Below are 57,671 nucleotides of genomic sequence, written 5' to 3'. Positions count from 1 at the left end.
CCAGTGGCCGACGACAGCACCCGCGCGGGACGGGCCTTGAACCGCCGCGTCGAGGTGCTGGTCGAAAAGAGGCTGTGAGATGTTCATCCTGCGCTTCCTCTGGGCGGTTCTGACATCGCGCTGGCTGTGGACGCTGATCGGCATCGCGCTGCTTTCCCTGGTTATCTGGGTGTTCGGCCCGATCGTCAGGGTCGGTGCATACGAACCCTTCGCCTCGGAAAATGTCCGCATCGTCATCATTGCGCTGCTGGTCATCTTCTGGCTGATCTGGCTGATCGTCGCGCAGCGCCGGGCGATCAGGGCCAACCGCATGTTCGTCGCCGAAATCGCTGCGCCAGTGGTGGAAAAACCGCTGAGCCCCGGCGAAGAGAACGTCGCCGCCGTCGGCGCCAAGTTCGCCGAGGTGATGGTCGAATTGAAGCGCCGCAAGCTGGGCGGACGCAAGTTCCTGCGCGAGATGCCGTGGTACGTGATCGTCGGGCCGCCGGCCACCGGCAAGACCACGGCCTTGCGCCAGTCCGGCCTTAACTTTCCGATCGACCTCACCGACGACCTGCAGGGCGTTGGCGGCACCCGCAACTGCGACTGGTTCTTCTCCGAGCACGCGGTTCTGATCGACACGGCGGGCCGCTACGTGCAGCAGGAGAGCCAGCCGGACGTCGATGCGGCGGAATGGCTGGGCTTCCTCGACCTGTTGAAAAAGCATCGCGGCCGCCGGGCGCTCAACGGCGTGATCGTCGCGCTGTCGATCGACGTGCTTTCGGAGGGCGATGAAGCCATCAAGGCGCATGGCCGCAAGATCCGTCGGCGCCTGGCAGAGCTCAACGACCGTCTCGAAATCCGCCTTCCAGTCTATCTGATGCTGACCAAGGCCGATCTGATCAAGGGTTTCGAGGCTTTCTTCGGCGGCCTGTCGACGGCCTCGCGCGAGCAGGTCTGGGGCACGACCTTCGCGCTGGATGCGCGTGTCGACGCAAAGACCATAGAACGGGAAATCGCCACCCTTGCGACGCAACTCGAGCGGCGGCTGGTGCCGCGCCTGGAGGACGAGGACAAACTCGCCGCCCGCGCCGAGATTTTCAGGTTTCCCGCCCAGCTCACGAGCCTGTCCGAGCCGATCCAGGTGCTGGTCGAGGCGATGTTCGGCGAAAGCCGCTACGAGGAAGCCGCCTGGCTGCGCGGCCTCTATCTGACGTCGGCGACCCAGGAAGGGGCGCCCATCGACCGGCTGACCGCGGCGCTGTCGTCATCCTTCGGTCTTCCGCCGCGGCGGGCGATGCCGGCGCCGCGTGTTGAAAAACGCAGCTTTTTCCTGAAGAACCTGCTGACCGAGGTCATTTTTAGGGAAGCCGGCCTGGGGACGTTCGATCCGCTGGCGCAGCGCCGCCGCGCCTGGATCTGGCGTGGCGCCGCGGCAGCCTGTGCCGCGGCAGCCCTGTTGGCCGGTGCGATGTTCACGTGGTCCTACTATGACAACCGCAACGCGATCGCAGCGCAGGCGGGTCAGTTCGAAGCGCTGCAGGCGCCATTGACCGCGGCAGCCGCGAGCCCGGCATCGGTGGAGCAGCCCGCCATCGACAGCGCGCTCTATGCGATGGCCGAGGTCGCAAATGCCCGTACCGCACCGCCGAGCAGTGCCCAGGACCTGCTCGGGCCATCGGCGTCGGCAGAGCTGCTGCGGGCGCAGGCCGACACTTACGAGCACGCTTTGCGCAACGTCCTCGAGCCGCACATGGTCGCCCTGCTCGAGGCGACGATGTGGCGGCAGATCCGCGATCCGGATTTCATGCTGGGGGCGCTAAAAACCTATCGGATGATGACCGGCCTGTCGCAGATGGACGCCGACTACGTTGAGACCTGGTGGGTCAACGATTTGCCGGAATTCGCACCGGCGGCGCCGTTTCCGACCGCCGACGCGGAAGAGCACCAGCTTGCCGCGATCCGTCGCATGACGGTCGACGACAGCTACATATCAGCGGATCAGGCGTTGGTCGCCGAGGCGCTGAAAACGGTTTGCACGATTTCGCTGCCGGCGCGTGCCTACAGGCAGTTGCTGGCCGACCCGGCGGTGGCCGGCCTCAAGGAATGGATTCCGGCGAATTTCGCCGGTCCCAACGGCGCCAAGGTTTTTGCACGGCGTTCCGACAAAACGCTGCGCGTCGGCATTTCGGGCGCGTTCACCTATGCTGGCTTCCACGATGCCATTCTCGAACGGGTCGAGGATGTCGCCGCCCAGGCCGCACTCGATCGGGCGGTGTTTGCCGGAGGCTGTTCGGAAAATTCCGAAACCTCGGTCTCGGCGCTGTCTGAGGATATCCTGAAACTCTATTACGAAGACTACATCGCGCAATGGGACAGCATCCTGCGCGATATCAGGCTCGCGCCGTTGGCCGACCTGAATGTCGCCAGCGAGAATCTCAAGGACCTTTCGAGCGCCGACTCAGCGCTGAAGCGCCTGCTTACGGCGGTGGTTCAGGAGACCGAGCTGACCCGGTCCGATGACGCAGCGCCGGCCGACAACAAGGCGGCAGCCAAGGGCACCTCGAAACTGCTCGGCAAGCTGGGGAAGCTTGGAAAGATCGTGAAGACAGGTGCAAAACTGCTGCCGCGCGCGGGTTCCGCCAACGAGGTGGATCTTACCGGCACTCTGGTGGCCGAACATTTCAAGCCGCTCAAGGGGGCGATCGCCGAGGTCGACGGCCAGCCGCCGGCACTCGACGCCGCGGTGGTGGCGCTGACCGCACTTTCGAACGTGCTGCAGACGGTCACGGCCAATCCCGACCCGCAGGACGCCATCAAGAAGCAGGGTGGGCTGGCCGAACTGACGGGAGCAGTCGCGAGGCAAGCCCAGATCCTGCCCGATCCGGTCGACGACTGGCTCGGCGGCATCGCCGGCGACACCAGCGGCCTGACACAGAAGGCGGTCACCTCGGAACTCAACGCCATCTGGCGCGCCGACATCCTGCCGTTCTGCCAGGCGGCGCTGAACGACCGCTATCCGTTCAGCCCCGAAAGCGCAGTCGACGTCAATGTCCGCGATTTCGCCCGCCTGTTCGGGCCGGCCGGGATGATCGACGCCTTCATCAACGATCATTTGATCAGCTATGTCGACACCGCCAGCCAGCCATGGAAATGGCGCGCCGATTTCGGCCTCGACGCGGCGGCTCTGGCGGCGTTCGAACAGGCCAGGCGGATCCGCGACGATCTGTTTCCAGGCGGTACCGGCCCGGTGATGAGTTTTACGCTGCAGCCGACGGACCTGTCGCCCAACGTCACGCGCGTGACGCTCAATCTCGATGGCCAGAACCTCGTCTATTACAACAACGCGACGCGGCCGCAGCCGATGACCTGGCCCGGCAAGGACGGCACCGGCGTCATCTCGCTCGCCTTCCAGCCGATCGACGGCTCGCCCGAAGTCATGTTGAACGAAACCGGCAGCTGGGCGTGGCTGAGGCTGCTGCGCAGCGGCCGCTTCACCGGCACCTCGCTGTCCGACGTCTACAGCCTGCGACTGGGCACGCAAGGCATGTACGCCGATTTCGAGCTCAAGGCGGCAAGCGTCGAAAATCCCTATAATTTGCAAATGTTCAAGAAATTCTCATGTCCGCCGCAGATATGATCCTGCCCGGCTTTCACGGCAAAATGCCCGCCACCGGCGATTTCGTCTCGCGGCGGCTGCCGGGGGATTTTGTGCGCATCTGGGACCGCTGGCTGGCGCAGCACATCGTGCCGCTGTTCGGACTGGAAACCTGGCCGCGCACCACCGCGCTGCGCTTCATGACCGGCCCGGCTTCGTTCGGCGGATCGGCAGGCATTATTCTGCAGAGCGCCGACAGGGTCGGCAGGCAATTCCCTCTCAGCGTCGTCGCGCAGCTTCCTGAAGCACCCGTTCGGCTGGCCGACGCCGAGGCGTGGTTTGCCGGGATTGAAGAGGCTGCCTTTGCCGCCCAGAACGGCGAGTTGACGCCCGATGAACTGGATGGCGCTTTAAGCGCGCTGCCGGTGCCGCCGGTCGAGCCGGGCGAAGAGATCATCAGCGACATGGTGATGTGGACTGCCCGTTCGGACATTTTCGATGTTAATCCGCTGTCGCCGCAAGCGACGCTGGAGCAGATCTTTGTGGCAAGCTGGGAGACCAGCTGATGCAGATCTGGAACCAGATGGGGTATCCGCATCAGTTCACCATGGGCATGGACAAGGCCGGGCATGAGTGGATCGTGGTGGTGGTGAAAGGCACGTTCGACTTTCCCACGACGCTTGGCGGACTGGTGCAAAAATCGGCGGAACAGATTCCGCTGGTCATGGCCGACACGCACACCGGCGTGGCTGGTTATTCGGCCACGTTATGGGAAACCGATTTCGCCTTCCGCAAGCCGCGTTGTGATATCGTCGCCAATGGCTTTGCATACGCACCAAACGGCAGACCAGCCGAGCGCGTGCCGGTCGGCATCAAGGTTGGCAATTGGTCAAAACTCTTCGAGGTCGTCGGCCATCGCGAATGGCGCTCCATCGGGCCAGTGTTTACTGCTACTTCGCCGCAGCCCTTCCTGAAACTGCCCATCTCCTATGACGTCGCCTGGGGGGGCGTTGACAGACTGGACCCGGAGGACAACCTCCCTGCCAGCTATAAATACAATCCCGTCGGAACCGGCTGGTCGCGGACCAAGAACCAGCGCCTCATTCCCGGCCTGCGGCTACCGAATACGCAAGCTGTCGGTGAAGACATCCGCTCGCCGTTCGGCGACTACAACCCCATGAGCTTCGGCCCGATGGGACGCGGCTGGCCTGGCCGGATCGAATATGGCGGCACCTACGACGACAACTGGGTGAAGAACATCTTTCCGTTCCTGCCGCCGGATTTCGACGAGCGCTACTTCCAGATGGCACCGCCTGACCAGCAGATCGATCACCCAAGGGGTGGCGAAGAGGTGCAATTGGTGAATTTGACACCCGAGGGACGAGTGAGTTTCAGGTTGCCGGCGACAGGATTGCCCATCACTTTTTTCAAGGATGGACGGCAAAGCTTCGAGAGCCAGCTCCTACCAGACACAATTCTTTTTGACCCGGAGGTTCGCAAGGTCTCGCTGGTCTGGCGTGCCTCGCAGCGCATCCACCGAACGCTTCTGGATTTTTCCGAAGTATGGATCGGACCGCCGACAAAGGGCATGCTCAAAGCCGTCCGCTTCAAGAAGCGTTATGTCCGTGTCCAGGCGCGGAGACGCAGAATGCCGGAAGACGCATGATGGCGGTGGTGGATATCCTGTCGGTCGGCATGGTTACCGCCGTCGGCCTCGATGCGCCGTCGAGTTGCGCAGCAATGCGCGCTGGGATCGATGGATTTCAAGAGACGCGTTTTGTCGTTCCCAACGGCGAGAGACTGGTTGGCGCCCCAGTACCGCTGCCCCGGAACTGGATCGGCGAGAAGCGGCTTGCGCATCTAGTGTCAGGGGCAATCGTGGAAGCGTTCGATCAGGTCCCGGGAGCGCGGGGCCAAACGGCGTTAATACTATGCCTGGCGGAAGAAGATCGGCCAGGTCGACCTGTGCGCAACATGGTGCGACTACTCAATCGCATCTCCGAGTACACCGAGGTGGAGACGGTAGGTCGCTCCCGGATCGTGGCGCACGGGCGTCCATCGGGACATGTCGCCCTCGATCACGCTGGCCGCATGATCGCCGCCGGAGAATTCAGATACGTGATGATCGCAGGTGTCGACAGCTATCTGACGGCAGAGTCGACGATGCATTATCTAGCGGACAAGAGGCTGCTCACCCCAGAACAACCAAACGGATTTATCCCTGGCGAGGCCGCAGCAGCAGTGCTTTGCGGCGCGCCAAGTTATGGCGGCTTTCGGCTGACGGGCCTTGGACTCGCCAGAGAACAGGCAAGTATCTACAACAAGCAAGATCTGCCGTTGAGAGGCGACGGCATGGCCTCCGCATATGACGCTGCGCTGTCCCAGAGCAGAGTAGGCATGAACCAGCTAGGATACCGGATCTCGGATCTAATCGGCGAGCAGTACTGGTTCAAGCAAAGCGCATTGGCGCAGATGAGGCATCTGCGTGGCAGGCACGATTTTCAGGATTTTTGGTCTCCCGCCGAGAGCCTTGGCAATATCGGTTCTGCCGTTGTCCCTGTCATGCTCGGAATGGCCTATGTGGCCGCGCAGAAAGGCTATGCGGCCGGCAATCCCGTGTTGATTGAGGCGTCCAACGACGCCGGTGCATGCGGCGCGGCGGTTCTTGTCGCGAGGGCGGCCTGATGACCGTATACGCCAATGGACTAGAGATCGTCTGCAAGAAGCAGTCCAACAAAATTATCGCTTCTTTTCCAGACGTCTGCTTCACTCCACCCGAGAATCCAGCCACGCCGCCTGGCGTTCCCGTGCCCTATCCATCCTTTGGCTTCGACAAGAAGACCGACAAAGGGACGGGCACGGTTAAGATTCGCGGTGAAAATGTCTCGCAGAAAAACAAGTCGTACTACGAAGATACCACGGGAACTGAAGCGGGCCGTGCTGCAAAGAAAGGCATCATCAGTTCGAACAACACCGGCAAGGCATACGCCATCGCCTGGTCCGGGAACGTAAAGTTCGAGAAGAATCCGGTCAGCCGTTTCGTCGACATGGCAACAAACAATCATAGTTCGCCCATGGCAAACGTCATCCCAAACGGGTTCATCTCAAACGGCGCGTTCGTTAATCCCGCCAAGCCCGAAACAAAATGTCCCTGCTGTGGCGCTCAGCCGGCGCACGCAAACCAAGTCGACGGCAATGGCGACATGCTGCAGCCAATCAAGGAAGATGACTTCTACAACAATATCGTCAAAAATCGACAGTTAAAGATCGATAGTATTGCTAGAGACATAGAAAGAGGCGATAAGTACACATTGGATCCGACCTCCCTACAGAAAGTCAGGGACGGTTGCGACAAGCAACTCAAGGACGCCCAGGACGCAAAGGCGACAATTGACGATGCGCGCGCTCAGAAGCCGCCTTGTCCCAACCTTCACGATCCGGCAGACACTGGCTGCGGCGTTCATTTCAATATGCCGCATTCTCTCGACAGCATGGTTCCTCCATCGGTCTCCGGAAAGTCCAATCGAAAGAGTTTCTACCGCGAGAACATTCTGGGTTTTAAGGACTCGGTTCGTCAGGCCAGCATCGCTAGCCATACAAAGCCTGACGGGAGCCCAATCAAGGCCAAGGGCGAGACGGTAAACCACAAAACACCGCTTCAAGCGGGTGGCTGCCCGACAAGTCAGAGCAATCTGATCCCCAATAGCGCACTTACGCCAGAATGCCAGAAGGTTGACGCCGCTCAAACGAAGCTTCACGATTTCGGAGAGAAGGATTGGTAAGCCCAAGACCGCAAAACTGGAAGCAGCAGCACCCACTCCTTGAACGTGGTGCAGCTTTCCATTTCCCACGCGACCATTGGCGCATGACAGGCAGCGCCATCCCTGCAACTGCAAGGGACAATCCGATGACCGTCTGTGAAGACGTGCTGATGGCCTGTCGGGAGGGTCGATTCGATGAATGCTCTTCGCTGATCCCTCTTATCAAGCGCTACGACTATGGCATCGTCTGGGGCGCCGCATCCTTACTGCTGTCGCGAGCCGGTTCCGGCAAAATCCTTCGGCAGCTGGTCGAATCGTTCGCTCCCGAAATCTTTCACCTGCGAGACACCTTCGTGCAACAGTGGGTGTCGGAGACGCTGTTGAGTTCAGGCCTGAGTTGGACAGTGCCCGTGGCGTTGAACATCATGAAAGCGCAGACTGATCGCGAGAAGGAGTTTTCAATTCCTACATATCTGTCCTTCCTGCTCGAATCTGAGCGGGGTCTGATCATGGACGGCCCCGATGAGATCCGCGAGGACGGTTGGCCAGAGTGGTATGATGCGCCATTTCACTACGACGACGAAGGATATGTCGCGATGGTCACCGCGCGGCATACGGCGGTGGCCTCAACGCTTTCAAATCCCGCGACAGGCGCGATATTCGAGGGCTCGCCTCTCGATTTCGACAAGGTCGCTCACCGAACCCTGGAACTCGTTTCCGAACGGCGAGATGTGGAAGAGGTCGTAATCGGCCGATCTATGCTTGAGGCAGCCACGGGGTTTGACCTAACTGCTATGTACAAAGACTTCCTTCTCGATCCGGTGGCTGCGGGAATGGCGCTGGAGGAGTTTTTCGACGAAGTCGACCTGAGCCGGTTCGTCACGGGCCAACGCTATTTCTTTGGCCGTCAGATACCCGATTAGAATCTTTCATCGCTGGATAGGAACAATACGGTTCTGTTGTCCGATTATCTTGCGGTCGCCGTCAGGTAGCGGCGCACCTTTTCCAGATCAAGATCGGCGACCTTGATCGGCACCGTGCTTGCCAACATGCGAACGACGAACAATTCTCCCCGCTCCGGAAATTCGTCATAGCGCTCTTGGGCAATCTTTTTGCCGACATCCCCAGCTACAAACAATCCGTCCAGATGGGCCTCTAGCCGGTCTACGACACGCGCCAAGCGCTCGTCATCCATGTCCGGATTCTCACCTGGATGGAGCAGATTGTAGTCGTAGACGGTCCACAGAAACGCGGCCATTTCCGCGTGCTGCCTGACGATCTCGTAAAGAACCGGCGGCGTCATCAGTTCAGATTCACCGAGCCGCCGCGAATACGGTTGGTGGCACTCGCATGGCTTGTCAAATATGTGCCGCGGATGGTGATGCGGCCATCCTTCTCCATGATAATGACTGCTTTGCCGCATCGCAGCACGATCCGGTCGTCACTGACGATTGTCACAGTATCGCTTTTTTGGATTGCCGGATGCGTCTTCGATTTGCGCGGCGGCTTTACGATCCGTCCGACGATGAGCGGCTTTGTCACATCGCCTTCCTGGAACAGCAACGCGACTTCCGACCCGATCATTTCAGGCGTCAGATCAGCCAGTGTGTGGGCCGAAAGAGCGGTGTCCCTTGGATTCCCTGGGAATACGACAAGAGGCCCAGCGTCGTCAAAGCCCAGGAAAACGCCGATCACTACACCGTCTACGCGCTGAATTGTCTTCGCCATCCAAACCTCAGTTCTGCTTGATCTCCGAGCCTTTCATGACAATATCAGACGAGGCCTTCGCCGTGATCTTGCCACTTCCGGTCAAAGTGATGTCCTTGCCCTTAATGCCGATCGTTCCATCCTTTTTCATGATGATGGAGGCATCACCACATTTTATCGTAATCTCGTCCCCGGCATCGATAACAAGCTTCTTGCCCACGCCGATCGAGCCATTCTCCTTGATCGTGATGCTGCCGCTCTTCCCGACCTGCAACGCGTAGGCCCCCCCGACATCCGTCAAATCATCGGCGGTTACACTTGCCTGACGTCCCTTGCCAATCTTGGTCGCATGAGCTCCTCCCACATCGAAGCTCTGATCTGCCCCAATCTTGACAGCCTGGCTTGCGCCGACGCGCCATGTGTCTGATGCGGCTATTTTGTGGGTCTGACCCGCTCCAACGGTCATCGACCGCGCCGCCCCGATCGTGTTCATCTGAAAAGCACCGACAGTTCGGGTCTCTGCGGCACCGACGGAATCAATGCGAGCAGCGCCCACTGTAATCGTCTGAACCGCTCCCACGGTCTGAGTGTGGTTGATGTCCACGTTTTCCGTCGAGTTCGCCACGATGTGGATCGTCTCGTCCGCGCCCACCGTCAGCGAGCGATTCACCCCCACCGTCTCGGTGTCGTTGTTGCCGATATCCGTGGTCTGGTCGACGCCGACCTTGACCGTTTTGTTGTTGCCGACGTCCTCGTCGAGGTTGTGGCCGACGGAGTGCTTGGCGTCGTGGTCGATGCGGTCGGACTGGTCGTGCTGCACCAATTTGGTGCGGTCGTTCTTGATCAGAAGATTGTGGTCCTTCTGCGCCTGGAAGTTGACCAGTTCGGAGCCGGCCTTGTCCTCGAACATCAGCTCGTTGTAGCCACCGCCGCCTTTCGAGGAGTCGGACTTCCAGCCGGATTGCGTGGCGCTGCCCGGCAGTCCGTAGGGCGGCATCTGCGAGGCGTTGTAGACGCGGCCGGTGATGATCGGCAGATCCGGGTCGCCTTCGATGAAGTCGACGATCACCTCCTGGCCGATGCGCGGTATCTGGATGAAACCCCAGCCGCTGCCGGCCCAGGTCTGCGAAACCCGCACGAAACAGGAGCTGTTCTGGTCCTTCTTGCCGAGACGGTCCCAGTGGAACTGCACCTTCACCCGGGCATATTTGTCGGTAAAAATTTCCTCGCCGGATGGGCCGACCACCGTCGCCGTCTGCGGGCCGCGCATGATCGGCCGTGTCGTGACCCGCGGCGGGCGATAGGCCAAGGCGGTCGGCGCCACGCCGAGGATCACCTTGAAGTTCTCGCTTTCGACGTCGGCAAGGGCTCTGTAGCCCGGATCGAACAGCCTGTATTCGGCGCTGACCACCAGATATTCCTGGTTCTGGTCTTCCCTTGGGAAGCCGTCCAGCTTGAACGTGCAGCCCGAATACAGGCCGCGCACGGTGCCGACTGCAGCGATGCGCTGGTGCACAGCCTGGATTTCCTCGCGCCGGATCGCGGCAAGGCTGTCGCCGCGACCGACGTCGAGATGCGCGCCGGGCTGGCGGTAATTCTCGCCCGCGGCCAGCTTGTGGCTGAACGGCTGGGCAGATTTGGCCATCAGGTCGGCGCCCGGCTTCTCGAAGTCATAGTCGGTATGGACATAGGCGCCCGGCCGCACCGAGCTGCCCGGAATCCATTCGGTGATGTATTCGACATCGCGCCGGGAGCCCTGCCCTTCAAAGTGATAGGGCACCTTTTCATAGCCCGGCGCCGGCTTGAGCTTGTTCATGGCATCGGCCAGCACAAGCGTGTGCTTGCCCTCGTCGTGCTCGAAGAAATACAGGATGCCTTCGTGCTCGAGCAGCCGCTGCACGAAATCGAGATCGCTCTCGTCATACTGGACGCAGTATTCGCGCGGCGGATAGGACCCTTGCAGGCGCTTCTCGAATTTTGCCGTGCTGTATTTCGAGAAAACCTCCTCGACGATTTCGATGACGCTCATGTTCTGGAAAATACGGCAATCGGTGGTATTGCCGAGAAACCAGAGCCATGGCCTGATGACGGCTTCGTAGTAGGCCAGACGGTCCTCGATCCGGGTCAGCCGAAACTCGGAGACAAGGCCGCTGAACCAGCGTTTCGGGTCTGATTCACCTTCGATCGAAACCGCGCCGCCCAGCATCTTCAGCGGATCGATTTCGGGGCTGCTGCTGACGAACCCGACCGTATAGGCCAAACAACGACTGATCTCATCGCGCCCGACAAGATGCGTGAAGGTCAACAGGTCAGCGCCAACCGGCGTCTGCACAACCGTAGCACGTTCGTTCGGCATGGGTCGTGCCCCCTCCCGCCGCTCGTTTCTGCCTGAGCCTAGCACATGTCTTGCACCGACCAAAGGGGACGCTTGGCGGCTGCAGCCTGGTCGCCTGTGGAATCATCGACTTGAACGCTTCTGTGCCGCCGCTCACAAATTGCTGGTATAATGGGGTGTCCTGGGCGAGTTTTCCGACAGGATCGACGGCGATTTTGAATGTTCATCAGGCTGCAGATCAACAATGTCGTCTCCCTGCCCGCCGGTATGTCGACCGGCTACTCCGCTCGTGATCGCAGCTTTGAAATCGGGCGCGAGGCCTGTGACTGGACCTTGCCCGATCCCGACAAGTTCATCTCCGCCAAACACTGCGAAGTGCGTTACCAGGGAGGCGCGTTCTGGCTGCACGATATCTCGCGCAACGGCACATTCATCAATGGATCGACCCAGCGCATGGCCGGCCCTCACCGGCTCGGTCAGGGCGACCGGTTGCTGATCGGCCGCTATGTCGTCCTGGTTTCGATTGATGACGAGCGCGCCGCGACAGGGCATCCTCAAAGCAGCCACGGTTCGACGCAGCGACAAATGCCTGTCGCAACCGGCCGGCCGCAGGATTTTGGAGACCAGCCTTTCTTCGAACCGGTGGCGCAACGGCCCGGGCAGAGAGCACCGGTGTCGACGTCTTCGCCGCCCGCGCCTCTCGCTTCGACGCCCGCGCCTCTCCCTTCGACGAAAGACGAGATGCTGCGGGACATCGCAATCGCAGCCGGCATCGCGCCGGAACTGCTTCAATCGCGTGACCCGCATGAAGTGGCCGCCGAAATCGGCGCGGTGCTGCGAACGGTTGTCGAGGAACTGGCCCAGCTGCTGAAGGCACGTGCGGCTGCGAAAATACTGGCCAAGAGCACACACCGGACGATGATCAGCGCTGCCGACAACAATCCCCTGAAGTTCGTCCCGGGAACCGACGACATCCTCGAAATCATGTTTGCGCGGCGCAGATCCGGCTACCTTGATGCCAGGCACAGTGTCGAAGACGCGTTCCGCGATCTCAAGACCCACGAATTTGCCACTTATGCAGCCATGCAAGCTGCGCTCTCCCGGCTGCTTGACGATTTGTCGCCTGAGGCGATCAGCAAAAAACTCCCGCCGACGTCGTTCACATCGAAGAAGGGCCTGGCCTGGGACGCCTTCGTCGCCAAATGGCGGACCATGGAGGAAGCACACGAAAACGGAATGCTGGACATATTCCTGGCCTATTTCAGCGAAGCCTATGCCAAAGCCGACAAGCAAAAGTAGACCGGAAACCTGGCAGGTGCCCCCGAAAATCGGATCGGTTGCTGCGCTTAGCTTCGGCTGCGGAGCGGATCACGTACCAGGTGGAAAGTACTCGTTCCTCGACACAGTAGTTTTGACAGGTCGAGTCGATCGGCAGCGAACGTCAATAATTCCCGTCGGTGGCAAATCTCAGTGGCAAGCGTTGGAGATTGGCCGAAACACCCTCCACTTCGTCATCCCAGGGTAAGCAAGGAGCGAAGCGACGCGCGCAGACCCTGGGATCCATGCCGTTACCTCACCCGAGGAATGCAGCGGACCCAGATAAAAGCGCTCCGTTGCGATCCTTCGCGCCCCCCTCTGTCCTGCCGGACATCTCCCCCACTTGGGGGGAGATCGGCAGCTTCGCGGACGGCGCCCTTTTTGCAAGGCTAGTAGTTGGCGAAATCAGTGATGAAGGCCAATCTCCCTCCTTGTGGGGGAGATGTCCGGCAGGACAGAGGGGGGCGCCTCGCTCCGCGATCAAAGGTTCTGCACCGCAGCAGCGCTCCGAGGTAACGGCATGGATCCCAGGGTCTCCGCGACGTCGCTTCGCTCCTGCTCCGCCCTGGGATGACGAAGGTGTGGTGGCCTACGGCTAATCGCAGACGTTGGAGATTGTGCAGTTGGACCGTCGACAATCCCTTTCAGGCTCGCTCTCAACCAAGTCCTCTGTGCAGAGGAACTAGGGCGTCCTTGGCGAGCCCAAAGATACGGCGCTGTCGTTGGCGAAGAAAAATCCCTTCGCAGCGCTGCATCCGGTTCCAATCGACCGTTTCTAAGCTTACGATCATTTTCGACAGTTCGCCAGCGGGTAAGGCTGATTGACCTGGGGGTCTGCGGCACATGTCATGTTACGGCGGGTTAGAAAAATATAGTCGATCTTCCTCCAGACACTGCCCTCGTCGGCAGCGCCTGCAGGTCCTGCGCCTGCCGTCCCTGCGCCCGGCCGGGGACCGTCTTGCCCTAATGTGGCGCACACGCGGCACCCCCGCGTGGACGGACGTTTGGCGATGAGTTCGAAGGACGATCCTTTCGGCCCAGCGGGCAAGACCGTTTTTCGCGCACCGCGCCGGGCTGAGAAATCAGCGCCCGATCCCCAGGGGGCCGTTCCCGACGGCGGGCGCCCCGGTCCCTCGCCGGTCAAGGATTCAACGGTTTTCGATCCCGGTGTCGGTCGGCATGCACCGCCGGGCTGGACCTCCGGAACTGTGATTTATCAGGGTGCAGACCCCGGCGCAGCGGCGACAGCCGGCTCAGTTGCGGCGGCGCCGGGCATTCAGCAGGACATCCTGCTGCAGGCCACGGACAGCGTCAGATATTCCGCAGCAAATCAGATCCTCGCCGCGGCCGCGCCTTTGCTGATGCTGTTTGGCCAGCTCAGGCTTATGGCTGTCGAAAGACAGGCGGAGCAGCTGGCGGAACATGTTTCCGAGGCGATCGAAAAATTCGACCGGACAATGGAGAAAGCCGGTGTTCCCGAAGAAGATGCACGGATCGCTAAATTTGCTCTCTGCGAAACCGCTGACGACCTCATCGGCAACCTGCCTTGGCCGCAGACAGACGCCTGGGCGCAGCACAGCATGCTGTCGCAGTTCTTCCGCGTCGTGCCCACCGGCTCAGGCTTCTACCAAGCGCTGAACAAGATGCTGGCCGCGCCGGAGGCACACTGCGATTTGCTTGAACTGATGCACGCCTGCCTGTCGCTGGGGTTCGAAGGCCAGTATCGAGGCCTTGCGCGCGAGGACAACAATCTCGAACGCGTTCGACGCGACGTCTACGAGACGCTTCGTTACTTCAGGCCGCGCGCCGACGACGACATCTCGCCCCACTGGCAAAGCCTGGCGGTTTCCAGCCCACAGTCGTCGGCCCGGTTGCCGCTCTGGGTGATTGCGGCGGCTGCGTCGGCGCTGCTGACGGCGGCGTTCTTCGCATTGCGGGTCTTCATTACCGACGAGGGCGATGCCCTCGCGGGCAGGCTGCTGGCGCTCGATCCATCGACGCCGATCGCCATCGAACGCGCCAGCGTGGTGCCGTCGGCTGCGCCGGTGAAAGTCGCTCCGCCTGTCGCCCCTACCCGTTCCCAGCTCGATCGCATCCATGCGGCACTGGCCAAGACTATCGCGCGCGGCGGGCTGAGCGTCGGCACGCAGGGCAGGTTCATCATCGTGGAGATCAACAATGTCCTGCTGTTCCCGTCCGGCAGGGCCGAGATAAAACAGGAGTTTGGACCAATCGCCGCGGACATCGCCGCCGCGCTGGAACCGGAGCCTGGACCGATCATGATCGTCGGCCACACAGACAATGTGAAGCCGCGGAAATCGAGCGAGTTCAAATCCAACTTCGACCTTTCCATCGCCCGGGCGAAGGCCGTCGCAGCTGTCATGGCGCCACGGTTCAGCAAGCCTTCCCGGATCACCGTCGACGGCAAGGGTGAAGACGAACCGATCGCCGACAATGCGACGCCGGAAGGCCGCGCCCAGAATCGCCGTGTCGACTTGATGATCCCCAAGGAGGAAACACTGTGAGCACGGCCATTGGGAAGCGCCCATGACGCGCTGGCTGCTGCGGATATTCAGCGCGATCGCGTTGGCCGGTTTCGCGGCAGCCGTCTGGTTTGCCGGACCATTGATCCGCTTTGCCGACGCGCGTCCGCTGGCACCCGTCTGGCTGCGCGTGACGATCATCGGCGTGATCGTTGCGATCGCGACGCTCTTTTACGGAGTGCGTTTCTGGCAAAAGCGAAAGGCGCAAAAGGCACTCGAGACGATAGTCGCCCGCAATGACGACAGGGACGACGACTCGCAGGTGCTCGAGGCTCGTATGAATGAAGCCATCGCTGCGCTCAAGCGGTCGAGCGGCAAGCGCAATTTCCTCTACGAGGTTCCCTGGTACGTCGTCATCGGCCCGCCTGGTGCCGGCAAGACAACGGCGTTGGTCAATTCGGGCCTGAATTTTCCGCTTGCCGGTTCGGGGGACGCCCAGCCAGTGGCCGGCGTTGGCGGCACACGATCCTGCGACTGGTGGTTCACCGACCAGGCGGTGCTGATCGACACCGCCGGACGCTACACCACGCAGGATTCCAATGCGCAGAGCGACAAGAAGAGCTGGCTCGCCTTCTTGTCGCTGCTCAAGGGATACCGCACCCGGCAGCCGATAAACGGGGTTATCCTGGCCATCAGCCTTGCCGATCTCATCAGCCTCGATGATCGGCAGCTTGACGCCCATGTCGTCGAAATACGCAGCCGTCTGCGCGAAATTCACGAAACACTGAAAATCCAGTTCCCGGTGTACCTGCTCTTCACCAAGGCCGACCTTGTCTCCGGTTTCATGGATTATTTTGGCGGTTTCGACGAGCAGCGCCGCCGCAAAGTGTGGGGCGCGACATTCCAGACCGCCGATCGCAGCAAGAACATGGCCGGTGAGGCACCGGCCGAATTCGACGCATTGGCAAAGCGCCTGGCGGAGGAGATGGCCGACCGCCTGCAGGAAGAGGCCGATCCGGTCGCGCGCATAGCCATCTTTGGCTTTCCAGCTCAATTCGACGCGCTGAAAAGCCGTATTGCCGGTTTCGTCGCCGGCATCTTCGATCCGGCCCGCGGCCAGGTGAATGTCAGCCTGCGTGGTCTCTATTTTTCGTCAGGCACGCAGGAGGGCACGCCGATCGACCAGGTGCTGGGCGCAATCGGCCGCAGTTTCGGCAGCGCCTCTCGCGCCCATCTTTCCGGCACCGGCAGGAGCTTCTTCCTGCATGATCTTCTGACCGGCGTCATTTTCGCGGAATCCGGCTGGGTCTCATACGACAAATCGGCTGAAAGGCGTGCAGCGATCGCCAGGTATGGCGGCCTTGGCGCAATAGCATTGATGGCTGCCGCGGCTCTCGGCACCCTGGCCCTGAGCTTTTCAGCCAACAGGTCGCTGATCGCTTCTACCACGCAAGCTGCAGGCCAGTATCGCAAGACGGCGGACCCGCTCCTCAAAAGCACTGAAGTCGCCGATGTCGACCTCGAAAACGTCATCGGCCCGCTCGACCAGTTGCGCGAACTGCCGGCCGGGTTCGACACCAGTGACTTGCCGACCCCGATCCAGGAGACATTCGGCCTTAGTCAGCGGCAAAGACTGCTTTCGGCATCAAAGACAGCTTACCGGCAAGCCCTGGAGCGCATGTTCCGCTCGCGCCTGCTGCTTCAGGCCGAACGGACGATCCAGGCAAAAATGGCTGATCCCACCGCGCTCTACCAACCGCTGAAGATCTACATGATGCTTGGCGGCAAGGCGCCCAAGGTCGACGACGAGCTGATCGTGTCCTGGATGAGGCAGGACTGGGAGCAGAACCGGTATCCGGGTGAAAACAACCGCGAGGGACGGGCGCAACTCGAAAAGCATCTGCGGGCCATGCTTGCGCTGGACGACGCCTATGATCCGGTTTTCGAACTCAACCAGCCACTTGTCGAAGCCGCTCAACGCTCGCTTGGACGCATGAGCCTTGCCGATCGTGCCTCTGCCCTGGTGAAGTCGGCGGTATACGCCGCAGCGCTGGGCGATTTTTCCGTCTCCGTCAAAGGCGGCCCGGAAGCGCAGCTGTTGTTCGAGCGTGTCGATGGCGGCGATCTGTCAGGCCTTCGCGTTGCCGGTATCTACACCTATGACGGCTTCAACAACTTCTATCTCGGACAACTCTCGCGCATTGCGCAGATGCTTGTCGATGACCAGTGGGTTCTCGGCGGCGGCGCCGAGCAAGGTGGCATCGACCAGGAATTGCCAAAACTCGGTCCCGAACTTGTCGAGCGCTATGGCAGGGAGTTCGCCGCGGCGTGGAACGGCGTTCTCGACAAACTGAAGTTCAAGGCAATGCTGGAGGACAACTATATCGCGCTCTCCGCCGCCGCGTCACCAAGCTCGCCAATCGACCAGCTTTTTACGGCAATAGCCGACGAAACAGCGCTGACGCGAGAAGCTGGTTCCAGCAAAGAGTCGGGCTCCGAGGCCGAAGCCGGCATGCTTCAAACCCAGCCGCAAGACGCTGCAGATATCGCCAGCGGATTGGCCCGCATCGGCATTCAAATCGCCGGCGGCAAATCGCAAAGCCGGGCCGGCACGGGGTCCGCTCGCGCGCAAAACCAGAACCCCGGGGCGAACATCGAAGCGCAATTCAGATCATTTCAGGCTTTGGTGAACGGTCCCGCCGGGCGCCGCCCCATCGATGCACTGACCCAGAATTTCCGCGACATCCATCAAAGCCTGCAATTGGCGGCCGATGTCCCTTCGCAAACGGAACGTGCCAACATGAATCTGCAGCTGCAGATATCCACCCTTCGCGCCAATGTTTCGCGGCTGCCCAAGCAACTCGCCCGAATGGTTACTGCGACCGCCGACGAGCTTGACGGCAACGTCGCAGAAACCTCGCAGACGAATTTGAACCAGCTGCTCGACCAGACGGTGACGCGCGCCTGCGAGGAGATGGTCGAGGGCCGTTATCCCTTCGCCAGCGATGGCCCGGAGGATATCGCGATGGCGGATTTCGCGAAACTGTTCGCTCCAGGCGGCCTGATGGACCGGTTCTTCGCACAGAATCTCGCATCGCTGATCGACATGACCGGCCAGGACTGGAACTGGAAACAGGATGCGCGTTTCGGGCGCGACCTGTCGAAGTCGACCTTGAAAAACTTCCAGCTGGCGGCGGAAATCCGCAATGCCTTCTTTCCTTCAGGTGGTTCGGTGCCGTCGGTCAGTATCACCTTTACGCCGTTTTCACTGCATGGCGATGCCGATACGGCGATACTCGACGTCGATGGCCAGATCGTCCAAAGCAACCAGGCCGGCAACGCGCCAAGCACGGTGACCTGGCCGAGCGGCATGGCTTCCGCCTCGGCGAGCCTGAGCCTCATTCCGGAGATGCCGGGCCGTGAATCCGCGATCAAGTTCGACGGTCCGTGGGCACTGAAGCGCCTGCTGGACAAGGCCGATATCACCGGCACCGGCGGCAACACGCAAGCCCGCTTCGTGATCGGCGGACGCGATGTCGCCTATACGGTCCAGGCCAGTTCGGACCAAAACCCTCTCTTTCTTCCTGCGCTTTCCGGGTTCAGCTGTCCAAAGGCGTTTTGAGATGACCTTTGAACTTTCCAATGATGACCTTGAATTTTCAAGTATGGGGCGGCTGTGCATCGGCAACAGATGGGCGGACGTTTATTTCGATACTCTAACGTTCGAGCCTGTGGCAAACTGGCGCGAGCGAGCGCCTGACGGTGCGCCGCAGAGGACGCTTGAGAAGCGCTTGGTGGCAAAGTGAACAATGTCGCCCTTCCCTTTGAAAGCTTCGGCGTTAGCCACAGAGGCTGTGTCCGTGAGCTCAACGAAGACAGCTATCTGGTCGAGCCGGAAACCGGCCTGTGGGTGGTGGCCGATGGAATGGGTGGACATGATGCCGGGGAAGTCGCTTCGGCCAGCATTGTCGATCATCTGGCAACGATCGGCGTTGCAAGCTCTGCACCGGATCTTCGCGCGCGCTTCGAGGACCGGCTGAGCCGCGCCAATGCCGAAATCCGCAGGATATCGCAATCCCGCGGAGTAACCATTGGCTCCACTGTCGCCGCCCTGCTGGCGATGGATGGGCGGTTTGCCTGCCTGTGGGCAGGCGACAGTCGCGTCTACCTGATCCGCAACGGCTCGATCTCGCAGATTTCGAAGGACCATACCGAAGTCCAGGAACTTCTCGACAAGGGCATGATCAGCGCAGCCGAAGCGCTCGCCTGGCCGCGCCGCAACGTCATCACGCATGCGGTCGGTGTCACCGACGAGATCGTCATCGATTTCCAGCAAGGCGAAATCATGCCGGGCGACATATTCGTGTTGAGCACCGACGGGCTGACAGCGCATGTCACAGACGCCGAGATCGAGACGGCGGCGGTGTCGGCGACACCTCAGGCGGCATGCGAAAACCTGCTGCAGATGGTGCTGGCGCGCGGGGGAACGGACAATGTCACGATCGTGCTCGTCAAGATCGGAGACGGGCGCAATGGGGCCTATCCCGGTCCTTCCAGAGCGGAAGGCTGAGGCTGATGAGCGCCGATGACAAGACGCGGATATCGCCTGACGTGGCCAGCACAGCCGTAGGCACGCAACTCAGCGGCATCTATGAACTGGACGAGCGGATCGCATTCGGTGGCATGGGCGAAGTCTACCGTGGCCACAACATCCAGACCGGCGACCATGTCGCCATCAAGATCGTATTGCCCGAGTTCGCCCGTGATCAGACGATCCTGTCGCTGTTCCGCAAGGAAGCGTCGATCCTCAATCATTTGTCGCACGACGCGGTCGTGCGATATCACGTCTTCACGATCGACCCCGGCATCGGCCGCCCCTACCTCGCCATGGAATTCGTCGACGGCCAATCGCTGTTCGATATCATGCGAAATGGCCCGATGCCGACGCAAGACGTGCGCAAGCTCTGCCATCGCCTGGCTTCCGGTTTGAGCGCCGTGCACCAGGCGGGAGCGATACACCGCGACCTCTCCCCGGATAACATCATCCTGCCGGGAGGCCGGGTCGATCGCGCAAAGATCATCGATTTCGGCATCGCGCGGTCGGCGACCGTCGGCGGCGAGACGCTGATCGGCGGAAAGTTCGCGGGAAAGTACAACTACGTTTCTCCAGAACAACTCGGGCTGTACAGCGGCGATGTCAGCGAGCAATCCGACATCTACAGCCTGGGCCTGGTGCTGGCCGCTGCTCTGCGCGGGAAACCGATCGACATGAGCGGCTCCCAGTTCGAGATCGTGGAAAAACGCCGAACCGTTCCGGACCTCTCCGACATCGACGCCGATTTTCGTGGAATTGTCGAGGCCATGCTGCAGCCGGATCCACAAGACCGGCCGATCAGCATGGCCGATATCGCCAGGGCGACACGTGACGACACGGACGAGGAGACAAGGCCGCCAACGTCGATCACACCGCGCGACCGGACACCGCGAACCGGGGGAACCGCCGCGCCTGGCCCCAAGCTTCCCGGTCCCGAGCATGCCGGTCCCAAAATGGCAAGTCAGCCTCCGGCGGCTGCCGGTGAGCAGCGCTTCGTTCCGCATGTCCGGCCCGCACTTCTGTCCGAGCCAAGGCCTTCGCCAGCTGCCGGTCCTGCTCGGGCTGTCTCGCCAAAGGTCCCGGCAAAGTCGGCCAAGACCCGATCGATCGCAATCGCTGCGATGGCGATATTGGCTGTCGCGTCGGGTGCAGGCGTTTACCTGGGCGGCGTGATGACGCCTTCCACGCCGACCGCCGGCGACACCTCGTTTTTGTCGCCAAAAGCATCCAAACCGGCCCCGACGGACAGCGCTGCAAATTCGCCGGGCGATGAGCCGGCAAAGGCAGTTCCACCCGATCAGTCACAAACAGAAGCCACTGCGCCGCCAGCCGAAAGTCAGGCAGGTGCGGCGGCGAATCAAAAGTTGGAACCGGCACGGCCCGCCGAAGTCCTCTCACCATCCGAGGAAACCTCGGAGCCGGCGGCAGCCGCGGAACGATCGGAGCCGGCGGCAGCCGAGGCGCAGCCGACAGTTGAAAGACCGGCAGATGCCGGGGCGGATCAAAGCTTGCAGCCGACGCGGCCCGCCGAAGTCCTCTCGCCGACGGAGGAAACCCCGGAGCGGGCGGCAGCCGAGGACACTTCGGAGCCGGCGGCAGCCGAGTCGCCATCGCCAGCTGAAAATCGGGCAGATGCCGCGGCGGATCAAAGCTTGGAGCCGACACGGCCCGCCGAAGTCCTTTCGCCAACCGATGAAACCCCGGAGCCGGTTCCGCCGCGCATCCAGGTCGCGCCAATGCCACCGGCCGACAAGGCCTCGCCGCCCGCAGCGGTCCAGCCCGAAATGATGGAGAGCCGGAAGCCCGATCAGCCGGCCAGCCAGCACGCGCGGGCCGAAAACCAGACGGATGATGCGAATGCAAAACGGCAGCGGTACGAGCCGGCGCCAGGCAAACAGCCGGGCGAAGCCACTGTTGCCTTGAACGTGCCGAAACCGGACCTAAAACTGCCGCCGAAAAATGCCCTTGACCACGCTGCGCAACGGGTCTCCTGGGTGCGCGACTTCAACGGCGGCGACTGTTTCTATGCGACGTTGACGTCGGCAACCGAGGCCGCCGTCGCCATCGAAGGATTGGGCACGGAGATCCAGCCGTTCGAACGAATGCTGTCCGATTTCCAGGCAAGATTCCGTGTCGAACCGGACATCAGCGTCCGCCTCATTGAGCCGGCTCAATGCGAAGTCACCAACTTTCTGCGCTTTCTGGACCAGATGCCGGCTGACAAGCCGCAGCTTGTTCTCGATCGAACGACGGTGCCGAGCGGCTCGCCGATCGGCGGCACGCTGGTGACGCATGGCGGTCTCATTTCCAGCGTGCTGCTGATCGACCACAGGGGCATGGCATTCAGCCTCGACGATCTTATGCTGGCGCAGGCGGACAAGGCCACCTTCAACATTCCGATCGATCTCGGCGCAGCCGACAAGGCGGCCGGCAAGGTCGTGCCGCAGATCATAATGGTGATCACGGGTCCACAGGATATTCACGCTGCGGCGTTCTCTGCGCCGACACCAGCCGCGCTGCTGCTGCCCAAAATTCTCGATGAGATCGACGCCAACCGAGCTGAGTTCTCCGCAACGGCAAAATACTTCCGGCTCGGCGGGTAGCATGGACGCCGATGGACCTCCGCAGCTCGCGTTTTCCCTTCCCGACCGCTGTCCCGCCCGACGATCAGCGTGACCGGCTTCGCGGCCTGCTTGCCCTGACAGGCCGTTTCAGACTTGTGGTGATATTGGGCGCGACGTTGCTGGCTCTCCTGTCGTCCCACGAAGCGCGCGCCGAATTCACCGTCTGCAATCAGACGCTCGACGTCGTCAATCTCGCTGTCGGCCAAAAGGTCGACAATGCGGACCAGACCGATGGCTGGTGGACCATCGGCGCAAATCAGTGCGTGAACGTCATCCGCGAGGAACTTTCGAACCGCTACATCTACATCTATGCGACGGACGTTTTTGGCCATGCGACCCTGACCGGGTCGACCGAAATGTGCATCGACCGGCGGCGTTTCTCGATACGCGGCATCGATGAATGCTGGCAGCGCGGCCATATCGCCGCACGATTTCTCGAAGTCGATACGCTTGAACAGGTGCGGTGGACCTTTTTTCTGACCGGAAGCAATCCGTGACGCACAGTATCGACACAAGCTTCAAGTTGAAAAAGCAGGCCCGCGCCGCCCTGCGCAGACGCAGGCTCTGGCGCAGGCTGCTTGCCGGTCTTGCTGTGGCTGTCCTGTCGTCGATCGCTGCCGGCTTCTATCTCACCGCGGATTATTGGTCGTTTGGCGACGAAGATGAGGAGTTGCATGCCGTCGAGGGAACCGACGATGTGCCGGCCGACGCATCTGTCTATGTGCCTGCCATCATCGATCTCGCAGGCGACCCGATGTGGATCACGCTTGCGCCCGACACCGGCGGCGCAACAAAAAGCCAAGTCATCCCGCGCCCGGCAGAACTCGACCAGGCCGGCGTTTCTCCGCAGATCGAGATTCTGTCCGACGTGATGCTTAGCGCCAGCGAAAAGTTCATGACGACGATACCGTCCACGCAAGAAGATTTCGCTTTCTTCCAAGCGCAGCGACAGACCGCGCCGGCGCCATCCAACGAGCTGCAAAACGATGTTCAGCCACCGCCCGTACTAAACGAGGCTCCGGTTGCTTCGGACCCGCAGGGGGGTGTCGATGATGCCGAAGCAGGTTGGGGCGAAACAATCGATTCAGGCGAGGCAGCCCTTCCCGCGTTCCAGAAAACCCAGATCGAAAACAACACAAGCGTTGCAAATGTCATCAGTGAACATCAGAGATACCAGGCTACCGAGGACATTTTCGTAAAGATCCTCAACGACCGCAGCCTGGACAGCGTTGCGCTCGATGCGCGTTTCTCCGCCGAGGATGCCAGGCTGGCAGGCGAGGCGCTGAAGGCGCTTTTCAATCGGGAGAGCCTTGAGCCAGGTCATGTCGTCGCCATGCGCGGTTTCAGGCCGACGCGCGAGACGACAACCATGTCCCTCATGCAGGTTTCGATCTACGCCAGGAACGTATTTGTCGGCACGCTGACGCGCAATGCCGCCGGTGTGTTTGTGTCTGGTGTCGACCCCTGGGTCCGCGAAGATTTATTCAACTACTCGGGCGCACAGGCGCAAGGCACGCACAAAAGGCAATACCGGCTGCTCGACGCGATCTACTCGACAGCAGCGCGCAACAAGGTTCCAACCGGCGTGATCGGAGAAGCGATCATGTATCTGTCGCGAGGACAGGATCTGGATGCCTTCGCCAGCGAAGACCAGCGTCTGGTCCTGATCTATTCGCAAAAACCGCGAGGCAAGGAAGAGACGGCCGGACGGGTGCTGTATGTTGGCGTCCGGGGTAGCGAAAAAAGCCTTGACTGTTTCGTGTTCCAGCAGGCCGACGGCCAGTTTGCATGCGTCAGCGGCGACGATCAGGTTCGCTCGCTGACAGTCGCCAACGGCATGGTCACCCCGGTCAACGGGGTCATGACCTCCACTTTCGGCCCACGCAAGCACCCAATCCTCGGAACCGTTCGCATCCACAAGGGCGTGGATTGGGCGGCGCCCCTTGGCACGCCGATAGCCGCCGCCTTCGACGGCGAAATCGTCTTTCAGGGCGATGGAAGTGGTTACGGCAATTTGGTGAAGATTTCGCACGGGGACGGCAGCGAGACGCGCTATGCGCATATGCAGAAATTCGCTGACAAGGGCGGTGTCGGCGCGAAGGTGAAGGCAGGCGATATCATTGGCTATATCGGCACCACCGGTCTTTCGACCGGGCCGCACCTGCATTTCGAACTCTATCGCAATGGGCAGGCGATCGATCCGCTGGGCACGGTTACGGCAATCGCGACGGACGCTTCCGCTGTCGAAACGCTGACCGACCGTATCGTTCAAGTCGAAAGTGGCGGCAAGGCCCGCGCCAAGAACCCACTTTCTTCGGCAACCGGCGCCGGTCAGTTCATAACCAGGACGTGGATCCGGATGATGAACACCTACCGCCCCGAGCTGGCGCGGACACTGTCAACCGCCGACCTGCTCGCTCTGCGTTTTGACGCCACCATCTCGCGCGAGATGGTCAGCAATCTGGCGCGCGAAGGCGAAGCCTATCTTCGGGCACGCGGCCACCAGATCACAGCCGGCCGGCTTTATCTCTGTCATTTCCTGGGGATGGAAGGCGCCCATCAAGTGTTGTCGTCGCCGGGTTCGGCGCAATTGAGCGCCGTGCTCGGATCGGCCGTCATTCAGGCCAACCCGTTTCTCACCGGCAAGTCCGCCAGCTATGTCGTGAGCTGGGCCGAAAGGAAAATGGGGCGGAAGCTGAGCCCGGCGATGGTTGAAGCGAGCCAACAGACAACGACAACGACGGAAGTCCGGCAGACATCGCCCGAGTTCGAAAAATACAAGCAGGCGATCACGGCTATGGTGAGTTCCGTCCAAAATGCGCTGTGAGCCAGCTCTTGCCTTCTCCCCCTGTGGGGCCCGAAGGGCGGGCGAGGCCCGTGACTCGCCCCGGGCGGTGGATTGGCGCGCAGCGCCAAGACGGTTGAGGGGTGTTGGCCGGAGTGCTGTCGGTGCCAAGCTGGAACACCCCTCATCCGGCCGCTTCGCGGCCACCTTCTCCCACAAGGGGAGAAGGGGGAGCCAAATCGCTTACGTCGGCGACCGGAGTTTGCAACCGTAGCGGTAATAGCGCGCTCTTGCCTTCTCCCCTTGTGGGAGAAGGTGGATTGGCGCGCAGCGCCAAGACGGTCGAGGGGTGTTGGCCGGAGTGCTGTCGGTGCCAAGCTGGAACACCCCTCATCCGACCGCTTCGCGGCCACCTTCTCCCACAAGGGGAGAAGGGGGAGCCAAATCGCTTTGGCTGCAAAATGGTCCAGCGCACCTGCTCCAGCTACTCGGTCCGTATCCGCATTTCCACCCGGCGGTTTATCGGATCGAATGGATTGGGGTTGCGCGGACTCGCTTCGCCCAGGCCTGTCGCTTTGATGCGGGCAGGATCGATGCCGTTGGAGGTGAGGAAGGTTGTTACCGATCTGGCTCTGCGTTCCGACAGCCCCTCGTTGTAGCGCTCCGAGCCGGTCGCATCGGTATGACCCTCGACAACGAAGTTCAGAGTGCTCAGTCGGCTGTCCTTCAGTGCCTTGGCGAACTCGTCCAGTTCAGCACGCGCAGTCGCATCGAGTTCCGCAGAATCAAGGCCGAAATTGATCAGCATGTCGAGGCTGGTTTTTTCGGCAGGCGCTGCCTTGTTCTTGCTGTTGCACTCTTCTTCGGTGCCGACGCAAATTCCACGCGGCGGGCCGAGCTCGCTCGCCGCGTCAAAAAACTTCACGATGTCTTCTGATTTCTGAAGTGGATCAGCAAAAGCGTGGGTCGAATAAAACGCGACCGTAAACACGAAGGCTAAACTGCCCAACCGCATAACGGTTACTCCTGTCTTGAGCATCGATTTCATCGACTGCGGACAATACCAAATTGCGAAGCGGTTGTCTGTCAATAAACGTCAAGCATACGAGTGGTGGAGTGCAGTTGCATCTTGCTGGGGATTGGAGACTTGACCCGCCCTGTCCATGGCTTCAGTGTCGATTGTTCGCTGGGGAAAGCGTGGCGCCATGGCCAATGAGCTTCGATTCAAAACGGCACGGGACCTTTTCATGGCCTGCCCCGCTGTTTCCAGGGACATGGTGGCACTTCCGACCGAACAGCCTTCAATCGAATTTTGCCGCGCCCTGCTGGCCGGGCGGGTGCCAGAGGAGGCGATTACGTTCTGTGCCTATCTGCTTCCCGAGCGGGCTGCGGTGTGGTGGGCCCATGAATGCCTGAGCCACCTCACCGTTCTGCTCGACAGCAGGGATCAGGAATTGCTCGCGGTTGTTCGTGACTGGGTCAGCGAACCGGAGAGCCCTCACCATCGCCCGGAAGTGAGCGAGGCTGCGGCAATGCCGCCAACAACGCCGGCCGCCTGGATTGCCCTGGCTGCAGGACGGCATGGCAACGGTTCAGCCATGGAGGCGCCAGCGCTATCGGCCTTGCCGCCAGCCGCCCGCGCGGTGAGTGCGGGGGTTCTGGCCGGACTGGCACGCGTTGCGTTGGAGGATCGCTTTTCAGTTCTTTCCGCGTTTGTCGAAATGGGCATCCAGTTGGCGGAGACAGAGGCGCTGCGCCAATCAGCGGATGCGAGTTAAACCGTAGCCGGACCCGCAAGCGGGATACGTTCAAGTTGAACTGAGAATCCGGCTCTATCTCTTTGATTAAGCCGCATTCCTGCGACGCCAAGCGGTTCCACTTGGCTGCAGAACGCTCTGAATTAGTTGCCTGGCTAACCTGCAGCCGCCATTCACCGTTATCCCCAGCCGCCGCCTCCTCCGCCGCCGCTCCCGCCGCTCCCGCCACTTCCGCCACCCCCGCCTCGTCCCGAAGAAGGAATGATTACGGGAGGTGGGGCAGCAGGCTCGTCCGCGACCGGTTTGACCACTTTCCTGGCGGCCACCGGTTTGGGAGCCGGGTTGACGACCTTCCGCGGCGCCGGGGCTCTGCGAACGACCTTCGGCGCCGGCGCGGGCGTCGCCATCAGCGGAGTCGGTTGAAGGGGTGGCCAGGATGTGCAGCCCATGATCCCCGCCAAGGCGATGGACAGAGTTATCCCGATTGTTGCCTGCTTCCGATTTCTGCCCACCATTGCCTCCTTGTTGATCAGAACAAATCCCGACGCGGATTGGCTTGTTCCCAGACCGCCCTCGCCACTTTGACCAGTTGCTTGTCGACAGAACCGCTCAACGGAATCTTCGACTTGAGTTCCCCACGCAGTTGCTTCAACGCCGCCGCTTTCGGCTTGGTCCCGAATTGCGCCAACGTCGCCCGGGCGTCGGGCAGTTCATTGCGAAGATCGAGCGCAACTGTGAATGCCAGGAAACGCACGGCGACGGCCTGGTCGGCCTTGTCGCCCTTTTGCATCTCGAGGGCCGCGCGATCATAAGCGCCGGACTGGTCACCGCGCGAGGTTGCCAGTTCAAACAGACGTTGGGCTTCATCAAGGTTCTGCTCGACGCCAACGCCATCACGGTACATGCGCGCAAGACTGCCCGGCGCATAGGGCTGGCCGAGGTCGATGGCCTTCTGAAAAAGCGCCAGCGCAGCCTTCGGATCCTTCTCGACGCCCCGGCCGCTGAGGTAATTGCGACCGAGCAAGTTCATCGAATACATGTCCTGGCGCTGGACGCCTGCCTTGAGGAAGGCAACGGCACGGGCCTGGTCGGCGGGCACGCCGTTGCGGCCTTCGGTGAAGATCGCGCCGAGATCGTTCATGGCATAGGTGTGCCCCATCGCCGCCGCCTTGAGCAGCAGGTCCAGCCCCTTGCCGGTGTCGCGCTCGACACCGTAGCCATGGAACAAGGCACGGCCCCACGACGTCATGCCGTAGGGATCGCCCTTGTCGGCCGCAGCGGCGTAGTAGGTGTTGGCCTGCTTGCGGTCGGCAGCCAGGCCCGTTCCCGTCGCGTAGAGGTAGCCGAGCTCGAACACCGCGCGCACGTGCCCCCTGTCGGCGGCCTGCTGGATGGCTTTCCTGGCCTGGTCGACCTTGCCGGCTGCAAGCAGCGCGCGTCCCAGTTCATAACGGAAGCGGGCGACATCGGGATACGCCTTCACCGCAGCTTCGCACAGCTTCACCGCGTCGGCGCCGATTTCATTTGGCAGCAGGCCGGGGACGACGCCTTGGAGGTCGAGAGGTTCGCCGGCAGCCAGGTCGCACGGATCGACGCTTGGCGACAGTTTCATCTTGGCGGGTTTGGCTGCGCCGCTGTCCGCCCGAATTTCGAAGGCGATCTCGACCGGTGCACTGGCTCCGATCTGGGGTTCATAGCGCAGCCCCTCGACTTCGCCGACCGTCAAGCTCGATTCGGGCGACAGGGTCCGATCCGGCAGCGAGAGCGTCCCCGTTGCCGGATAGTTTGTGACTTTCAGGCTGACCGCCGCATCGTCTGTCGGGACGTCGAGGTTCAGGGCAACGGCGCCGACGCCGACCGGAACGTCGACGTCCCGGTTCTCGATCGCCTCGGCCGCACCGGTGACATGAATGCCGCGCTGCAGCACCTGCTGCTTCTGCTCGGCTTCGAGCGAGGCCATCACCTGTTCGCCCTCGGCTCCTTCGCCGCTCTTGACCCGGAACACCAGCATGCCCTTGGCTTCGCCGCCCCAACTGTCGCGTGCGGCGTAGGCCAGCATATCCATCTCTTCCGGCTCGCCAGTTCCCTTGGGGACATCCAGTTGCAAACGCGGCAAATCCTTGCCCTGGATCAGTTCTCCCGCCTCGATGACCTTGCCGTCCAGCATCAGGCGTCCCAAGGCGGGTGGTCTTTCGATGCTGACGGTTATTGTCCCGCCATCGACCTGGACCGGTTCCGGGAGGTCCAGATCGATGGGGCCTGCCCCGGACAGCACGACCTTCTCCAATACCGGCGGCAGCGATGGGCGGCTGATGCGACGCATCAGAACGACTTCGTCGATCAGCGAAGAGTTCTCCCAGGGAACCTGCAGGCCCTTGGTAGCCTCAACCACATCCCGGCGGACGGCCGACATGACCGTGCGGATCTCCTGGTTCGGGGCGAGCGCGCGACGAGAAAACGCCGATGAGAAAGGACTGAGGTCGCCGGCGCCGTCGTAGGCGACCGCGCCGGGTTCGGTGGCGAAAGCAATCAGTGTGTTCAGTGAGCTTCTTACTTGCGCAAGGCCGGTGCCGCTGGCGGTAAGAAGCTGGTCCCTGAGCCAATAGTCCTTGCGAGGGAATGGATTGTTGCGGCAGGCATCGAGGATGATCACCTGGATCTTCGATTTCGAACGCATCTGCTGCAGCACATCGTTCAGCTTGATTGCCTGGACCTCGACGTCCGCCGCATCCTTCAACGAGGCATCGACAGGGATCAGGAAATTTTCGCCGCCGATCTGAAAGCCGTGGCCGGAATAGTAGACGACAGCGACATCGGCGCCGTCCACGGCGGCAAGATAGTTGCGGAACTGATCTTCAAATTGCAGCTTTGTAAGATTGCTCGCAACGAAAACATCAAAACCAGCCGCTCGAAACGTGTTGGACACGTCCACCACATCTTTGGCCGGGTTCTTGAGGGCCGAGATTTCCTGGTAATCGGAGTTGCCGATTACAAAGGCGACCCGTCGTTCGACTGCAGAAGCGTCGAAAGTCGCGACGCTTGCGAGCATCAAGGCCGCAACGAATCCGCAACGTCGGAGCATGGCAAATCCCTTAACCGTCGTTACCTGGCGACCACAAGAACACAGCTTGCAGTGCCAAGGTCCGTTAGAGAGCATGCTATCTGCCGAGACAGAAAAGAGAGAAAAGCCGTCGCGACAGCGGTATATTCCTCACTTGATCGGTCCCTAAATTACATCAGAGCCCGAGTGTCCGCAATGATCGTCAAACGGATTCTCGACCCGGCTATTTTGCCCGTGGTCGATACGGTCCCCTCGGATCGGGCGTGGCCGGCATAGCCTTGACTTGCGCATGCCATCACGCGTCAGAGCGCTGAGGTTTTCCACTGCTAATGTCCGCTTGCCGCTGATTTTCTCTACCCACCATTTCCGCGACTCGATTAGCGTCTGCTTATGGAGCATCGGCACGCCATTCGACGGAACAAGGAAGGGCTTTGGGAGGTCTACGATATAGACGACGACAGGGTTGTCTTCGCGGAGGGGGTGGCTTTGACAGATTTGCTGGATGAGGAGGCGCTCGACGCCCTGGAGTTGCTAAAGGGTGGATTCCTGGTCCCGAGCAGCGCTCCCAAGGCCAGTTGACACTTTGAGGGTTTTGCCGAGGCCCCGCGGCGAAACGACAAACTCTCCTTCGTTTGGTTGATGCCTGAACAGTGCTCCGTCCGTAAGTTCGTGCTATATATTAGCAGGAGCTGTTATGAGGTTTTTGCCCGTTCAGGAACCGACCAACACATGGGCCGTGTTCGATACGACCGTGGATGTGCCGGCGCACTTCGCTGGTATTTGCCTTATCGGCTTGCCGCGGGAGCGGGCGGAGTGGCTCGCAGCAAGGGCCAATCAGGATGCGTTGGCAAGAAGCAGCAGGATCGGCCGGCTCTCGTCTCCGCAGACTGAGCACGCCGTGCTTCCCATACGCAAATGCCAGAAATCGCTTACGTCAGCAGGAGAGATTTCAACGACGGACGAAGAGGCCGCTGCGTTGGCAGCCGGGTACCAGCAGCCACCGTAAGTCCGATATCACCAGCGATACAGCCATTGGTTCTGGCAAGACCATCCAGCTTGCCCGGTTCCTGCCGGAAAGATCGCGGTTATTGCTGATCCGGCATCTCGGTATTCTCTTGGGGGTTCTTTTCGATGCCCGCGGCAGGCGAGGTGTCGGCCGGGGCGTTCCCACCCTGGTTTTGCTCCTGGGCTCTTTCGAGTGGCGAGGTGCGCCAGCCCATATCGGCATACAAAAAGCCGATGAGAAAGCCGACGATGATGATCGCTGCTATCACCAGCGAAAGTATGGCGTTACGTCGCTCCATGTCCGGCTCCTTCCTGCGAGCCGAACAGCCAGTATCGAAAATGGTTCCCATCCAGCGGCAGGTCGTGGAACTTCGCACCGTGCCGGAGGTTGACACCCAGGGCTGCGAGCGGTGAACGAAGCCTCCGTTGTTTCCGTCGCAGCAGGAAGGAGACACCATGGCCAACAAGAAAACCACATCGAAACCGGCAATCCGGCAGGCAAATGCCGCTGGCTTGCGACGTCCAAGCCGGGATGCTGACGATACGGATGCCGGAGCCAGGCCACCAACGCCAAAAACCGCGGGAACATCGAAGCCCTCGACCGCTCCGCTGGACAATCCGGTGGCCAACCGCAATTCCGGCCGGCCGCGCCAGCAAGGCGCCACGCCGCGACCGACCGAAAAGCCGCTGGACTGAAGGGCAAACGAGCTAGGACGTCGGGACCAATTCCGCCAAGGCTCTGAGAATGGCCGCCTGATCTGCCGGCTTGCGAACAAATCTAGCGTTGGCGAACGCGGATGGAACATCGCGCGGCCCAAAGCCGGTCAGGCACGCGAACGGAATATGGCGGGTTTTTAGTTCTTCTGCGATCGCTAGGCTCGTTTCGCCATGCAGTTGAACATCCAGCAGCGCCACGTCGACGGGATTTTCGCCGATAAGGCCAAGGGCCGCCGCCACCGAAGGGGCCGGGCCAATCACCTGATGTCCCGAAGCGCGCAGACAAGCAGCGACGTCCTCGGCGATCAGCCATTCATCCTCGACCACCAGAACGCGCAGCCGGTCGGTCACGGCGCCTCCTTGCGCATCATCGGGAATGTGATCTGGACCTCAAGACCGTCACGATTAAAGGTGGTCTCGACGTTTCCGCCCAGCCGGTAGCCGATCTCGCCCTGCAACAGCGAAAGCCCGAAGCCGTTAATTTCGGGCTTTCTGACCGGCGGCCCGCCTCTCTCGCGCCAGGCGAGCGTGAAAACATCGCCCTCGCCGGACCATTTCAGAACGACCCTGCCCTCGGGCTTCGACAGCGCGCCATATTTGGCGGCGTTGGTCGCCAGTTCATGAATGGCCATGCTGAGGGAAAGACCCTGTTGCGGGCTAAGCTTCACTTCAGCGCCGTCAAGTTCGAATCGGTCAATGCTGAAAGCTTCGAGCTCCTGATGCAGCAGTTCGTTGATCGAAGCTTCTTTCCAGCGCTCCTTCGACAGCAGACCGTAAGCCCGCGACATGGCGTGCAGGCGACCGATCAGCGCTTCGGCGAACTCTTCCTTCGATTCCGAACTTTCACGGGTGCGGTTGGCGATGCTGGCGACCACCGCCAGCATGTTCTTGACGCGGTGGTTCAGCTCCGAAATGAGCACCCGGTTTTGCTCTTCCGTCTCGGCCAATGTGGTGACGTCGACCAGCGTGACCACGACGCCCTGGATCCTGTCGTCCTTGTCGCGATACGGATTGATGCGAACCATATAAAACCGGCCCTGGTTGTCGCGCGCCAGATGATGGTTCAGGGTCTGTCCGGTTTCGAAGACGGCATCGATATGCGGTTTCAGCTCGGGATAGTCGAGCTGGCTCGAAAGCTCGGTCAGCGGCCGGCCGACGTCGGAGGGACGCAGGCTGAAGAAGGACGAGGCCGGCGGAGTAAAGGTCCGCACCACCAGATTGCGATCGAGGAAAATGGTTGCGATCTTCGTGCTCTCGAACAGATTGCGCAAATCGCTGTTGGCGCGATCGAGCTCCTCTATCTTGTTGGTCAGTTCCGAATTGATGGTGTTGAGTTCCTCGTTGAGCGACTGCATCTCCTCCTTCGAGGCCTCGAGCTCCTCATTGGTCGACTGCGCCTCCTCGTTGACGGAGACCAGTTCCTCGTTCGAGGATTTCACTTCTTCCAGTGCGGTTTCGTACTCCTCGATCGTCGATTGCAGTCGCTCCCGGGTTTCGCGCAGCTCCCGCTCGAGATCGGCAGTGCCTTCGCTGCTACGGTTTTCGGGCCCAACATCGGACCGCGCCTGCACCGGCCCCGTCGGTTCGAACAGGACGAGATAAAGCCGTTCGCCCTTGCCGCGTTCCGCCAGGGGCTCGACAGTGAGTTTGATCGACTGGGCCTGTTCGTCGTCCTCGTCGACGACGACATTTTCGCGCACGACAGTGCGGCGCGTCGTGGCGGCTTCCCGCAACGCTGCGCGCAGGTCGAGCCTTAGGCCGGCGCGGGCCAAAGTCAGCACCTGCCGGCTCGGAATGCCTTGCGGCGCCTCGAGATAGCTGCCGGTCCGGGCCGAATAGTAGACGACGTCACCGTCGCCATTCACCACGACATGCGGCGGCGCGAAACGCTCCAGCACTTGTGCCTCGACCGCCTGTCGAAGCGGATAGCTGGCGGTTCGCTTGTTCGGCCCCGTTCCTTCAGGCAGGAAGGCGCCTGAACGGCCATCGCCGATCAGCATCGGCAGCCTAATGTGTGGCGAGGCATGCTCGCGCGCCTGAAAAATGCGCTGCTTCTTGTCGACGGTGGCGAAGAGGTCGTCGTGCTGGCCGACGCTTTCGGACGTGCCGAGGAAAAGATAACCGCCCGGCTTCAACGCGTAGTGGAAGATCGGAATGACCCGGCTCTGGATGTCCGAGCCGAAATAGATCAGCAGGTTGCGGCATGAAACCATGTCCATGCGTGAAAAAGGCGGGTCGCGGACGATGCTGTGAGGGGAAAAGACGCACAGCTCCCGGACCTCGTTGGCAAGCACGTGGCTCTCGCCGTCGCTGCTGAAAAAACGCTGCCTGCGCTCGGGCGAGACGCCCTGCAGCAATGCCGCCGGGTAACGCGCCGCGCGCGCCACCGCAAGCGCGGGCTCATCGATGTCGGTCGCAAATATCTGGACGCGTGGCACAACCGAAAGCGTCTCCATGTGTTCGCGCAACAGCATGCCGATCGAGAACACCTCCTCGCCGGTGGCGCAGCCAGGCACCCAGATCCTGACGGCGTCGCTGGCGGTCTTGCCCTCGAACAGCTGCGGTACGACCTTCTCCTCGAGCAGCTTGAACGCGTCGGGATCACGGAAAAAATCGGTGACATTGATCAAAAGGTCACGAAAAAGGTTCGCCACCTCGCGTGGGTCCTTCTTCAGCCATTCAACATACTCTTCAATGGAATCAAGCTGTCCGATTTGCATGCGCCGCTTGATGCGCCGCAGGAATGTCTTGGTCTTATAGCCTGAGAAATCGTGGCCGGATTGGCCCTGCAGAATGCCGTAGATCTCGTCGCGGAGCCGACCCAGTTCTGCCGACTCGTGCTCGCCGCCTCCGGCAACGCCGTTCAGCATGTCGAAGCTGCGGGCGAACCCCTCGAGCTTCGCGCCGATCTCCTCCGCCGGCGCCGCAATGTCGATCAGCCCGCTGGAGATCGCACTTTTCGGCATGTCCGGGTTGCGCGGACCGTAGCCGTCGGGAGCCTGGGCGACCGTCAGTCCGCCACGCTCCTTGATCGCCTTGGCGCCAAGCGTGCCATCGGAATCGCCGCCCGACAAAATGACGCCAACCGCATATTCGCCCTGATCCTCCGCCAACGCGCTAAAAAAGATATCGATCGGCTTGCGCTCGCGGCTGAGCACGTTGGATGGCCGCAGGTGCAGCACTCCCCGCTCGATCGTGAGAACGACGTTTTGCGGCATCACATAGACGTGGTCGGACAGGACAGTGGTGGCGTCCTCGACGACGACAACCGGGAGTTGCGTGTAACGTCCGACGACCTCATGAAGCAGGCTTTCGCGCTCGGGGCTGAGATGGGTGACGATGACGAACGCCATGCCGGGCTGGCCGGTGATGCCTTTGAACAGGCCCTCCATTGCAGGAATGCCGCCGGCCGACGCGCCGACGCCCACAATTGGAAATCTCTTCACCTGAGATGTCACCGCAAGCCCTCGGTTGAACAGCCTAGACGACAAGGCCGCCAAATCGACCCAAAGCCCACGACCGGGCTGAACGCAACGCCCAGCATATAACGTGCGCGAGGGCCGGAACAAGTCCGTGCAGACGGCGTTAAAGTCGGGATTATTGTGGAACTCCAATGTCAAAGCGCACACCTGAGCTGAAGCTGACAAGACGAGCGTCGTTGCGCTTCGAGGATCTGCTGAGTTTGCCGGGAAACGAATCCATTCCGCCGCGCATGCTTGTTTTGGCGAAGCGATTGCAAGCAGCCTTGCAGGAAGATTCCGAACAGGCCCGTGCGGACACTTGCAAATCCCGCTCGAAGAAAGGGCGATGAGGTGCGCGATCTCCGAGGAGTGCGCATCCTGATTGTCGAAGACGATTGGGTATTGGCCGGCGATCTTGCAAGATATTTCGGCAATATGGGCGCGGTCGTCCTTGGCCCTGCGGCGACGGTCGAACACGCCTCCATGCATACCGAGGTGGCCGAGGCCGCGATCCTCGACGTCAATCTCAACGGCCGGCGGGTGTTTCCGATCGCCGACGAACTGATGCGCCGCGGCGTTCCCTTCGTCTTTTTCAGCGGTGACGAGGACATCGTCATTCCCGAACGTCTCCGCCACGCCAGCAATCTTCGAAAATCGTCGGATAGCTACGCCGTCTTCGACGCCTTGTTTCCTCCGGAAAAATCCGCCCTTGCCGGTCGCCCTGCCGTGAACTTGTCGGACAACGTGTTTTCACTTCTGCCGAAGCTCAGGCTCGCGGCGCGGCTGCTTCTGGGCGACGTCGGTGCTTCCGATCGGCTGGTCGAGCGAACACTGGAGCGCGCCATCGGCGACATCGACAGGCGGCGGCCCGGTGTATCGACCGAAGACTGGCTGAACGGCATCATGCGAAACATTGCCGGATCGGGCGGAACCAGCCTGCTGCACTGAGATTGGTTTTCTAACAGTCTGAAAAGTAGGCGAAAACAGCCATCTATAGTTAAGTCCTCTATCAGAACGAGAGGCGCGCCTAAGAGTTACCCGACAGCGCTGAGTAGCAGCTTCCTCAGCCGTTCTTGCGGTCGATGAATTTGTTGAACCGGCTGTTTTTTCCGGAGCCGGTTTCGTCCTGGTAAAGGAAAGTCAGATCGTTCTCGTCGAAGATCCGGAAGAACTCATCCCATTCGATGGGTTCGAGCTTCTCCTCGGGCTCGCCAAAATCGATCCGCAAGATGCCGCCCTCGCCCCTGGTTCGTACAACCGCCGGTCGGCCACCACGATCTTCGGCCCATTGGCGGATCTCGTCATGATTGGTGGTTGTCTTCGATTCAGACATTGGAACCTCCTTTGATCCAGACCTTGCAGGCGTGTGGCCTCCTGGCTTGCGCCCACGGGCCGCCCACGGACCCGGATGACCGCCCCTAACACCAAAGAAGCTGCAATGTTCCAGCGCATCGCCCAAGGCTCGTTCGCCATGCGTTCACCTCAGGTTGCAGCCTCGCCAAAACCATCTTTGTTGAAGCAGAGGGAACAAACCTTTTGCCAAACAGTTCGGGGCGCCAAGGCCAACTGCGTAAGGAGTTGTCGTGAAACGCATACTGGTTACAGGAGGGTGCGGTTTCATCGGCCGCCACGTCGTCCAGGAACTCGTTGAACATGGTTATGCCGTCTGCATTCTCGATGCGCTGCTGGAACAGGTGCACGGCAGCGAGGCGATCAGCCTGCCGGCAGGAGCCGAACTGATCAAAGGTGACGTTCGCGATGGCGCCGCCGTCGCCGAGGCGCTGCAGGGCGTCGACGCCACCGTTCATCTCGCCGCCGAGGTCGGCGTCGGCCAGTCCATGTACGAGATCGCCCGCTATGTCGGCGCCAACGACCTCGGCACCGCCACCCTGCTCGAGGCACTGATCAAGCATCCGGTCGAGAGGATCGTCGTCGCCTCCTCAATGAGCGTCTACGGCGAGGGTCTCTATGCCACGCCAGGCGGTCGGCGCGTCGATAATGCACGGCGGCAGGCCAGCGACGTCAAGAGCGGCCAATGGAATCCGCTGTCGGCGGCGGATGAAAGCCTGTCGCCGCTGCCGACAGACGAGGAAAAGCCGGTCGACCTCGCCTCGATCTATGCGCTGACGAAATATGCCCAGGAGCGCGCCGTGCTGATCTTCGGCGATGCCTATGGCGTCGATGCGGTGGCGCTGCGCCTGTTCAACGTGTTCGGCGCCGGACAGGCGCTGTCAAATCCTTACACCGGCGTTCTGGCGAATTTCGCTTCACGCCTCGCCAACGGCCAGCGGCCGATGATTTTCGAAGATGGCGAGCAGAAACGCGATTTCGTGCATGTGCGTGACGTCGCCCGCGCGTTCCGCCTGGCGCTGGAACAACGCCAGGCGCGCGGCCACGTCATCAACATCGGCAGCGGACGTTCCTATGCGATCAGCGAGGTCGCCCGGCTGCTCGCCGACGCCATGGGTGTGCCGGACCATCGGCCTGAAATTCTCGGCAAGGCGCGCGCCGGCGATATCCGCAATTGCTTCGCCGACATCTCGAAGGCGCGCGAACTGCTCGGTTTCGAGCCGCAGCACCGGCTGGAGGATTCACTCGACGAGTTCGTCGCATGGGTGCGCAACACGGCCGCCATCGACCGCGGCGCCGACATGAAACGGGAACTCGAAGAGCGGGGACTGGTATCATGAGGCCGGACGGTTTTCGTGAAGCGCCGGTTGCCATCGTCGGCGGCAGCGGCTTCATCGGCTCTAACCTCGCCGACAGCCTGTTGTCGGATGGGGTGCCAGTGCTGGTCATCGACAATCTCAGCCGCCCGGGCGTCGATCAGAACCTGGCCTGGCTGGCGCAGAAGCACGGCAATCAACTTGCCGTGGAAACCGCCGATGTCCGGGACGCAGACGTGCTGGCGCCGCTTTTGGTGCATGCCAGGGCGATATTCCATCTCGCCGCGCAGACCGCCGTCACCACGAGCCTCGTCCAGCCAAGCGAAGATTTCGACATCAATCTTCGCGGAACCTTCAACGTCCTGGAAGCGGCTCGCCGCAGCGGCAGACGCATTCCCGTGATCTTCGCCAGCACCAACAAGGTCTATGGCGGCCTGCCCGACGTCACAGTGCGCGAAGAGGACGATCGGTGCGTGCCCTGCGATGCCGGCATCCGCGCCAACGGCATAGACGAGGCCTGCGGCCTGGATTTCTGCACCCCCTATGGCTGCTCCAAAGGCGCGGCCGACCAATATGTGCTCGATTATGCCAAGTCGTACAATCTGCCGACCGCGGTCCTGCGCATGAGCTGCATCTACGGGCCGCGCCAGTTCGGCACGGAGGACCAGGGCTGGGTCGCCCATTTTCTGCTCAGCGCGCTTTCCGGCCGGCCGATCACGATCTACGGCAACGGCAAGCAGGTGCGCGATATCCTTCATGTCAGCGACGCCGTTGCGGCCTATCGCGGGGTACTTGCCCGGATCGACGACATCAAGGGCCAGGCATTCAATCTCGGTGGCGGACCGGGCAACGCCGTCAGCCTGCGCATGCTGATCGAGGAGATCGGCGAGCTGACCGGGCGGAACCTCGCGATCCGCTACGACCGGGAACGCACCGGCGACCAACCTTTCTTTGTCGCCGATACCCGCAAGTTAGAAGCGACGCTCGACTGGAAAGCGCATGTCTCCTGGCGCGACGGCGTCCGCGATCTCGCCGACTGGCTCCGGCGTCATCGCCTCGAGCCTGAACCAGCGAGGTACGTGGCATGAAAGTCGCCCTGGTCAATCCGTTCTGGACCTACGAGGACAGCATCTATTTCGGCTGCCGCCAGCCACATCTGCCGCTGGAATTGGGCTACTCGAAAGCCTCGCTGGAGGCCGACGGCCATCAGGTGCTGATGCTGGACGGGCAAATCCAGAAGCTCGACAACGCGGCACTTGCCGATCGCGTCGCCGCTTTCGCACCGGCCATGACCGTCGTCAGCACGGCGCCGACCTATTTGTTTTGGCGCTGCGCGCCGCCCGAGCTGCGTGTACCCGCCGACTTCCTCAGCCGCCTCGCCGGGCACGGCGGCCGCACAGTGGCTGTCGGGCCGCACGGCTCGGCAACGCCGGCGCCGACGCTGCGCAAGCTGGGCGTCGATGTCGTCGTGCGCGGCGAATGCGAAGAGGTCGTCGCAGAACTCGCCCGCGGTGACGATTGGAGCGCCGTGCCCCACACCGCCCACCTCGACGAGGGAAAACTTGTCGGCAATGGCGGCGTCAACACCAGTTCGTTTGTCGATCATCCGCCGCTCAGCTGGCCGTCCGATTGGATAGCCGCGCATTCGCACCATCACCACCGATTCGATGACAATCAGCTGGGTTTCGGCGCGGAGGTCGAGGCATCTCGCGGCTGCCCCTACAATTGCAGCTTCTGCGCCAAGATGGATTTCCGCGACGCCTACCGCCGCAGGAGCCACGATGCGATCATCGCTGAAATCGATCGGCTGATCTGGCAAGGCGTCGGCTACATCTATTTTATCGACGAGATATTCCTGCCGCAGAAGGCGCTGCTGGAGGCACTGGTCGATCGCGACGTCAAATTCGGCGTGCAGACCCGCATCGATCTTTGGAAACCGGAGCTCCTGGAATTGCTTGGTGCGGCCGGCTGCGTTTCGATCGAAGCCGGCCTTGAAAGCCTGACGGTGGAAGGCCGGGCCATGCTGGCAAAGCGTTGCCGGCTGGGCACCGAGGAACTGGCCGCTTTGCTGGTCGATGCACGACGTCACGTTCCGTTCGTCCAAGCCAATCTGATCGGCGTCGTCGAGGACGATCCGGCTCTGGTCGACCACTGGCGCAAGCACCTCATCGACCGCGGCGTGTGGGCCAACGAGCCGGTGCCGCTCTATCCCTATCCCAGTTCGCCCAGCTATCGCGAGCTCTGGGGCGAGCCCGACGATCTCGCCTGGGAGCGCGCCCACGAGCATTATCTGGCCTCGTTCCGGACGTTCAGCGATATCCAGGAGAAGCGCCCCCGCGCGCTGGCCGAGTTGGAGGCGACATGTTGCAGTCACTGATCCGCCGACCGCGGCGAATCCTGATGACCGTCGATGCCGTCGGCGGCGTCTGGCGCTACGCGCTTGATCTGGCGCGGGAGTTGGCTCATGGCGGCGACAGCATCGTGCTCGCCGGGCTGGGCCCGGAACCGTCGGAGGAGCAGGCGAAGGAGGCACAGGCTTTCGCCGGCCTGGCGTGGCTCAAGACACCGCCGGACTGGATGACCCGCAATGAGGACGATCTGGAAACGTTGCCGCAGGAACTGCGCGCGCTCGTTGGCGATTACGCGATCGACCTCGTCCATCTCAACGCGCCGACGCAGGCGGTGGGACTTGATCTGCCCTGCCCGGTCGTGGCGGTCTCGCACTCATGCGTCGTGACCTGGCTCCACGCCGTCAGGGGGCGGGCTGCAGACGGCGAATGGGCCTGGCAGAAGGACCGCAACAGACGCGGCTTCGATTGGGCCAATGCGGTAGTCGCACCCAGCCGCAGCCATGCCGACATGCTCGAGGCCTGCTACGGGCCGATCGCCCGCCTGAGCGTTGTCAGCAACGGCACACGGCCGGGTCCAGAGGCAGAGCGACGCGAACCGGTGGTTCTCGCCGCCGCGCGCTGGTGGGACGAAGGAAAGAACGCAGCTACGCTGGACCAGGCAGCAGCGCTGACGAAATGGCCAGTCTTCGTTGCCGGGCCGATCGAGGGCGGCGATGGCCAACGTGTCAATTTCAGCAATGTCGTTGCTCTGGGCTCGGTCTGCCACGACGAGGTGCGTCGCTTGATGGCGCGGGCCGGCATCTTCGTATCGCCCTCCATTTATGAACCATTTGGCCTTGCCGCACTGGAGGCAGCGACGTCGGCGACACCTTTGGTGCTTGCCGACATCCCGAACTATCGCGAATTGTGGAATGGCGCGGCTTTGTTCTACGAAGTCCACGATCCAGGCGATCTCGCCAGGTGCATCGATTGTCTCTCTGACGATGCCCAACACAGGCGCCGGCTCGGCGAAGCCGCCGCACGCCGAGCGCGCAAGTTTTCACCAGCAAGGCAGGCGGCGGCCATGCACGACATCTACGATCGGGCCGCCCTGGCCGTTGCGGAACGCTGACAATGCGGTTCCTGTTCTATACCCATTCGGTCGTTTCCGACTGGAACCACGGCAACGCACATTTCCTGCGCGGCATCATGCGGGAGCTTGTTGCACGCGGGCACCAGGCGATCGCGCTGGAGCCAGCAGATGGCTGGAGCCGTTCGAACCTGCTGGCAGAGAAAGGGCCCTACGCGGTCGAGCGCTTCAGAAAAGATTTTCCGGAGCTGATGCCGGTGACCTACGACGCGTCCTTCGACCATGAAAGCTGGATTGCCGACGCCGATGTGGTGATCGTCCACGAATGGACTGACCCGGAACTTGTCGAGCGCATCGGCGGGGCCAAGGCGAATGGAGGCGGTTTCACGCTTCTGTTCCATGACACCCACCATCGCGCCGTGTCGGCGACGCAGGCGATCTCGGCCCTGCGGCTGGAGCATTATGACGGCGTGCTCGCCTTCGGCGAGGCGTTGCGGGAAAGCTATCTTCGCGCCGGCTGGGGCAAACGTGCCTTCACCTGGCACGAGGCGGCGGATGAGCGCCTGTTCAAGCCTCACCCGGAGATCGACCCGACTGCCGATCTGATCTGGATCGGCAACTGGGGCGATGACGAGCGCAGTGCCGAAATCAAGGAATTCCTGATCGATCCGGTGGAAGAACTTCGCCTGCGTGGCACTGTTCATGGCGTGCGCTATCCACGCGAAGCGCTCGCCGATCTTGCTGCCGCCGGCCTGGAATACGAAGGCTGGATTGCCAATGCCGACGTGCCCAAGGCATTCGCGGCCCACCGCGTTACCGTCCACATCCCGCGGCGCCCGTATCGGGAGAACCTGCCCGGCATCCCGACGATCCGCATGTTCGAGGCGCTCGCCTGTGGCATCCCGCTCGTGTCGGCGCCTTGGGCCGATGTCGAACAACTCTTCAGGCCAGGTATCGACTTTCTTTTCGCGCGCGACGGGTCCGAGATGTGCCGTCATCTTCGCGACGTGCTGGATGATGCCCACCTGGCCGCCTCTCTGGTGAAATCGGGCCTCGAAACCATCGGGAGGCGACACACTTGCCGCCACCGGGCGGACGAGTTGTTCGACGTGCTCGCCGAATGCGGCAACCGCCAGGCCATCGATCGCATCGCCATAGAGGAGACAGTCGCATGAAGATTGCATTTTATGGATCGAGCCTGCTGTCGTCCTATTGGAACGGCGCGGCGACTTATTACCGCGGATTGCTGAAGGCTCTTTCTCAGCTCGGCTACGAGATCACGTTCTATGAACCGGACGTTTACGACCGGCAGAAGAACCGCGATATCGAGGCACCGGACTGGTGCAACGTCGTCATCTACGAGGCGACCCCGCATGCGCTGATGCAGGTGGCAGCAAGCGCAGGCGAAGCTGATATCGTCGTCAAGGCCAGCGGAGTCGGCTTCGAAGACGAGGCGCTGCTGCGCGCCGTACTCGACCACGCCCGGACGGATGCGCTGACGGTGTTCTGGGATGTCGACGCACCGGCCACTCTGGGCCAATTGCGCGACGAGCCGGATCACCCCCTGCACCGCGCGTTGCGGGAGATCGACCTTGTCCTCACCTATGGCGGCGGCGATCCGGTCGTCTGGGCCTATCGTGCGCTGGGGGCTGCCGAGTGCGTGCCGATCTACAACGCGCTCGATCCCGAAACGCACCATCCGGTCGCGAAGGACAAGCGTTTCGCCTGCGACCTCGCCTTTCTCGGCAACCGCCTGCCGGACCGTGAAGCACGCGTCGAAGCCTTCTTCCTCGATCCGGCCAACCGTTCGGGCGGTCAGCGTTTCCTGCTCGGCGGATCTGGTTGGGGTGACAAGCAGCTGCCGGCAAATGTCGCATGGCTCGGCCACGTCGGGACGCGGGACCATAATGCGTTCAACGTCACCCCCAAGGCGGTGCTGAACATCAGCCGCGACAGCATGGTCGCCAACGGCTTTTCGCCTGCCACGCGCGTCTTCGAGGCTGCCGGTGCCGGCGCATGCCTCATCACCGATGCCTGGCTCGGCGTCGAATTGTTCCTGGCCCCCGGGGAAGAGATCCTGGTGGCGCGCGATGGTAATGATGTCACTGAGATCTTGCGCACCCTCACCCCCCAGCGGGCAAGGGCGATCGGCGCATCTGCGCTTCGGCGTGTTCTCGCCGAGCATACCTATGCGTTAAGGGCCGCTGTCGCCGACGCTGTCTTCAGGCGTCATTTCGAGCGCCCCACCGTGGAGGCAGCGGAATGACCCAGCGGCTCGACATCGTCTTTCTTGGCCTGTCGTTGTCCTCTTCATGGGGAAACGGCCATGCCACGACCTTTAGGGGGTTGCTGAAGGGCCTGCACGAGCTCGGCCATCGCGTCACCTTCCTGGAGCGCGACGTGCCGTGGTACGCGAACCATCGCGATCTGCGCGACCCGGATTTCTGCACGTTGCGCTACTACGAAACGGCGAACGATCTTCGTCGGACCTATGCCGGCTCTCTGCAACAGGCCGATGTCGTAGTGGTTGGGTCGTTCGTTCCGGAGGGGCGAGCCGTCATCGACATCGTCGCGTCCCTGTGCACGGGCCAGTTCTGCTTCTACGACATCGACACGCCGGTCACGCTGGCCAAGCTCGCCGCGGATGATTGCGACTACCTATGCCGGCGGCAGATCCCGTATTTCGACGTCTATTTCTCGTTCACCGGCGGGCCAACACTCGCCCGATTGGCGGCGGACTTCGGTGCACGGTGCGCGGAGCCGCTCTACTGCTCCGTCGACCCGGAGCGGCATCGCCGAACGGCCGATCCGATCTGCTGGGACCTTGGCTATCTCGGCACTTACAGCTCGGACCGGCAGGCGACGCTGGATGCTCTCCTGCTCGAACCGGCAAGACGCATGCCGGACCGTCGCTTCGTCGTGGCCGGCTCGCAATTCCCGTCCGAGACCGTCTGGCCAAGCAACGTCGATCGCATCGAGCACCTGCCGCCGGCGGACCACGCCTCGTTCTACAGCCGCCAGCGCTATACGTTGAACGTCACGCGCAGCTCCATGATAGCGGCTGGGTGGTCTCCCAGCGTACGCCTCTTCGAGGCGGCTGCCTGTGGCACAGCGATCATCAGCGATCGCTGGACCGGTCTGGACAGCTTCTTTCCGACAGCCACGATCAACACGGCGGGCCAAGCCGAAGACGTGATCGATATCCTGTCCAGCCAATCCGACCGCGTCAGGCTTGCTTTGGCCAAGCGAGCGCGTGCAACGATCCTGGCGGCACATACAAGCGCCGCGAGAGCCCGCGAATTCGTTTCGCTGCTGGCGCGGCCAAGATCGGCACGTCCAGCGCTCGATCTGAACATCGAAAGTGCAGCATGACTGGCAGACAGGAGAAAATAGAGATGCGGCAATCAAGAAGGACACAACGGACCAGAACGGCGCTTGTCGCCGGCGGCGCGGGTTTCCTCGGTTCGCATCTTTGCGAGACACTGCTTCAGGCCGGGTGCCGTGTGATCTGTGTCGACAATTTTCTTACCGGTCGGATGGAAAACATCGTCTCGATGCTGGACAGTCCTCGTTTCCGGCTGATCGAGCAGGATATTTGCCGACCATTGGACCTTGCTGAGCCGGTCGACCGCATTTTCAACCTGGCGTGCGCCGCATCGCCGCCGCGCTACCAGGCTGACCCGATTCACACCACGCGGACCTGCGTGATCGGAACCCTCAATCTGCTTGAGCTTGCCGCCCGAAACAATGCGCGCCTCCTGCAGGCATCGACAAGCGAAGTGTATGGCGATCCGGAACAGCACCCGCAAACGGAAGACTATGTGGGTCACGTGAACTGCACCGGTCCTCGTGCCTGCTATGACGAGGGCAAGCGAACCGCCGAAACCTTGTGCTTCGACTATTTGAGAACCGAAACGGCCGACATCCGGGTCGCGCGCATCTTCAACACCTATGGTCCGCGGATGGATCCTGCCGACGGCCGGATCGTCTCGAACCTGGTGATGCAGGCGCTCGAGAAGAGACCGCTGACGATTTTCGGCGACGGGCTGCAGACCAGGTCGTTCTGCTACGTCTCCGATCTGGTCGAGGGTCTGGTCCGCCTCATGGATGTCGATCCCAATCCGAACCAACCGGTCAATTTGGGCAATCCCGGGGAATTCACCGTTCTTCAACTGGCCGGATTGGTGAGGGATATGACCCACAGCAACTCGGCCTTCAAATTCCTGCCACTGCCGCAAGACGATCCTCGCCGGAGGCAACCGGACATTTCCCGTGCAAAAGCCCTTCTCGACTGGTCGCCAAAGGTGCCACTCAAGCAAGGCCTGATGCAGACGATCAGCTATTTCATGGAGCTCGAGGCCAGCCGTAACGAGGATCGAATCTCCCCAACTGCGACAAGCGTGAGGTCCGTTTCAGGCCGACTGCAAAACCTGCCGGCCTGAAGTCGGGGAGAGCTATGCCCTCGGGCATGGTGAGACCATCCCGACAGGCGTCTTCACTTTTTCTCGTTGTGGGAACATCCGGTCTAGCTCGCCGTTGGGCGAATATCGGCAGGGAGAACGGACCCGTGCATCGAAAACGATCCGCCAGGGACATCGAGCAAATGGCAGAACGGGAAGCGGCTGCCTTTCTGAGACGTGCCTCGATCACCTACCTCGAATGCTGTGTGAGCCTGATGATGACGCATCTTGAGCGCGAGGAAGTGGCCACCATTCTGGAAAAAGAAGCGGATATGCTGCGAACGCTCGATTGAGGCTCGCGTCGCTCAGGCTTCGATCGGCCTAGGCAACGCAAAATACAGGGCGCAACTTTGATCCGAAGAGGTTGGTGATTTTTCCAGGTCGCAAGGAACATTCCTGGCAGCTGACAGTTCGGCGCGAGGAACTTACCTTCAACAGCGATGGCGGCAGTTTCGTGGGATCAAAAAAGGTACGGATTGGAATAGCCGGCGTCGGCAATTGCGCATCCTCCCTTGTCCAGGGCCTCTCATATTATCGGGACGCCAGAGGCAATGAGCCGATACCGGGCCTGATGCATGCTGATCTTGGCGGCTATCATGTCGCCGATATCGAGGTGGTTTGTGCTTTCGACGTCGCCAAGGGCAAAGTTGGGCGTGATGTGGCGGAAGCCATATACAATGCGCCCAACAATACCTTCCGCTTTGCCGATGTTGCGGCAACCGGCGTTCGCGTCGAGCGCGGACCGACACTTGACGGCATCGGCAAATATCTGCGCGATGAGATCGAGGAGGCAGAAGAACCGGTCGCGAATGTCAGCGCGCTGCTTCGGGAAAGCGGCGCCGACGTACTGGTCTCATATCTGCCGGTCGGCTCGGAAGAAGCCACGCGTTTTTATGCAGAGTGCGCGCTCGAGGCCGGCTGCGCCTTCGTCAACTGCATACCGGTTTTTATCGCATCGCGGCCGGAATGGCGCCGGCGCTTTGAGCAGCGCGGTCTGCCGCTGGTCGGCGACGATATCAAAAGCCAGGTCGGCGCGACGATCGTGCACCGGTTGCTCGCCAATCTGTTCCGCGAGCGCGGCGTCCGCATCGACCGCACCTACCAGCTGAATTTCGGCGGCAACACCGATTTCCTCAACATGCTGGAACGCGAGCGGCTGGAATCGAAGAAAATCTCCAAGACACAATCCGTAGCCAGCCAGTTCGACGTCCCCCTGGAGGCCGGCAACATCCATGTCGGCCCCAGCGACCATGTGCCCTGGCTTACCGATCGAAAATGGGCCTACATCCGCGTTGAAGGCACGACGTTCGGCGGCGTGCCGCTGAATGCAGAGCTCAAACTGGAAGTATGGGATTCGCCCAACTCGGCCGGGGTTGTTATCGACGCTGTCCGCTGCGCCAAGCTGGCGCTTGACCGCGGCATCGCGGGGGCGCTGACCGGCCCTTGCAGCTATTTCATGAAGTCGCCGCCCGAGCAGTTCACCGATGCCGAGGCACGCCTGCGCACGCTGTCTTTCATAGCCGGGAGGGACGAGCCGATGCTTGATGCCGCGGAATGACGACGACGTTCTTCTTGATCCGCCATGCGGCGCACGACAATGTCGGCGACTATCTTGCCGGACGCATGGCTGGAGTTTGCCTCGGCGAAACCGGCAGGGCACAAGCCTCGCGCCTTGCCAGCCACATGGCGCCGCGGCCGCTGGCGGCCATCTGTTGCAGCCCGCGCGAACGAACCATGGAAACCGCAAAACCGATCGCAATCGCCCGCAATCGCGAGAAGATTACAATCCGCCAGGAACTCGATGAGATCGACTTCGGCGCCTGGTCGGGCAAGACCTTCGAAGAGTTGAGCCAGGACGCCGACTGGCTGACGTGGAACAGTCAACGCCAGCAGGCGAGGACGCCCGGCGGCGAGACCATGCTGGACGTCCAGCAACGTGTCGTCTCGCTGATGCAGCAGCTTCGCAAACCCTACCAGAACCAGTCCGTGGCACTGGTCAGCCATGCCGACGTGATCAAAGCCGCCGTCTGCAAGGTGCTCGGCTTGCCGCTGGGAGACTGTTTTCGCTTCGATATCGACCCCGCTTCGATCACCACGGTCGTGTCCGGTGACTGGGGCTCCAAGCTGATCCGACTGAACGAAGCCGCCTGACGAGGACTGCCGGATGCGTATGGTCATTTTCGGTCTCACCGTCACCTCCTCGTGGGGAAACGGACACGCGACGCTGTGGCGCGGGCTGATCCGTGCGCTCGGTCGCCTGGGCTGGTCGGTCAGCTTTTTCGAACGCAATACCCCGTACTATGCCGGCGCACGCGATCTTGACCATCTCGATGGTGGCAATGTCGTTCTCTACCCGGAGTGGGAGGACATTCGCCATGTCGCGGAACAGGCTATCGGGGAATCCGACGTCGTCATCGTCACGTCCTATTGCCCCGACGCCGTGGAGGCATCGCGCCTGGCGCAGCAGGCCTGTCGCGGGCTGAAGGTTTTCTACGATCTCGACACCCCCGTCACGCTCGCCCGGATAGAACAAGGTCTACGACCGGCCTATTACGGGCCCGAGGGCCTTCACGATTTCGACCTCGCCCTCAGTTATACGGGGGGAACCGCAATCGATGCGCTGAAAACGCTGCTGGGCGCCCGCCGAGTCTTGCCTCTCTACGGCCATGTCGATCCCGACCGACACCGGCCGGCCCAGCCCCGGGCTGAATTCGCCGGGGATTTGTCCTATCTCGGAACGTATGCGGCCGATCGCCAGGCCGGCGTCGAAAAGCTGCTGGTCCGCACGGCAGCGCGCCTGCCGGACCGCCGTTTCGTCATCGGCGGCGCCCAATATCCGCAGGAATTTCCGTGGGGCGAAAACATCTTCTTTGTCAGGCACCTTCCGCCTGCGGATCATCCGGCCTTCTTCTGCTCATCGCGCCTGACGCTGAACGTGACGCGCGAGGCGATGGCCAAGAGGGGCTGGTGTCCTTCGGGCAGGCTGTTCGAGGCGGCAGCCTGCGGCGCGGCGATCGTGAGCGACACCTGGCCCGGGCTGAGCAGTTTTTTCCAGCCCGGCAGCGAGATCATCCTGGCGGACAGCACCGACGACGTGGTCGCGGCAGTCGGCTTGCCTGACAGCGAAGTCGACGCCATCCGGCGCCGGGCGCGCGAGCGGGTGTTGGACGAACACACCTCTGCGCAGCGCGCCAGGGAACTGGACCGCCTCCTGTCCGATTCATTGCCGGGCTTGGCGGCGGGCGAGCCTTTGAAGGAAGCAATCTGATGTTGGGCATCGTGCCCGCCGCCGGCCGCGGCAGCCGCATTCAACCGCTCGGCTTCTCAAAGGAGCTCCTGCCGGTCGGCAGCCGCATCGACGGCCAGACCGAGCGTCCTTGCGCGGTGAGCGAGTATCTGGTGCGTCGCATGGTGCGCAACGGTGTCGACAAGATCTGCTTCGTCATCGGATCGGGAAAATCAGACATTCTCGAATACTACGCCGCCGGCTACGGCGACGCCGCCGCATTGTTTGTCGTGCAGCCCAACCCCGTCGGTCTTTGCGACGCGATCTTCCGCGCCGCGCCGCTGGTCGCGCCGGACGAGACGGTTCTGGTCGGCCTGCCCGACACGATCTGGTTTCCGGAAGATGGCTTTTGCCGCCTGCCGGACGACCGGCTGTCGTTTTTGCTCTTCCCGGTGGATCACCCGGAACTCTTCGATGCCGTCGTTCTCGACGGGAATGACCGGGTGAAGGAGATCCAGGTCAAGCAACAAGGCGCTGCATCGAACTGGATCTGGGGGGCGTTCAAGATGCCGGGCCGCATACTTCACCAGCTTGCCGCGCTTTGGCGCGAGCGGGATCAAAGCGACGAATATGTCGGCACCCTTATCAACGCCTATCTGGCGGCCGGCGGTGAGGCTTGCGGCGTCAAGGCAGGCACCGCCTATGTCGACGTCGGCACGTTCAACGGCTACCGCACCGCACTTCGGCTGCTCGAGAACAACGACACTACGTTGGAGGACACGAAAAACCTCATGTTCGTGCTGCCGGGGCAAGCGCAGATACCAAGCCATCCAGGCGAAGGAGGCTAGCCATGCTGCATTCGAACGCCGAAATCCGCCGCCGCATCGATGCCCTTGGCCCGTGGTTCCACAACATGGAACTGGCGGGCGTCGAAACCGCCCCCGACCATTTCCTCGGCAATTATCCGCTGATCAAATGGCGCAAGTTCGCCGACGCCATTCCTGCCGATCTGTCCGGCAAGGCCGTGCTCGACATAGGCTGCAACGCCGGCTTCTACTCGATCGAAATGAAGCGACGCGGCGCCGGCCGCGTCCTCGGCATCGACTTCGATGAAGCCTATCTGGCGCAGGCGCGCTTCGCCGCCGAAATCGCTGACTGCGACATCGAATTCCAGCAACTTTCGGTCTACGACGTTGGCGCCCTGCGGGAGAAATTCGACATCGTCCTGTTCATGGGCGTGCTTTATCACCTGCGCCACCCGCTGCTCGCTCTCGATCTGATCCGGGAGCACGTTGCCGGCGACCTGATGATCTTCCAATCCATGCAGCGCGGCAGCATCGAACTGCCTGCACTCGATGAGAATTATCCTTTCTGGACCCACGATCTGTTCGACCGGCCGGAGTTTCCGAAGCTGCATTTCGTCGAGCATCGCTATGCCGACGACCCGACCAACTGGTGGATTCCCAATCGCGCCTGCACAGAGGCGATGCTGCGCAGCGCCGGCTTCGAGATCGTGCTGCACCCGGAGCAAGAGGTTTATTTCTGCCGCGCCGCCGGTGAGCCGGCCGGCGGCGGCGCCGTCTACCCGTCGAAAGGACCACTTCATGATTGAAGCCGCGATGATCTGGAACGAGCCGAACAACAAATCCCATTGGGATCCCGAACTCGACCCCGACTGGAGCCGCTTCGCCAACATGGCAATACTGGCCGCCGATGCGATCGCATCGGCAAACCCGGCCGTGACCAGGATACTGGGCGGCATTTCGCCGATCGATGCCGATTTCATGGCGCTCATGAAGCAATACGGGGTGCTCGATCATGTCGATGCCGTCGGCGTGCATGGTTTCCCACTCGACTGGAATCTCTGGCAGATTCAGGAATGGCCGCAGAAGATCGGCGAGATTTCGACCGTTACCGATCTTCCCGTATGGGTCAGCGAAGTTGGCGTGTCGAGCTTCGGGGCGGAGGAGGTGCAGCTCTGGGGTTTGCGTCGGAGCGCCGAACTGCTGCTCGGCAATGCCTCGCGCGTGCAATGGTACAGCCTCTACGATCTTCCGCGCGAATGGGGGGCAACGACGCGTCATCGCGAGGCCGAAGGCTCCTCCTACTATCGCCACTTCTACATGGGCCTGCTCCGCGAAGATGGCACGCCGAAACCCGCGCTCGAAGAATTCCTGCGTTACGCACCCGGGATGGGGCTGGTGCAATGGTTCCACTTTGAAGATCCCCGGCTGGACGACGCCGTCGCCTGGATGAAACGGCTGGGCGTCACCAATCTGCGCACCGGGCTTTCGTGGGCCGACAGTTTCAGGCCGAATGCGCTGGATTGGTACGACCGGCAGATGGAAGCACTTGCCGATTTCGACGTGACCATCACCTTCTGCTTCACGCCAGAGCACCGCGGAGTGATGCCGCATCACACCAGTCCGCCGCTGGTACCGGAGGAATTTGCGGAGTTTTGCGCGACGATGACCCGCCGCTACGCTCCCGCCATGGCTGCCTCGCCGGTCAGAGCGGTGCGGGCTTCGGCAGCATGAGTGTGTCATGCAACACGCAGCTGACAGGTCCGGACCGCTTGCCGAATTCGCGGCCTTGTTGCTAGGTGCTGCTCCGCGCGGCTCTGACGGTGCTGAAATCATGATCGTTGTCGCGCATCCGGACGACGAGACCATCGGCATCGGCGGGCATCTTGCCGGCATGCGCGGATCTCGCATCGTTCATGTCACCGATGGCGCGCCGCGAGACCTTGAAGATGCGCGAGCATACGGCTACGAGACGTGGCAGGACTATGCCGGGGCCCGCCATCGGGAGTTGGAGGCGGCGCTGGCGGCAGCGGGATTGCCGTCGACGGCCCTGATCAGCCTCGGTTATCCCGACAAGCAGGCCGCCGGAAATCTTGGCTCGCTCGCACGGGAACTGACCGGCCTTTTGGCCGAGCGCGATGTCAGCTTCGTCTGCACGCATCCTTATGAAGGTGGTCACCCCGATCATGACGCGACCGCCTTTGCCGTCCATGCGGCCTGCCATTTGCTGCGCCGCGGCGGACGCCAGGCACCGGCCATCGTCGAAATGGCGTTCTATTCGGCCGGGCCTGAGGGTGCGGTCCTTCAGGATTTCAACAGTCGTTCCGGCAGCGAGCGCATCGAATTGCACCTTACGGAAGCGGCTTTCGAACGGAAGCAGTGCATGCTGGCCTGCCACCGGACACAGCAACGGACGCTGGCGCCGTTCACGGCGCGCATCGAACGTTTCCGGGTGGCGCCTGCCTATGATTTCCTGGCGCTGCCGAACAGCGGCAGGCTTTATTACGAGGCGCTGCCGCTCGGCTTCGAGCCGGCGGTTTGGCTTCACGCCGCGGCCGCTGCGCATGAGGAGCTTGGGCTCGACCGGCCATGACCCTCACCGTCCTGAACGTCGCCTACCCTCTCGCGCCAGTCGGCCCGGATGCGGTTGGCGGTGCCGAGCAGGTGCTGTCGATGCTCGACCAGTCACTCGTGCGCGCGGGACACGCTTCCATCGTGATCGGTTGCCAGGGCTCGAAAGCGGCGGGCGTGCTCATCGAGACGCCTGCTGAACCAGGTGTGCTCGACGATGCGGCGAAGAAACGGGCACAGCGCTCTCACCGCACCGCGATAGAAGTCGCACGCGCCCGTTGGCCGATCGACGTGGTTCATCTGCACGGCATCGATTTTGATGCCTATCTGCCTGATAATGGCCCGACCCTGGTAAGCCTGCACCTGCCGCTCGACTGGTATCCCGCCGATGCCTTGCGCACGGTCCGCGACGATCTATGGCTTCACGCCGTCTCGATGGCCCAACAGAGGACCGCGCCGCCGGGTGCCAGGCTGCTGGCACCCATTCCAAACGGCGTCGATATCGATGCGCTGAGCGGTCGGCAGTTCAAGCGCAACTTCGCGCTGGTGCTCAGCCGCATTTGCCCGGAAAAGGGCATCCACCTGGCACTGGACGCGGCCAAACAGGCTGGCGTGCGGCTGATCATCGGCGGCAAGGTCTACCCTTACGAAACGCACACGCTGTACTTTCGTGACGAAGTCCAGCCGCGCCTCGACCAGCGCCGCCGCTTCCTCGGTCCGCTCGGCTTCGTCGCGAAGCGGCACTTTCTCAACGCCGCCCGTTGCCTGGTCATTCCCAGCCTTGCCGCGGAAACCAGCTCGCTTGTCGCGATGGAGGCTCTCGCCTGCGGCACGCCGGTCGTCGCCTTTCCAAACGGTGCGCTGCCGGATGTGGTCGAACACGGCAAGACGGGCTTTCTGGTCAACGACATCCATGAGATGGCGGAGGCCATCGTCGCAGCCTCCGGCCTGAATGCCGAGACATGCCGGGCCGAGGCGCGGCGGCGCTTTTCGCTCGACCAAATGATTTCGTCTTACATGGACGCCTACCAGGCGCTGGCAGGACTTGGTGCCGGCCGCAGGCGCCTGGCGGCGGTGCAGTGAGCGGCTTTCATGCTCCGCTCCGAGATCATCGACGATCCGGCCGCCTTTGAGGCGCTGGCGCCGCGCTGGCGGGAGCTGTGGGCGCACAGCCGGACAGCGACGCCGTTCCAAAGCCCCGCCTGGCTGGTGCCGTGGTGGCGCGCATTCGCGCCCGGAGAGCTGGCGACGATCGCCGTCTGGCGAGGCGACGATCTGGTGGGATTGGCACCGCTTTACCTGGAACACGCAACTTGCGGGTCGAGACTGCTTCCGGTTGGGATTTCGTTGAGCGACTACCTGGATGTCCTGTGTTGCCCCGGCATCGAAGCGGCTGTCGCCGCCGTCATCGCCGACCGGGTTCTGGCGATCAATTGGTCGCAATGGATCTTACCGGACCTGCCGGCCGGTGCTGCCGGTCTCACTATCGCGCACCCTGCGCTGGAGGCGGATCAACCCGTCGACCACGCCGCTTGTCCCGTGCTGCCGATCGCTGGCGACGATGCGCTCGCGGTCTGCATTCCGGCGCGGCGAAGACGCCAGTTGCGCCGCGCGCACAATGCCGCACGCCGGCGCGGCTGCGTCTCCATCATACCGGCGCAGGCCGATCTCAAAGCGTTTTTCGATCACCTGATCCGCCTTCACGGCGCGCGTTGGGCCGGGCGCGGCGACGGCGTCCTGGCCGATCCGGCTGCAGAAGAATTCCATCGGCAGGCGCTTCCCATGCTTGCCGCACAGGGTCTTGTCCGATGCTGGCTTGTTGCCATCGACGATGCGGTCGTCGGCGCCTATTACGGATTTCATCATCGCCACCGCGCCTACGCCTATCTTGGCGGTTTTGATCCGGCCTATGCCGAGGAAAGTCCCGGCGCAATCCTGATCGGTCACGCGATTGCCGAAGCGGCTCGTGAAGGGGCGCGGGAGTTCGATTTTCTGCGCGGCCAGGAGAGCTACAAGTATGGCTGGGGGGCCGTCGACCAATGGACAATGCGAAAGGTCTGGACGCGGAGCATGGCTCGATGAGCGCCACCGGACGAAAGCCATCGCCCCAGGCGGCATCGACCGCAAAAATGCTGATCGAGGAGTGCATGGCCGACGGCGCCTGCGTCGACGCCATCATTGCCAGACTGGCGCTGCGCTTCGAGACCGGGGTCGATGCCGCAGAATTGGCCGATGTGGCGCTGGAGATGCGTTCAGCCGACCTGCGAAAACGCGACAGACTGGAGCGGATCGCCGATCTGCTTCGTCACAGGCCTGACATCTTCACCACGCTGCGCCAAACAGGTGCCGCCGTCCGCCACGAACGCGATGAATGGGAAACTGACGCCGCGGTCGTCAGGCGGCTGGCCGCCGGCTTTGATGCCGCGGCGACGATTTCCCAGGCGGCGAGCGTTCAACTGTCTTCGCTGGGAGACGAGGAGAAACTCACCGCCGCCACCGACGAGATCGTCGCATGGTTGCAGCGGCAAGGCTTCACCGGCCGCGACCAGGACATACTGGACATTGGTTGTGGCATCGGCCGCTTCGAAAGCGCGCTCTCGGATGCCGCGCACCGGATCGTCGGCATCGACATATCCCTGGAGATGATTTCGGTCGCTCGTCGGCGATGTGCCGGGCTGCGCAATGTGGATCTGCGGCAGACCTTTGGTCTCGATCTCGCCGATTTTACCAACGCAAGCTTCGATTGCGTGCTGGCTGTCGACAGCTTCCCCTATCTGGTGCTGGCTGGCCTGGCGGAGCGGTATTTCGAGGAAATTGCGCGTGTTCTGAAACCGTCAGGCGTGGCAGCACTTCTGAATTACTCCTATCGCGGATCGACGGCGCTGGATCGTGCCGATGTTCACCGCCTCGCCGAAGCCCATGGCATGCAGGTCGTGGCTGACGGCGCGAAGCCGTTCCGGCTGTGGGACGGCAATGCCTTTCTTCTTGTGGCATCCGAGGGAACATTACGGCGCAATGATTGTTCGGGAGTCAAAGAGACGAGGGCGTCAATGAGACACGCGCACCAAACAGACAGGGCACCTGTGAGTGCCGACAATCCGAAGGAGGACTAGAAGGCATCCGGCGGCAAGATAGACATCACCTCTGCCGTCAAGATAAAGGCTCCGGCGGCCGGCGCGATGACCGATTTGGCCAAGGACAAGGTCAAGGAAACGCGGCTTTGCTTTGTCCAGCAGAGCCTGGGAAGCAGCACACCGAGCAACGCCGGCTCGATGGCAATCGGATCAACTCCGATCAGTATCACGCCGCAGATCGTCTCTCCCAAGACTGACTGCTGCAACCGCAAACGCCAATCATGACCAGTGGCCAGTCGAGGTCACGAGAGTCGAAATGTCGAGCGCACCCGGCAACAGCGCCGGGAGGACCCGAGGGGAAAGCATAGGCTTCCCCGACGAGATCGGCAGCTTCGATACAATGCTGTGCAAGGGACGGGCTGTGCAAGGGACGGCGCTGACTGTGAGGCCGCGCGAATCCTTGCAAACTCTGATTGCCGTCACCACACTGGTGAAGGGACTGATTCGTTAAGAGAACACTATGTCTCGCTCGAGCGACGATAGCATCAGCCCGAAACTCCGGCTGGCAATAGACCGGAAGATTGCATCTCTGCTGACTGCTATCGAGCAGGAAAAGGTCCCCGACCAGCTGACCGACCTTGCGGTTCAATTGCAGAATGCGCTTGTCGAGAAGCGTCGATGCAAAGCAAAGAAACAGGACTAGCTATCGGCGCCTGTCGACTGCGAAGTTTCCCTGTGCTGCTGACAGGTGATTGCGTCGTTCCACCAATGTCTGCAAGGAACTTTCGCCGAGGTATTCCAGCACGCTGGCACGCGCTCGGTTAAGGCGGCTTTTTACCGTTCCAACCGCGCAACCGCATATTTCGGCAGTTTCTTCATAGCTGACGCCAAGGACCCCGATCAGCATCAGGACCTCGCGCTGATGCTCCGGCAACCTCTGGACCGCGTTGGAGACTTCCTTGCTCTGAACGGACCACTCCTGCGTCGCTTCCGTAATCGGGATTGCGGAGGCGCAGTCGAGCAGGCCTGGCTTTTCCCTGTCGGCGGCCTTGATGCGCGTATAATAGCTATTGCGCATGATGGTGAAGAGCCATGACTTCATACGCGTTCCAGGCTCAAATTTGTCGATGTTGGCGAGCCCTTTGGTCAATGTCTCCTGGACCAGGTCGTCGGCATCGTCGGGAACCCGGCAGAAGGTGCGGGCGAAGGCTCGCAAGGCAGGTATCAGGTCAACGATGGAAACGTCGTCCGTTTCCTGGTTGGCCAAGGGGTAGCCCCTGGAGGACAATGGTCCAGCTCCCAGCAAGAAAGAGTTGATGAACGCAGACCTAGCTAAATGCATGAAGGTTTGGATCGTTCCGGACATCGAAATAAGGTGCTGGAAAATCTCGGATTGGGCGGGCGGCCGTCTATGACCGGTCGTTGTTCTTGGCCGCCTCTTCCCGCTGCTTTTTCAGGACTTCGTCAGTCCCGACCAGCTTTTTCGCCCCGCCGGATATCGCTGTTGACACCACCGCCGGCGGGTCGCTCGCGGGAAAAGAATCCTCAAGCCCGGCCTGCAACTGGTCTTCCAGGGTCTTCGGCTCTTCCGACCGACCAGGCGTCCTTCGGGCTTCTGCTCCCTCCAGCGGCTGTTTCATGTCAGGCGAACTACTGACCTCGCGAACGCAGGCGTAAAGCTGTTCGATGGCAAATTCCTTCATTGTCTCGAAATCGGCCCTCTCATCGCGCATTGCCTCGATCTTATCGACCATGGTCTTCTCGAACCGGTCAAGGCTATCGCGTCCGCAAGCCTGGCAAAGACGCAACAATGCTTCGTGGAGCACTTTCGGACCAAAATAAGCAGACGCCTCGAGCTTGAGCCGCTGCAGATGCTCTGGAGTCACCGCCTGAAGTTTTGACATATGCAGCCCCTTTCGCCTGCCGAGCATATCAACGGCGTTGGTCGGCAGATGTTCCAATCACCCGCGACCGGGCTCGCTAAACGGGTCGCTCGGCCACTCAACGCCATGCCGAACGCCAACGCCAACGATAGCGGGCTCTCTCACCTGGCATCTGCGCAATGTCTTTGACCCATTGGTCTTCTTGAAGATTCCGGTTCAAGCTAATTCAAGCCTGGCAATGGCCAGTCGGCCACGCCGGTTCAAGAATCCCGGACGGCAAGGCACTACCTGCATCTTGCGAGCGGAGCCTGGCGATCTTCGCCTGGGCTCCGCAAGCCTGTCACCACCAGGAATCAGGCGGCAGCTTGGAGGGCACGTTGGTTG

51 protein-coding genes (2 of these 51 cut by a window edge) are annotated in these 57,671 nt (G+C 61.7%); 38 read left to right on the top strand and 13 right to left on the bottom strand.

Going from position 1 to position 57,671, the window contains the following annotated elements:
- The 7 genes from icmH to AC0L2B_RS28690 form a co-directional block, all read left to right on the top strand.
- A protein-coding gene (gene icmH, locus AC0L2B_RS28720) for a type IVB secretion system protein IcmH/DotU (protein WP_065006953.1) crosses the window boundary here: on the top strand, positions 1-78 show its final stretch. The gene continues 1,245 nt to the left of window position 1, outside the view; the window shows 78 of its 1,323 coding nt (coding positions 1,246-1,323); the start codon falls outside the window, past its left edge; the stop codon is at positions 76-78.
- Position 79: 1 nt separating this feature from the next.
- Positions 80-3,619 (top strand): type VI secretion system membrane subunit TssM, encoded by a 3,540-nt coding sequence (gene tssM, locus AC0L2B_RS28715; RefSeq protein WP_473747741.1) that lies wholly within the window; start codon positions 80-82, stop codon positions 3,617-3,619.
- On the top strand, positions 3,601-4,143 hold the full coding sequence (tagF, locus tag AC0L2B_RS28710; protein WP_473747740.1) for a type VI secretion system-associated protein TagF: 543 nt from the start codon (positions 3,601-3,603) through the stop codon (positions 4,141-4,143). The genes tssM (AC0L2B_RS28715) and tagF overlap by 19 nt, the downstream gene beginning before the upstream one ends.
- Positions 4,143-5,243: a DUF2169 family type VI secretion system accessory protein gene (locus AC0L2B_RS28705; protein WP_473747739.1), complete on the top strand. Its 1,101-nt coding sequence runs from the start codon at positions 4,143-4,145 to the stop codon at positions 5,241-5,243. Before tagF ends, AC0L2B_RS28705 begins: the two co-directional genes overlap by 1 nt.
- Positions 5,240-6,262: a 3-oxoacyl-ACP synthase gene (locus tag AC0L2B_RS28700; RefSeq protein ID WP_473747738.1), complete on the top strand. Its 1,023-nt coding sequence runs from the start codon at positions 5,240-5,242 to the stop codon at positions 6,260-6,262. Before AC0L2B_RS28705 ends, AC0L2B_RS28700 begins: the two co-directional genes overlap by 4 nt.
- Positions 6,262-7,359 carry a DUF4150 domain-containing protein gene (locus AC0L2B_RS28695; protein WP_473513086.1) on the top strand — a complete coding sequence of 366 codons (1,098 nt, stop codon included), beginning with the start codon at positions 6,262-6,264 and terminating at the stop codon, positions 7,357-7,359. Before AC0L2B_RS28700 ends, AC0L2B_RS28695 begins: the two co-directional genes overlap by 1 nt.
- A gap of 125 nt (positions 7,360-7,484) precedes the next feature.
- A complete protein-coding gene (locus AC0L2B_RS28690) occupies positions 7,485-8,261 on the top strand; it encodes a hypothetical protein (RefSeq protein ID WP_473513087.1) in 777 nt (258 codons plus the stop codon).
- 44 nt (positions 8,262-8,305) lie between these two features.
- Here AC0L2B_RS28690 and AC0L2B_RS28685 read toward each other — a convergent pair whose 3' ends face one another.
- From AC0L2B_RS28685 to AC0L2B_RS28675, 3 genes are read right to left on the bottom strand one after another with little or no spacing between them, the layout of a single operon-like run.
- Positions 8,306-8,641: a hypothetical protein gene (locus AC0L2B_RS28685; protein WP_473747737.1), complete on the bottom strand. Its 336-nt coding sequence runs from the start codon at positions 8,639-8,641 to the stop codon at positions 8,306-8,308.
- A complete protein-coding gene (locus tag AC0L2B_RS28680) occupies positions 8,641-9,066 on the bottom strand; it encodes a DUF6484 domain-containing protein (protein WP_473513091.1) in 426 nt (141 codons plus the stop codon). The genes AC0L2B_RS28685 and AC0L2B_RS28680 overlap by 1 nt, the downstream gene beginning before the upstream one ends.
- 7 nt (positions 9,067-9,073) lie before the next feature.
- Positions 9,074-11,401 carry a type VI secretion system Vgr family protein gene (locus AC0L2B_RS28675; RefSeq protein WP_473747736.1) on the bottom strand — a complete coding sequence of 776 codons (2,328 nt, stop codon included), beginning with the start codon at positions 11,399-11,401 and terminating at the stop codon, positions 9,074-9,076.
- Between the two features lie 198 nt (positions 11,402-11,599).
- On the opposite strand from AC0L2B_RS28675, the gene tagH reads away from it, so the two are divergent.
- The 8 genes from tagH to AC0L2B_RS28635 all read left to right on the top strand — a co-directional run bounded on the left by tagH (position 11,600) and on the right by AC0L2B_RS28635 (position 25,225).
- Positions 11,600-12,679, top strand: a complete 1,080-nt coding sequence (tagH, locus tag AC0L2B_RS28670) for a type VI secretion system-associated FHA domain protein TagH (RefSeq protein WP_473747734.1) — start codon at positions 11,600-11,602, stop codon at positions 12,677-12,679.
- 1,028 nt (positions 12,680-13,707) lie between these two features.
- Complete coding sequence (tssL, locus tag AC0L2B_RS28665; protein ID WP_473747733.1) at positions 13,708-15,222, top strand: type VI secretion system protein TssL, long form; 1,515 nt, start codon at positions 13,708-13,710, stop codon at positions 15,220-15,222.
- 22 nt (positions 15,223-15,244) lie between these two features.
- Entirely contained in the window at positions 15,245-18,802 is a 3,558-nt protein-coding gene (gene tssM / locus AC0L2B_RS28660; RefSeq protein ID WP_473747732.1) for a type VI secretion system membrane subunit TssM, read from the top strand.
- A 1-nt stretch (position 18,803) separates the two neighbouring features.
- Positions 18,804-18,986, top strand: coding sequence for a hypothetical protein (locus AC0L2B_RS28655; RefSeq protein WP_473747731.1), 183 nt, complete (start codon positions 18,804-18,806; stop codon positions 18,984-18,986).
- Complete coding sequence (locus AC0L2B_RS28650) at positions 18,983-19,750, top strand: PP2C family protein-serine/threonine phosphatase (protein WP_473747730.1); 768 nt, start codon at positions 18,983-18,985, stop codon at positions 19,748-19,750. Before AC0L2B_RS28655 ends, AC0L2B_RS28650 begins: the two co-directional genes overlap by 4 nt.
- Positions 19,751-19,755: 5 nt before the next feature.
- Positions 19,756-22,377 carry a serine/threonine-protein kinase gene (locus tag AC0L2B_RS28645; protein ID WP_473747729.1) on the top strand — a complete coding sequence of 874 codons (2,622 nt, stop codon included), beginning with the start codon at positions 19,756-19,758 and terminating at the stop codon, positions 22,375-22,377.
- 11 nt (positions 22,378-22,388) lie between these two features.
- A complete protein-coding gene (locus tag AC0L2B_RS28640) occupies positions 22,389-22,895 on the top strand; it encodes a DUF1036 domain-containing protein (RefSeq protein WP_473747728.1) in 507 nt (168 codons plus the stop codon).
- Positions 22,892-25,225, top strand: a complete 2,334-nt coding sequence (locus AC0L2B_RS28635) for a M23 family metallopeptidase (RefSeq protein WP_473747727.1) — start codon at positions 22,892-22,894, stop codon at positions 25,223-25,225. Before AC0L2B_RS28640 ends, AC0L2B_RS28635 begins: the two co-directional genes overlap by 4 nt.
- Before the next feature lie 442 nt (positions 25,226-25,667).
- Here AC0L2B_RS28635 and AC0L2B_RS28630 read toward each other — a convergent pair whose 3' ends face one another.
- Positions 25,668-26,198, bottom strand: a complete 531-nt coding sequence (locus tag AC0L2B_RS28630) for an OmpA family protein (protein WP_473747766.1) — start codon at positions 26,196-26,198, stop codon at positions 25,668-25,670.
- Between the two features lie 190 nt (positions 26,199-26,388).
- Here AC0L2B_RS28630 and AC0L2B_RS28625 point away from each other — a divergent pair, with 190 nt between their 5' ends.
- On the top strand, positions 26,389-26,961 hold the full coding sequence (locus tag AC0L2B_RS28625; protein WP_473747726.1) for a DUF6931 family protein: 573 nt from the start codon (positions 26,389-26,391) through the stop codon (positions 26,959-26,961).
- A gap of 508 nt (positions 26,962-27,469) precedes the next feature.
- On the opposite strand, the gene AC0L2B_RS28620 is transcribed toward AC0L2B_RS28625, so the two are convergent.
- The 4 genes from AC0L2B_RS28620 to AC0L2B_RS28605 form a co-directional block, all read right to left on the bottom strand.
- A complete protein-coding gene (locus AC0L2B_RS28620) occupies positions 27,470-29,989 on the bottom strand; it encodes a caspase family protein (protein ID WP_473747725.1) in 2,520 nt (839 codons plus the stop codon).
- 1,097 nt (positions 29,990-31,086) lie between these two features.
- Positions 31,087-31,635, bottom strand: a complete 549-nt coding sequence (locus AC0L2B_RS28615) for a hypothetical protein (RefSeq protein WP_473747723.1) — start codon at positions 31,633-31,635, stop codon at positions 31,087-31,089.
- Between the two features lie 79 nt (positions 31,636-31,714).
- Entirely contained in the window at positions 31,715-32,074 is a 360-nt protein-coding gene (locus AC0L2B_RS28610; protein WP_473747722.1) for a response regulator, read from the bottom strand.
- Positions 32,071-35,169: a CheR family methyltransferase gene (locus AC0L2B_RS28605; protein WP_473747721.1), complete on the bottom strand. Its 3,099-nt coding sequence runs from the start codon at positions 35,167-35,169 to the stop codon at positions 32,071-32,073. Before AC0L2B_RS28605 ends, AC0L2B_RS28610 begins: the two co-directional genes overlap by 4 nt.
- A gap of 167 nt (positions 35,170-35,336) precedes the next feature.
- On the opposite strand from AC0L2B_RS28605, the gene AC0L2B_RS28600 reads away from it, so the two are divergent.
- Both AC0L2B_RS28600 and AC0L2B_RS28595 read left to right on the top strand, forming a co-directional pair.
- Positions 35,337-35,534: a hypothetical protein gene (locus AC0L2B_RS28600; RefSeq protein ID WP_288141940.1), complete on the top strand. Its 198-nt coding sequence runs from the start codon at positions 35,337-35,339 to the stop codon at positions 35,532-35,534.
- Between the two features lies 1 nt (position 35,535).
- Positions 35,536-36,132 (top strand): response regulator, encoded by a 597-nt coding sequence (locus AC0L2B_RS28595; protein WP_473747720.1) that lies wholly within the window; start codon positions 35,536-35,538, stop codon positions 36,130-36,132.
- Between the two features lie 115 nt (positions 36,133-36,247).
- Here AC0L2B_RS28595 and AC0L2B_RS28590 read toward each other — a convergent pair whose 3' ends face one another.
- Positions 36,248-36,517 (bottom strand): hypothetical protein, encoded by a 270-nt coding sequence (locus AC0L2B_RS28590; protein ID WP_027153502.1) that lies wholly within the window; start codon positions 36,515-36,517, stop codon positions 36,248-36,250.
- A 250-nt stretch (positions 36,518-36,767) separates the two neighbouring features.
- On the opposite strand from AC0L2B_RS28590, the gene AC0L2B_RS28585 reads away from it, so the two are divergent.
- The 19 genes from AC0L2B_RS28585 (at position 36,768) to AC0L2B_RS28495 (ending at position 55,443) form a co-directional block, all read left to right on the top strand.
- The gene (locus AC0L2B_RS28585; protein WP_473747719.1) at positions 36,768-37,874 is read left to right on the top strand and encodes an NAD-dependent epimerase/dehydratase family protein; all 1,107 of its coding nucleotides are present in this window, start codon (positions 36,768-36,770) and stop codon (positions 37,872-37,874) included.
- Positions 37,871-38,938 carry an NAD-dependent epimerase/dehydratase family protein gene (locus AC0L2B_RS28580; RefSeq protein WP_473747717.1) on the top strand — a complete coding sequence of 356 codons (1,068 nt, stop codon included), beginning with the start codon at positions 37,871-37,873 and terminating at the stop codon, positions 38,936-38,938. The genes AC0L2B_RS28585 and AC0L2B_RS28580 overlap by 4 nt, the downstream gene beginning before the upstream one ends.
- The gene (locus tag AC0L2B_RS28575; protein WP_473747716.1) at positions 38,935-40,227 is read left to right on the top strand and encodes a TIGR04295 family B12-binding domain-containing radical SAM protein; all 1,293 of its coding nucleotides are present in this window, start codon (positions 38,935-38,937) and stop codon (positions 40,225-40,227) included. The genes AC0L2B_RS28580 and AC0L2B_RS28575 overlap by 4 nt, the downstream gene beginning before the upstream one ends.
- Entirely contained in the window at positions 40,212-41,312 is a 1,101-nt protein-coding gene (locus AC0L2B_RS28570; protein ID WP_473747715.1) for a glycosyltransferase family 4 protein, read from the top strand. Before AC0L2B_RS28575 ends, AC0L2B_RS28570 begins: the two co-directional genes overlap by 16 nt.
- 2 nt (positions 41,313-41,314) lie before the next feature.
- Positions 41,315-42,445: a CgeB family protein gene (locus tag AC0L2B_RS28565; RefSeq protein ID WP_473747714.1), complete on the top strand. Its 1,131-nt coding sequence runs from the start codon at positions 41,315-41,317 to the stop codon at positions 42,443-42,445.
- A complete protein-coding gene (locus AC0L2B_RS28560; protein ID WP_473747713.1) occupies positions 42,442-43,536 on the top strand; it encodes a CgeB family protein in 1,095 nt (364 codons plus the stop codon). The genes AC0L2B_RS28565 and AC0L2B_RS28560 overlap by 4 nt, the downstream gene beginning before the upstream one ends.
- On the top strand, positions 43,533-44,642 hold the full coding sequence (locus AC0L2B_RS28555; protein ID WP_473747712.1) for a CgeB family protein: 1,110 nt from the start codon (positions 43,533-43,535) through the stop codon (positions 44,640-44,642). Before AC0L2B_RS28560 ends, AC0L2B_RS28555 begins: the two co-directional genes overlap by 4 nt.
- Positions 44,643-44,665: 23 nt before the next feature.
- On the top strand, positions 44,666-45,712 hold the full coding sequence (locus AC0L2B_RS28550) for a UDP-glucuronic acid decarboxylase family protein (RefSeq protein ID WP_473513124.1): 1,047 nt from the start codon (positions 44,666-44,668) through the stop codon (positions 45,710-45,712).
- Between the two features lie 161 nt (positions 45,713-45,873).
- Positions 45,874-46,023, top strand: a complete 150-nt coding sequence (locus AC0L2B_RS28545; protein WP_084646751.1) for a hypothetical protein — start codon at positions 45,874-45,876, stop codon at positions 46,021-46,023.
- Positions 46,024-46,184: 161 nt separating this feature from the next.
- Positions 46,185-47,288 carry an inositol-3-phosphate synthase gene (locus AC0L2B_RS28540; RefSeq protein ID WP_287050479.1) on the top strand — a complete coding sequence of 368 codons (1,104 nt, stop codon included), beginning with the start codon at positions 46,185-46,187 and terminating at the stop codon, positions 47,286-47,288.
- Positions 47,285-47,881, top strand: coding sequence for a histidine phosphatase family protein (locus AC0L2B_RS28535; protein WP_473627354.1), 597 nt, complete (start codon positions 47,285-47,287; stop codon positions 47,879-47,881). The genes AC0L2B_RS28540 and AC0L2B_RS28535 overlap by 4 nt, the downstream gene beginning before the upstream one ends.
- 13 nt (positions 47,882-47,894) lie before the next feature.
- Positions 47,895-48,998, top strand: a complete 1,104-nt coding sequence (locus tag AC0L2B_RS28530) for a CgeB family protein (protein WP_473747711.1) — start codon at positions 47,895-47,897, stop codon at positions 48,996-48,998.
- On the top strand, positions 48,998-49,804 hold the full coding sequence (locus AC0L2B_RS28525) for a sugar phosphate nucleotidyltransferase (protein ID WP_473747710.1): 807 nt from the start codon (positions 48,998-49,000) through the stop codon (positions 49,802-49,804). Before AC0L2B_RS28530 ends, AC0L2B_RS28525 begins: the two co-directional genes overlap by 1 nt.
- 2 nt (positions 49,805-49,806) lie before the next feature.
- Positions 49,807-50,568 carry a TIGR04290 family methyltransferase gene (locus AC0L2B_RS28520; RefSeq protein ID WP_292526418.1) on the top strand — a complete coding sequence of 254 codons (762 nt, stop codon included), beginning with the start codon at positions 49,807-49,809 and terminating at the stop codon, positions 50,566-50,568.
- Positions 50,561-51,493 (top strand): glycoside hydrolase 5 family protein, encoded by a 933-nt coding sequence (locus AC0L2B_RS28515; RefSeq protein ID WP_287217076.1) that lies wholly within the window; start codon positions 50,561-50,563, stop codon positions 51,491-51,493. Before AC0L2B_RS28520 ends, AC0L2B_RS28515 begins: the two co-directional genes overlap by 8 nt.
- 7 nt (positions 51,494-51,500) lie before the next feature.
- Positions 51,501-52,352 carry a PIG-L deacetylase family protein gene (locus AC0L2B_RS28510; RefSeq protein ID WP_473747709.1) on the top strand — a complete coding sequence of 284 codons (852 nt, stop codon included), beginning with the start codon at positions 51,501-51,503 and terminating at the stop codon, positions 52,350-52,352.
- The gene (locus AC0L2B_RS28505) at positions 52,349-53,413 is read left to right on the top strand and encodes a glycosyltransferase (RefSeq protein ID WP_473747708.1); all 1,065 of its coding nucleotides are present in this window, start codon (positions 52,349-52,351) and stop codon (positions 53,411-53,413) included. The genes AC0L2B_RS28510 and AC0L2B_RS28505 overlap by 4 nt, the downstream gene beginning before the upstream one ends.
- A 9-nt stretch (positions 53,414-53,422) precedes the next feature.
- Positions 53,423-54,412 (top strand): GNAT family N-acetyltransferase, encoded by a 990-nt coding sequence (locus AC0L2B_RS28500; protein ID WP_128172221.1) that lies wholly within the window; start codon positions 53,423-53,425, stop codon positions 54,410-54,412.
- Entirely contained in the window at positions 54,409-55,443 is a 1,035-nt protein-coding gene (locus AC0L2B_RS28495) for a class I SAM-dependent methyltransferase (RefSeq protein ID WP_473519872.1), read from the top strand. The genes AC0L2B_RS28500 and AC0L2B_RS28495 overlap by 4 nt, the downstream gene beginning before the upstream one ends.
- Here AC0L2B_RS28495 and AC0L2B_RS28490 read toward each other — a convergent pair.
- On the bottom strand, positions 55,440-55,655 hold the full coding sequence (locus AC0L2B_RS28490) for a hypothetical protein (protein WP_027153519.1): 216 nt from the start codon (positions 55,653-55,655) through the stop codon (positions 55,440-55,442). The two genes, AC0L2B_RS28495 and AC0L2B_RS28490, sit on opposite strands and share 4 nt — an antisense overlap.
- Positions 55,656-55,924: 269 nt before the next feature.
- On the opposite strand from AC0L2B_RS28490, the gene AC0L2B_RS28485 reads away from it, so the two are divergent.
- Positions 55,925-56,107, top strand: coding sequence for a hypothetical protein (locus AC0L2B_RS28485; protein ID WP_023801247.1), 183 nt, complete (start codon positions 55,925-55,927; stop codon positions 56,105-56,107).
- On the opposite strand, the gene AC0L2B_RS28480 is transcribed toward AC0L2B_RS28485, so the two are convergent.
- The 3 genes from AC0L2B_RS28480 to AC0L2B_RS28470 all read right to left on the bottom strand — a co-directional run.
- Positions 56,108-56,671, bottom strand: a complete 564-nt coding sequence (locus tag AC0L2B_RS28480; protein WP_027153520.1) for a sigma-70 family RNA polymerase sigma factor — start codon at positions 56,669-56,671, stop codon at positions 56,108-56,110.
- A 142-nt stretch (positions 56,672-56,813) separates the two neighbouring features.
- The gene (locus tag AC0L2B_RS28475) at positions 56,814-57,365 is read right to left on the bottom strand and encodes a hypothetical protein (protein WP_245268651.1); all 552 of its coding nucleotides are present in this window, start codon (positions 57,363-57,365) and stop codon (positions 56,814-56,816) included.
- 275 nt (positions 57,366-57,640) lie between these two features.
- Positions 57,641-57,671 carry the end of a YciE/YciF ferroxidase family protein gene (locus tag AC0L2B_RS28470; RefSeq protein WP_023799488.1) on the bottom strand. It continues 497 nt past the right edge of the window, so only the last 31 of its 528 coding nucleotides appear in the window; its start codon lies beyond the right edge, outside the window; its stop codon occupies positions 57,641-57,643.

This window comes from Mesorhizobium sp. WSM4815 (genome assembly GCF_055811575.1).
Note: the sequence above shows the minus strand (reverse complement) of the source record. Positions and strands in the feature narration are given on the sequence as shown.

Bases quoted from the DNA above. Each gene is read 5' to 3' on its own strand.
- AC0L2B_RS28645 (WP_473747729.1), top strand. From the start codon at position 19,756: ATGAGCGCCGATGACAAGACGCGGATATCGCCTGACGTGGCCAGCACA.
- AC0L2B_RS28505 (WP_473747708.1), top strand. From the start codon at position 52,349: ATGACCCTCACCGTCCTGAACGTCGCCTACCCTCTCGCGCCAGTCGGC.
- AC0L2B_RS28695 (WP_473513086.1), top strand. From the start codon at position 6,262: ATGACCGTATACGCCAATGGACTAGAGATCGTCTGCAAGAAGCAGTCC.
- AC0L2B_RS28590 (WP_027153502.1), bottom strand. From the start codon at position 36,517: ATGTCTGAATCGAAGACAACCACCAATCATGACGAGATCCGCCAATGG.
- AC0L2B_RS28685 (WP_473747737.1), bottom strand. From the start codon at position 8,641: ATGACGCCGCCGGTTCTTTACGAGATCGTCAGGCAGCACGCGGAAATG.
- AC0L2B_RS28570 (WP_473747715.1), top strand. From the start codon at position 40,212: ATGTTGCAGTCACTGATCCGCCGACCGCGGCGAATCCTGATGACCGTC.
- tagF (WP_473747740.1), top strand. From the start codon at position 3,601: ATGTCCGCCGCAGATATGATCCTGCCCGGCTTTCACGGCAAAATGCCC.
- AC0L2B_RS28620 (WP_473747725.1), bottom strand. From the start codon at position 29,989: ATGCTCGCAAGCGTCGCGACTTTCGACGCTTCTGCAGTCGAACGACGG.
- AC0L2B_RS28515 (WP_287217076.1), top strand. From the start codon at position 50,561: ATGATTGAAGCCGCGATGATCTGGAACGAGCCGAACAACAAATCCCAT.
- tssM (WP_473747732.1), top strand. From the start codon at position 15,245: ATGACGCGCTGGCTGCTGCGGATATTCAGCGCGATCGCGTTGGCCGGT.
- AC0L2B_RS28705 (WP_473747739.1), top strand. From the start codon at position 4,143: ATGCAGATCTGGAACCAGATGGGGTATCCGCATCAGTTCACCATGGGC.
- AC0L2B_RS28545 (WP_084646751.1), top strand. From the start codon at position 45,874: ATGGCAGAACGGGAAGCGGCTGCCTTTCTGAGACGTGCCTCGATCACC.
- AC0L2B_RS28700 (WP_473747738.1), top strand. From the start codon at position 5,240: ATGATGGCGGTGGTGGATATCCTGTCGGTCGGCATGGTTACCGCCGTC.
- AC0L2B_RS28510 (WP_473747709.1), top strand. From the start codon at position 51,501: ATGCAACACGCAGCTGACAGGTCCGGACCGCTTGCCGAATTCGCGGCC.
- tagH (WP_473747734.1), top strand. From the start codon at position 11,600: ATGTTCATCAGGCTGCAGATCAACAATGTCGTCTCCCTGCCCGCCGGT.
- AC0L2B_RS28485 (WP_023801247.1), top strand. From the start codon at position 55,925: ATGTCTCGCTCGAGCGACGATAGCATCAGCCCGAAACTCCGGCTGGCA.
- AC0L2B_RS28600 (WP_288141940.1), top strand. From the start codon at position 35,337: ATGTCAAAGCGCACACCTGAGCTGAAGCTGACAAGACGAGCGTCGTTG.
- tssL (WP_473747733.1), top strand. From the start codon at position 13,708: ATGAGTTCGAAGGACGATCCTTTCGGCCCAGCGGGCAAGACCGTTTTT.
- AC0L2B_RS28555 (WP_473747712.1), top strand. From the start codon at position 43,533: ATGACCCAGCGGCTCGACATCGTCTTTCTTGGCCTGTCGTTGTCCTCT.
- AC0L2B_RS28525 (WP_473747710.1), top strand. From the start codon at position 48,998: ATGTTGGGCATCGTGCCCGCCGCCGGCCGCGGCAGCCGCATTCAACCG.
- AC0L2B_RS28500 (WP_128172221.1), top strand. From the start codon at position 53,423: ATGCTCCGCTCCGAGATCATCGACGATCCGGCCGCCTTTGAGGCGCTG.
- AC0L2B_RS28560 (WP_473747713.1), top strand. From the start codon at position 42,442: ATGAAGATTGCATTTTATGGATCGAGCCTGCTGTCGTCCTATTGGAAC.
- tssM (WP_473747741.1), top strand. From the start codon at position 80: ATGTTCATCCTGCGCTTCCTCTGGGCGGTTCTGACATCGCGCTGGCTG.
- AC0L2B_RS28565 (WP_473747714.1), top strand. From the start codon at position 41,315: ATGCGGTTCCTGTTCTATACCCATTCGGTCGTTTCCGACTGGAACCAC.
- AC0L2B_RS28495 (WP_473519872.1), top strand. From the start codon at position 54,409: ATGAGCGCCACCGGACGAAAGCCATCGCCCCAGGCGGCATCGACCGCA.
- AC0L2B_RS28675 (WP_473747736.1), bottom strand. From the start codon at position 11,401: ATGCCGAACGAACGTGCTACGGTTGTGCAGACGCCGGTTGGCGCTGAC.
- AC0L2B_RS28580 (WP_473747717.1), top strand. From the start codon at position 37,871: ATGAGGCCGGACGGTTTTCGTGAAGCGCCGGTTGCCATCGTCGGCGGC.
- AC0L2B_RS28630 (WP_473747766.1), bottom strand. From the start codon at position 26,198: ATGCGGTTGGGCAGTTTAGCCTTCGTGTTTACGGTCGCGTTTTATTCG.
- AC0L2B_RS28690 (WP_473513087.1), top strand. From the start codon at position 7,485: ATGACCGTCTGTGAAGACGTGCTGATGGCCTGTCGGGAGGGTCGATTC.
- AC0L2B_RS28535 (WP_473627354.1), top strand. From the start codon at position 47,285: ATGACGACGACGTTCTTCTTGATCCGCCATGCGGCGCACGACAATGTC.
- AC0L2B_RS28680 (WP_473513091.1), bottom strand. From the start codon at position 9,066: ATGGCGAAGACAATTCAGCGCGTAGACGGTGTAGTGATCGGCGTTTTC.
- AC0L2B_RS28575 (WP_473747716.1), top strand. From the start codon at position 38,935: ATGAAAGTCGCCCTGGTCAATCCGTTCTGGACCTACGAGGACAGCATC.
- AC0L2B_RS28520 (WP_292526418.1), top strand. From the start codon at position 49,807: ATGCTGCATTCGAACGCCGAAATCCGCCGCCGCATCGATGCCCTTGGC.
- AC0L2B_RS28625 (WP_473747726.1), top strand. From the start codon at position 26,389: ATGGCCAATGAGCTTCGATTCAAAACGGCACGGGACCTTTTCATGGCC.
- AC0L2B_RS28550 (WP_473513124.1), top strand. From the start codon at position 44,666: ATGCGGCAATCAAGAAGGACACAACGGACCAGAACGGCGCTTGTCGCC.
- AC0L2B_RS28655 (WP_473747731.1), top strand. From the start codon at position 18,804: ATGACCTTTGAACTTTCCAATGATGACCTTGAATTTTCAAGTATGGGG.
- AC0L2B_RS28640 (WP_473747728.1), top strand. From the start codon at position 22,389: ATGGACCTCCGCAGCTCGCGTTTTCCCTTCCCGACCGCTGTCCCGCCC.
- AC0L2B_RS28530 (WP_473747711.1), top strand. From the start codon at position 47,895: ATGCGTATGGTCATTTTCGGTCTCACCGTCACCTCCTCGTGGGGAAAC.